Genomic DNA, 57,671 nt, shown 5'->3' on the forward strand with positions numbered 1-57,671 from the left:
CCCCACGGGCGGCCCGCCACCCCAAGCCCGTCCGGCGATTGAGGACGGAACCCCGCACCTGCGGGGACCCGCATCCCCGGGGACCCCACTGCCACCCGCCCAAGGGRCKCGCTCCCGGGGTGAACAACGCGTCAGCACGCGCCGAGGTCCTGCCAGACGCCCCATTCGCCGGTGGTGCCGGGCGTCTCACCCTTCGTCCACCACTTGGCCTTCCACTGGTGGGAACCGTGGCTGACGGTCGCCCCGGCCCCGTAGGAGTCCGAGGCACTCCAGGCCGCCGCCGCGCACGTGCCGCCGGTCGGGTCAGGGCTCGGTCCGGTCGTGCCGGTCGGGTCCGGTGACGGTGTGCTGCCGCCCGGCTCGACGACGGTCGTACCGCGGGCCAGGTCGGCGGCCAGCGCGTATGACCGCCCGCCGAACGTCACCGTCCAGTTGGACGGCGTGGACGTCGGCAGGTAGTAGACGAAGTCCACCTGTACCGAGGCGCCGGGTGCCAGGCTCTGCCAGGCGGGCAGCTTCAGCGAGACGCGGTTGTAGTCGCCCTTCAGCCCTCCGATGTTGTTCGCGGCGGTGTGGTCGCTGCGCACGATCGTGGTGCCGAAGCCGGACTGGTCCTTGGCGTTGGCGGGCGCCGACGTCGCGTAGTCGAACTGGAACTCCGTACCGCCCGGCAGCGTCGCCTTCGTGTGGTTCGTGATCTTCAGCTTGGGACTGATCGGGTAGTTGGAGTCGCCCAGCGGGAACTGGTCGAAGGAGACGTCGATGTCCAGGGCCTGCGCGGGCAGGTCGGTGGTGGAGCGCTTCGCCCCGTACGGCGCAGCCGACTTGAAGGTGTCGTACATCGTCGAGGTGAGCGTGGAGCCGGGCTCGTACTGGCCCTTGGCCGCGTTCCAGCCGTAGTCGCCCGCGAGTTCCCAGATCATCGTGCCGCCGATGCCCTTGTCGGCCACGTAGGCCGCCTTGGCCTTCACCGACTGCTCGTCCTCGGTGGAGAGGAAGACCTTCTTCTCGGCGTTCCACAGCCAGGGCGCGACGAGCGTCGCGTCGTAGTTGCGGACGTAGGTGCCGGTCAGCTTCGTGTCCGCCGGGAATCCGTAGTCCGTGACGTAGTCGCCGACGACGCCCTTCTCCAGGTTCTTCGCGTGCCACATCGGGTTGGAGCCGGCCGGTGCCTCCTTGCCCGCGGTGTCCTGGTCGTGCCAGAGGTTGTCGATGCCGACGGCCCCGTCCCCGCACTTGGTCAGGCCCGCGCCGGCCGGGCAGTTCGTGGCGGCCGCCTTGCCCCAGAGGCCGTTGGTGCCGCCCTGCACGTTCTTGAAGCCGCGTGTGTAGTACGGCAGCCCGATGTTGATCCGGCCGGACGGCATCGAGCCGCGGAAGTAGTGGTAGGCCCAGTCGGTGTTGAGGTAGCCGGTCCCGCCGTACTGCGAGGTCGAGTAGACGCTCGCCTGGGCGAGTTCGGCGTCCTTTCCGTCGTCGAACAGGGCCGCGTTCGGGCCGACGTACTCGTTCCAGGCGCCGTGCAGGTCGTACGACATGATGTTGACGTAGTCCAGGTACTTCTGGACCTGGAAGGTCTCCATGCCGCGCAGCAGATAGCCGGACGAGGGCGCGGCGACGCTGAGCAGGTAGTGCTTGCCGTCGGCGGCGGACGCGCGGTCGAGCTTCTCGCGCAGCGTCTTCATCAGCGCGGCGTAGCCCTTGACCAGACCGGCCCGGCGGGCGTTGGACAGGGTCCAGTCCAGCGGGTTGCCGGCGTCTTTCATCGTGGTCGGGTACTCGTAGTCGATGTCGACGCCGTTGAAGCCGTACTTCTTGATGAAGTCGACCGTCGAGTCGGCGAAGGTGTTGATTCCGGCCTGGTTGACCGAGCCGTCGGCGTTGGTCGCCATCGAGTAGAAGCCGCCGGAGTCCACCCGCTTGCCGCTGTCGTCGAAGTAGCCGCCGGTCTCGGCCCAGCCGCCCACCGACACCATCGTCTTCACGTTCGGGTGCTGCTTCTTGAACTTGTTGAGCAGGTTGAAATGACCCTTGTAGGGGAGGCCCGGGTCCATTTCGGCACCGGCGACTCCCGGCCACGTCATACCGGTCGAGGCGTTCTCCGGCCCGTCGCCGCCGACCGAGAGCCTGTTGGCGCCGTCGACATGGGCGAACGCGTAGTTGAGGTGGGTGACCTTGTCCCACGGGATGTCGGAGGCCAGGTAGGCGGGCTTGCCGTCCTTGCCGGTCCGCCAGTTGGTGAAGTAGCCGATGACCCGCCGCGGGTGGTCGGCGCCCATCTTCTCGCGGCCCTCGGAGTCGTACACGGAGCAGTACGGGACGGCCACGCCCGGGGTCTCGTAGAGCCCGTCGGGGCGACAGGACTCCTGGTCGGCGGCTTGTGAGGGAGTTGCGGCGAGCGAGCCGATCAGCAGGGCGGCGACGCCGGCGCCGGCTGCGAGCAGGGTGGCTCTCGCGCGAGTGGGGGACAGCACGTTCGGTTCCTCCTGTGGAGGTCGGCAGAACACAACTGGCAAGGGGGTGGGTCGTGTTGGTTCCCGGGTGTGCGCACACCCGGAACCGCTCCTCGGAGGTGACGCAGAGATTAAGAGGACTAGACCAGTGCGTCAATAGGTCTGGACCAATAGGGTGCGAGTGTCCGAAAAAAGCCCTTGTCACGGCCTGTCTGTGAGCCACTCCACAGCGTTCGCCCGTATGGGGCATGGCCACTCGTGGCACACTGATCGTGTACCAGCAGCAGCGCACTCCGGGGTCGGTGCAATTCCGAACCGGCGGTTATAGTCCGCGACCCGTCCGCATCCAGCGGCCGGTTGACCAGGTGGGATTCCTGGACCGACGGTTAAAGTCCGGATGGGAGGCAGTGCGCGGCGGGCCGTTTCGCGGGTACGCCGCCGTCGGCGGATGGGTTTCGGGCGACCGGTCCATCCGTTTTTCGGGCATTCGGCGTCCTTCTGCGCGACGTACCGCTTCATCTGTCGTCATCGACAGGCCCCGGAGTCCGTGCCCGAAGAGGCAGGAGGACCCGGTGGACACCGCAGCCGACACCACCGCCATGCGCCGAGCCATCGAGCTCGCCGCCCGCGGCCTCGGCTCCACCAGCCCCAATCCGGTCGTCGGATGCGTCGTCCTCGACGCGACGGGTCACCCCGTCGGTGAGGGCTACCACCAGCGCGCCGGCGGGCCGCACGCCGAGATCCACGCCCTGCGCGCGGCCGGCGAGAAGGCCCGGGGCGGCACCGCCTACGTCACCCTCGAACCCTGCAACCACACCGGCCGCACCGGCCCCTGTGCCCAGGCGCTCGTCGAGGCCGGGATCGCCCGTGTCGTGTACGCGGTCGGCGACCCGAACCCGCAGGCCACGGGCGGTGCGGACACCCTGCGCGCCGCCGGGACCAAGGCCGAGCAGGGGCTGCTCGCCGAAGAGGCCGAAGCGGTCAACGCCGCCTGGCTGACCTCGGTGCGCCTCGGCCGCCCGCACGTCACCTGGAAGTACGCGGCGACCCTGGACGGCCGGATCGCGGCCGCCGACGCCACCAGCCGCTGGATCACCTCCGCCGAGGCCCGTGCCGACGTCCACCGCCTGCGCGCCGAGGCGGACGCGGTCGTGGTCGGCTCCGGCACCGCCCGCACCGACGACCCGCAGCTCGGGGCGCGGGGCATCGACGATGCGGTCCAGCCCTTGCGTGTGGTGGTCGACACCGCCGCCACCGCCGTACGTCCCGGTGCCCGGGTCCTCGACCCCACCGCACCCACCGTGATCGCGGTCGCCGACGACGCCGACGCGCGCCACCTCCCCGCCGAGTCCGTCCTGCGGCTGCCTCGCGCGGCGGGCGGCCCCGGCCTGGACCTTCCCGCACTCCTCGCCGCCCTCCACGGGCGCGGCGTCCGCTCCGTACTCCTCGAAGGCGGCCCGACCCTGGCCGGGGCCTTCGTCGCGGCGGGACTGGTCGACAAGGTCGTCGGCTACCTCGCCCCCGTGCTCCTCGGCGCAGGCCCCGCGGCCCTCGCCGACGCCGGAATCTCCACCATCGCCGAGGCGTTGCGCCTCGATGTGACCGAGACCGAACACATCGGCCCCGATCTGCGCATCACCGCCGTCCCCGGCCCCGCCCGGAAGGAAAACTGAGTGTTCACCGGAATTGTCGAAGAACTGGGTGAGGTCACCGCCGTCGAGAAGCTCGACGACGCCTCCCGCTTCCGTCTGCGCGGCCCCGTCGTCACGGAAGGCGCCAAGCACGGTGACTCGATCGCCGTCAACGGTGTCTGCCTGACCGTCGTGGACCTCGGCGAGCACGAGTTCACCGCCGATGTGATGGCCGAGACGCTGAACCGCTCCAGCCTCGGAGCCCTGGCCACGGGCTCCCGGGTCAATCTGGAGCGCCCCATGGCGCTCGGCGGCCGGCTCGGCGGGCACATCGTCCAGGGCCACGTGGACGGCACGGGCCGCATCATCGAGCGCCGGGTCTCCGAGAACTGGGAGATCGTGAAGATCTCCCTCCCCGCGGACCTCACCCGGTACGTGGTGGAGAAGGGCTCGATCACCGTCGACGGCGTCAGCCTGACCGTCGTGGACGCCGGGCCCGACTACTTCACCATCAGCCTCATCCCCACCACCCTCGCCCTGACCACGCTCGGCATCAAGGAGCCCGGCGACCCGGTCAACCTGGAGGTGGACGTCATCGCGAAGTACGTCGAGCGGCTGCTCGGCAACTCCGCGCAGGAGCCCGGGGAGAGTGCAGAGTGAGCGCGCTCGACTGGCTGAACTCGGAGGCGTTCACCGTCTTCGACCAGCACATCATCTGGTCCGACATGATCGGCAACACGATCGGTCTGATCGCCCTGACCCTCGGCTGGCTCCGCTCGATCTGGACCTGGCCCGCCCAGCTCCTGTCCGGCGCCGTGCTGGTCGCCGCCAACGTCTCCGTCCACCAGGCCGGCAGCGTTGGCAAGCAGGTCATCGTCATCGCGGTGGCGGTCTGGGGCTGGCAGCAGTGGACCCGGGGCCGGCAGCAGGCCCAGGACGGCTCCATCGCCGTACGGTTCGCCACCTGGCGTGAGCGCGGCTACCTGCTCGGCGGCGCCGCCCTCGGCACCCTCGCGGTCGGCGGCCTGTTCACCGCGTTCCCCTCGCTCTCCTGGAGCCCGTGGGCGGACGCGTACATATTCGCCGGGACGCTGGTGGCGATGCTCGCCCAGGCCCGCGGCATGGTCGAGTTCTGGTTCGCCTGGCTCCTCGTCGACCTGGTCGGCGTCCCGCTCAACTTCCACAGCGGGCTCGCCTTCTCCGGTCTCATCTACGTCGTCTACGGGGCCCTCGTCCTGTGGGGCATGCGCGACTGGTGGCTGCGTACGCGGACACCCGCTCTGGAAGGAGCCACGGCATGACTGCCCAGCCCACCTGGTTGCACCGCGAGCACGAAGCACCCGTCGAGGACCTCTCCCTCGACCCCGTCGAGCAGGCCATCCGTGACATCGCCGCGGGCCGGCCCGTCGTGGTCGTCGACGACGAGGACCGGGAGAACGAGGGCGACCTCGTGATCGCGGCCGAGAAGGCCACCCCTGAGATCGTCGCCTTCATGATGAGCGAGTGCCGCGGACTCATCTGCGCGCCCATGGAGAACGACGAGCTGGAACGGCTCGAACTGCCGCAGATGGTCGCGCACAACACCGAGTCGATGAAAACCGCCTTCACCGTCTCCGTCGATGCCTCGGCAGCCCACGGCGTGAGCACCGGCATCTCCGCCGCCGACCGGGCCGCCACGCTCCGGCTGCTCGCGGGCGGCACGGCAGGACCGGGCGACTTCGTGCGCCCCGGCCACATCTTCCCGCTGCGCGCCCGCTCCGGCGGGGTCCTCGTGCGCAACGGCCACACCGAGGCCGCCGTCGACCTGGCCCGGCTGGCCGGACTGCGGCCCGCGGGTGCGATCGTCGAGATCGCCGGGGAGGACGGCGTCATGCTGCGCCTGCCCCAGCTGGTGCCGTTCGCCCGCAAGCACGGACTGACGATCATCTCCATCGAGGACCTGATCGCCTACCGCCGTACCTCCGAGCCCACCGTCCGCCGTGAGGCCGAGGTACGGCTGCCGACCGACTTCGGCGCGTTCACCGCGTACGGCTACCGCTCCACCGTGGACGGCGTCGAACACGTCGCGCTGGTCCATGGCGACATCGGGACCGGCGAGGACGTCCTGGTCCGGATGCACTCCGAGTGCCTGACCGGCGACATCTTCCAGTCCCAGCGCTGCGACTGCGGCCCCCAGCTGCACGCCTCCATGCGGCGCATCACGGAGGAGGGCCGCGGAGTCGTCGTCTATCTGCGCGGCCACGAGGGCCGCGGCATCGGGCTGCTGTCCAAGCTGCGCGCGTACGAACTCCAGGAGCGCGGCGTCGACACGCTGGACGCCAACCTGGAGCTCGGCCTGCCCGCCGACGCCCGGGACTACGCGGCCGGCGCCCAGATCCTCAAGGACCTCGGCGTCCACAGCCTGCGGCTCATGACAAACAACCCGGACAAGACCGCCGCCGTCCTGCGGCACGGCCTGGCGGTCACCGGCCGGGAGCCGATGCCCGTCCAGGCGGGCGAGCACAACCTGCGCTACCTGCGCACCAAGCGCGACCGCATGGGGCACGACCTGCCCTGGCTCGACGCCGCCACCGCGTCGACCTGCGGCAACCAGTAACACACCAGCACCGATCCGGAACGAAGTAGGAGAGACATGAGCGGCAAGGGCGCACCCGAACTGTCCGTACGCAACTGCGGTGACCTGCGCGTCGCCGTCGTCGCGGCGCAGTGGCACGAGAAGGTCATGGACGGACTCGTCGACGGTGCACTGCGCGCGCTGCACGAGCTGGGCATCGACGAGCCGACCCTGCTGCGGGTCCCCGGCAGCTTCGAGCTCCCGGTCGTCGCGAAGGTGCTGGCCGGCCGCGGTTACGACGCGATCGTCGCCCTCGGCGTGATCATCCGCGGCGGCACCCCGCACTTCGAATACGTGTCCCACGGTGTCACCAACGGCCTGACGCAGGTCGCCGTGGACACCGGTGTCCCCGTCGGCTTCGGTGTCCTCACGTGCGACACGGAGGAGCAGGCACTCGACCGGGCAGGCCTGGACGGGTCCAACGAGGACAAGGGGCACGAAGCGGTCACCGCCGCCGTGGCCACCGCCACCACACTGCGCTCGGTCAGCGAACCCTGGCGCTGAGTGCGGGTCCGGGACCCCGTATTCTTAAGGACATCATGGCGAACAAAACCTTCGAAGAGCTCTTCGCCGAGCTGCAGCTCAAGGCCGCCAACGGCGACCCCTCCACGTCCCGTACCGCCGAACTGGTGGACAAGGGCGTGCATGCCATCGGCAAGAAGGTCGTCGAGGAGGCCGCCGAAGTCTGGATGGCCGCCGAGCACGAGAGCAAGGACGCGGCCGCCGAGGAGATCTCGCAACTGCTGTACCACGTCCAGGTGATGATGGTCGCGCGCGGAATCTCCCTCGACGACGTCTACGCCCACCTCTGAGCACGACCTCCGCACCCGCCCGACGTCCCAGAACCCCTTCGCAAAGGAAACCCGACCTCATGCTGCGCATCGCCGTCCCCAACAAGGGTGCTATCTCCGGGCCTGCGATGGCGATGCTCCATGAGGCGGGCTACAAGCAGCGCAAGGAGTCCAAGGAACTCGTCCTCGTCGACCCCGAGAACCAGGTCGAGTTCTTCTACCTGCGCCCGCGCGACATCGCGATCTACGTCAGTTCGGGCCGCCTCGACATCGGCATCACCGGCCGCGACCTGCTGCTGGACTCCGGTGCCGATGCCGAGGAGATCCTCCAGCTCGGCTTCGCCCGCTCCACCTTCCGCTACGCCACCAAGCCCGGCACCGCCGCCGGGCCGCAGGACTTCGACGGCATGACCATCGCCACCTCCTACGAGGGCATCGTCGCCAAGCACCTGGCCGACACCGGCGTCAACGCCTCCGTCGTCCACCTCGACGGCGCCGTCGAGACGGCCATCGAACTCGGCGTCGCCCAGATCATCGCCGACGTCGTCGAGACCGGCACCAGCATGCGCAACGCCGGACTCGAAGTCATCGGCGAGCCGATCATGAAGTCGGAGGCGGTCGTCATCCGCCGGACCGGCGCCGACGCCGACGACCCCAAGGTCCAGCAGTTCCTGCGCCGCCTCCAGGGCGTCCTGGTGGCCCGCAGCTACGTGATGATGGACTACGACTGCCGCGTCGAGCACCTGGAGCGCGCCGTGGCCCTCACCCCGGGTCTGGAGTCGCCGACCATCTCCCCGCTGCACCACGAGGGCTGGGTCGCCGTCCGCTCCATGGTCGCCTCCAAGGAGGCGCAGCGGATCATGGACGACCTGTACGACCTCGGTGCCCGCGCCATCCTCACCACGGCCATCCACGCCTGCCGCCTCTGACGGCGGGACACGGAAGAAGACCATGCCAGCCCCCGCACTCCCCGCCCTTCCGGTCACCTTCCGGCCCACCCGGACCCGGGTGGTCCTGCTGACCGTCGGAGCGGTGATGTTCGCCGTCATCACCGCCGTCGCCTTCACCCTGGAACAGCTCAGCGGGGGAGAGCGGGCCAGCTTCGTCTTCACCGCGCTGCTCTTCTTCGGCGTCCTGGCGCTGCTCAGCCGCCCCAGGATCGTGGCGGACGACAACGGGGTGACGGTCGTCAATCTCACCCGCACCAGGCGGCTGTCCTGGGCGGAGATCGTGCGCGTCAACCTGCGCGCCGGCGACCCGTGGGTCTTCCTCGACCTCAGCGACGGGACCAGCATGCCCGCTCTCGGCATCCAGCCCGGAATCGCCAAGGAGCAGGCCATCCGCGACGCCCGAACGCTCCGCGCCCTCGCCGAGAACCACGGCACCGGCACGGACAACCGCTGAGCCCCCTGCCCCGTACGGCCTCTCGTTGATTACTCTGGAGGGCGGCGGCGCCCTGAGCGCCCCGCCCCGCACCAGAGGCCCCCGAGGCCCGCGGGGCTTTCCTGCGACCCAAGGAGTGACTCCCTCCAGCAATGGACGGATCGTCCGGTAGTACCTGCGCCGCCCCTTCCGTGGAGGCGGCGGTATGACCACCCCCCTGCTGCTTCTCGGTGCGGCATTCCTTCTCATCCTCGCCAACGGGTTCTTCGTGGCAGCCGAATTCGGGCTCGTCACCGTGGAACGTGCGGACGCCGAGCGCGCCGCCGCCGAGGGCGACCGACGGGCCCGAACCGTCGTCGACGCCCTGCGTGAACTCTCCTTCCAGCTCTCCGGCACCCAGCTCGGCATCACGATCACCTCACTGGTGGTCGGCATGCTCGCCGAGCCGGCGCTCGCCCAGCTGCTGGAAGGCCCCCTCTCCCTGACCGGTCTGCCCGACGGTGCCGTCCCCGGCATCAGCGTGGTCATCGGCATGCTGCTCGCGGCCGCCGTCCAGATGGTCATCGGCGAGCTCGTGCCGAAGAACTGGGCGGTCTCCAAGCCGCTCCAGGTCGCACGGTTCGTCGCCGGGCCCCAGCAGGGCTTCACCCGGGTCTTCCGACCGGTGATCGGCCTGCTGAACACCGCCGCCAACCGGCTGGTGCGGCTCTTCGGAGTCGAACCGACCGAGGAACTGGCATCCGCCCGTACGCCGGGGGAGCTGGTCTCCCTCGCGCGCCACTCGGCAGAGGCCGGCACCCTCGAACAGGACACCGCGGACCTCTTCGTCCGGACCCTGTCCCTCGCCGGGCTCACCGCCCAGCACGTGATGACCCCGCGCGTGAAGGTCAGCGCCCTCCAGTCCTCCGCGACCGCGCAGGACGTCCTCAACCTCACCCGCGCCACGGGCCTGTCCCGCTTTCCCGTCTACCGGGAGCGCATCGACGAGGTCGTCGGCATGATCCACCTCAAGGACGCGCTGGCCGTCCCCGCCCCGGACCGCCTGCGGACCCCCGCGGGCCGGATCGCCGTGCCGCCGCTCCTGGTGCCCGAGACCCTGCCCGTCGAGCAGCTGCTCCAGCGGCTGCGCAACGAGCAGCCGATCGCCGTCGTGGTCGACGAGTACGGCGGCACCGCCGGAGTCGTCACGCTGGAGGACATCATCGAGGAGCTCGTCGGCGAGGTGCGCGACGAGCACGACGCCGAAGGCGCCGACCGTCCCGAGCTGGCCGCCGCCGCCCCCGAGGACGGGCGGCCCGCCTGGGACGCCGAAGGCAGCTGCCGGGTGCTGACCCTGCGCCGCATAGGCCTCGACGTGCCCGACGGCCCCTACGAGACCGTTGCCGGACTGGTCGCCGACCTGCTGGGCCGGATCCCGGCCCCGGGCGACCGGACCGAGCTGCCCGGCTGGCGGATCGCCGTCCGCCAGGTCGGCCACTACCGGGCCGAGAAGGTCCGCTTCGTGCGCCTGGCCGAGGCACCCGCACCGGCCGCCGCGCCGCGGGCGTCCCGCCGGGTCCTGGAGGCAGCGCGATGAGCCTCGTCCAGTTGCTCTTCGCCGGACTTCTCGTCCTGGCGAACGGCTTCTTCGTGGGGGCGGAGTTCGCCCTCGTCTCGGTGCGCCGCAGCCAGATCGAACCCCTCGCGGCAGCCGGGTCGAGCCGGGCCCGCCGGGTGCTGTACGGCCTGGAGAACCTGCCGCAGATGATGGCTGCCGCCCAGTTCGGCATCACCATCTGCTCGCTGACCCTGGGCGCCGTCGCGGAACCGACCGTCGCCCGTCTGCTGGAGCCCGTCTTCCACACGGCGCACCTGCCCGAGGGCATGATCCACCCGCTCGGCTTCGTGCTGGCGCTCGTCCTCGTCGTCTTCCTCCACCTCGTCATCGGCGAGATGGTCCCGAAGAACCTGGCGATGGCGGCGCCGGAGAAGACCTCGCTGTGGCTCAGCCCCGGCCTCGTCGGCTTCGCCCGGCTCTGCCGGCCGGTGACCTCGGCACTGGGCGCCTGTGCCCGGCTGGTGCTCCGGCTCTTCGGTGTCGAGCCGAAGGACGAGGTGGAGGCCGTCTTCACCAGCGAGCAGCTCAACCGCCTCGTCGAGGACTCGGGACAGGCCGGGCTCCTGGAGCCGGAGGCGCAGGAACGGCTGGAGGACGCCCTGGAGCTCGGCAGCAGGCCCGTCACCGATGTGCTCCTTCGCCGGGCGGCCCTGGTGACGGTGGACCCCTCCGTCACCCCGCGCCGGATCGAGGAGCTCACCGTACGGACCGGCTACTCGCGTTTCCCCGTCTGCGCGGAGGGCGGCGGCCCCTTCATGGGCTACCTCCACGTCAAGGACGTCCTCGACCTGGAGGACGGCGAGCGGGCCGTCCCGCAGCACGTGTGGCGCCCCATGGCCACCGTGCGGGCCGAGCTGCCCCTGGATGACGCCCTGACCGTGATGCGCCGCGCGGCGACGCATCTCGCCCAGGTCGCCGACGCGTCGGGCCGGATACTCGGCCTGGTCGCCATGGAGGACGTACTGGAAATGCTGGTCGGAGAGGTACGCGACCCGGCCCACCGGGTCTCGGAGCCGCGCCGCACCGAGGAACGGCAGACCGGCTCGGACGAACTGTCCGCCCTGGTCGGGTAGAACCTCTCGTCCGGACCGGGCCCGGCATGATCCGGACGGGCCACCGGCCCTTTCCACCGGATCGGGCCGGCAGGAACCGCCTCACACCTCGGGCGGCTCCTGCCGGCCCCGGCCCACCGGCCCCCGTCCGGACAGCACCTCGCCGTAGGCCTGCATCAGGTCCGGCAGCCGCAGCGTTGCCAGATCGTCCCGCGTCGGCACCGTCGCGTACCCCGAGAGCCGCAGATCGCGGTAGGCGCAGCTCTTCTCGTACAGCGTGCGCAGGAAGCGGCCGTTGCCGAGCTCGTCCAGCCAGCCCTGGTCGACGACGTGGCCGCTGATGGACCGCAGCTCCTCCAGCGACTCCTCGTCCCAGGCGTCCCCGTTCTCGGCCGCCAGCACCTCACCGATGGAGGTGAGCTCCAGCGGCCGGTAGCTGGGGAAGTCCACCCGCGTGGTGAAGCGCGAGGAGAGCCCGGGGTTGGTCGACAACAGCCGGTCCATGCCTTCCGGATAGCCGGCCAGGATGACGACGAGATGGTCCCGGTTGTCCTCCGCGCGCTTGAGGAGGACCTGCAGCGCCTCGTCGCCGTACGCGTCGCCCTTGCTGTACCCGGTGTTGGAGAGGCTGTACGCCTCGTCGACGAAGAGCACCCCGCCCAGCGCCGAGTCGATCAGCTCATTGGCCTTCACCGCCGTCTGGCCCAGGAACTCGCCCACCAGGTCCGCCCGCTGGGCCTCCACCAGATGGTCCCCGCCGAGCAGGCCCAGCGCGTAGAACACCCGGCCCAGGATCCGCGCCACCGTGGTCTTGCCGGTCCCGGACGGCCCCGAGAAGACGAAATGCCGCTTCGGCGGCTGGACGGGCAGCCCCTGGCCCGCCCGCAGCCTTGCCATGTTCAGCTGCGCCGACAACGCCTTGACCTGCCGCTTCACCGGCTCCAGGCCGACCATCCGCTCCAGCTCCGCCAGCGCCTCGGCGAGCAGCACGGGATCGCTCGGCCCGGCCGGGAACGACTGGGGCGAGGGCTGGCCGGGGACCGCGGTCTTCTGCCGGGCCCCGCCCGGTGGCGGTGACACGTCGATGCCGGGCAGGCTCTGCGGCTCGACGCCGGGCCGCAGTTCCCTGCCGTCCACCAGATCGGTTCCCAGCAGCGCATCGCCGTCCGCCTGCGCCTCCGTGAACGTACCGTCGGCGCCCAGACCGGTCAGCGAGACGGCGGCCAGGCCGGATGCCTCCTCGGAGCCGTCCAGCCCGTCGTAGTCCGCGATCGCGGCCAGCCGTGCCGAGGTGTCCATGAACGCCGGGTCGATCCGGTGGACCGCCCGGTACAGGGGCAGCGCGGCCGCACTGCGGCCCGTGCCCTCGTGCGCGCGGGCCAGCCAGTAGCGCAGCTCCTTGCGCTGGGGCTGCTCGCTGCGGCAGCGCATCAGCGCGGTGGACAGCAGGGGTTCGGCCTGCCCGTACATCTCCAGCCGCACCCGTGCCATCCCGCCGAAGAGCCCCGCCTCGATGCCCAGCAGCGGATCGTCGATCAGGTGCTCCGTATGGCGTACGAGCTGCTCCCAGTCCTTGACGAGATAGGAACGGCAGGCGTGCAGGAAGCGGACCTGCGGATCCGCGTCCACGGGCGGCAGACCGGCGAGCGCCCGGTCGAGGTCCGGCACATGGCGGCCGTCCAGCCAGTGCGAGGCGTGCGCGAGCAGCAGGTCGCGCGGGCTCTCCAGCACCGGCTGCACCCACCAGCCCAGCCAGTACCAGGAATTGAGTGTGCGTCGGTAGCGCCCGCGCTGATCGCCGAAGCGGTCGCGATGGCGGTACATGTGCAGCAGGGCCGTCGTCGTGTCGACCCGCAGCGCATGGAGGCCGAGCCAGGCGTCCGCCATACCGGGATCGAGGCGCACCGCGGCTCTGAACTCCTCCTCGGCCTGCGGATAGGCGCCCATCGTGTAGGCGTCCACGCCGCGCAGCCACGCGAGGTCGGCCGGGGCCTGTGCGCCCTGCGTGCCGATGTCCATCAGGTCCCCCACAAACCGTGCCCCCAGGATGTCCCGCCGCACGACAGCCCGCCGAGGCGCGCCGAATCACTGTGCCGTGGACGGGAATTGACCGCACCGAGAGGCATCGTACCTGCGCAGGGAGTGTGCGACTAAGGGCGCCGCAGGCCGAAGACGGACGTGACCCACGGTGAGCGGAATGGGGTGGAGTGAGGCCGGAGGCAGGTGTCGGGCACAGAGCGAAGCCCCCGATCACGGGGGAACAACCGGGGGCTTCGCGTCTGTGGGGGCTCCGAAAAGCCGCACATTGAGAACGTAAGACCTGTACCGCCCCCGGGTCAAGCCGAGTTGGGGCACTTCCGGTCCGATTTCCGACTGCTCGGTATGGCGATGGGGGGTGAACACGCTGGGTGACGGAATGGTTCATTCCTGCTGTCGGAGGGGGTCACTCCAGCCACTCGTACCCCACAGGCAACTGGCGTACCAAGGCATCGGCCCAGGGGCGTGAGGGATCGGCCGAGAAATGAGCCGCTTCGGCCGCCGTCCAGCCGTCCCAGAAGGCGCTCAGGGCCGGCCCGTCCCGCCGCCGGCCCCGCTCCCAGGACTCCGCGGCCGGCAGGTCCATCCACAACAGATGGGCGAGAGCGGGGCGCAGGGCCCGCCGCCCCGCGCCGACACCCTCGATCAGCACCAGCGGGGCGGGCTCCAGAGTGCGCGGCGGCCCGAAGGCGCGCGCCGTCCAGTCGTACGGCGCGTAGCGGGCCCTCTCGCCGCGCGACAGTGGGCCGGTGACCTGCTCCCGCAGCCTGTCGGTCCAGTCGAACAGCGCTTCGTGCGTGGCCAGATCGTCCAGATGCAGCACGGGAGCGTCGCCGAGCTCCGTCGCGAGCCGGGCGGCGAAGGTGCTCTTGCCGGATCCCGCGTGGCCGTCGACGGCGATCAGCCGGACCGGCCCGCAGGACGGCGCCAGGGTGCGCAGCCGTGCGGCGAGGCGCGAGAGGTCGTTCATGGCGCCAGCCTACGAGCCGGTGGCCGGCTCGGAGCAGTCGCAGGTCACGCCAGTGGTCCACACCAATATTGGTTCTTCGGCGCGAGCCGAATCGCTGGCCGAACCGGGGGACGACCGGCAATAGTTGGCGCACTGTCGTGCACCCGCAGCACCATTCCGCTTACGACCGGGGGTCTCGCCCATGCCCAGTCCGACCTCACGCAGAACCGTGCTCACCGCCGCGATCGCGGCAGCGGCCGGCGCCGGAGCGGTGTCGTCCGCCGCTTCCGCGTCGGCGGCGGCTCCCTCCCGCACCCGGCCCGACGCACCTTCGGCGGCCTCATCCGTGGACAACCGTTTCTGGACGACGTACACCGACTGGCGCTGCGGCTCCGGCGGGGGAACCCGGGCCGTCGCGGGCCGCCGTGCGGGCCTGGTCATCGCGCACCCGCTCGGCCGCACCGACTACACCGACCCGCACACCGGCACCACCGCGGCGTGGGAGTACGCCACCTGGACCTCGCCGGTCCACCGTTCCACCGTCCCGGCCACCGAGGTCATCGCGTCCTGGAACGCCGACACGCCCGCCGGCACCTGGATCCAGATCGAACTGCGCGGCGGCTATTCGGACGGCACCGAGACCCCCTGGTACGTCATGGGCCGCTGGGCCGCGGGCGACGGTGACATCCGCCGTACCTCCGTGGACGACCAGACCGACGGCAAGAGCTCCATCTGGACCGACACCTTCTCCGTGGACGACGCGGCGAGCGGGCTGCGCCTGCTGTCCTACCGGCTGCGGCTGACCCTGTACCGCACGCCGGGCACCCGCCTCACGCCCACGGTGTGGCGCATCGGCGCGATGGCGTCGGACATCCCGGACCGCTTCGAGGTGCCCGCCTCCGTCCCCGGCCTCGCCCGGGAACTTCCGGTGCCGCGCTACTCGCAGAACGTGCACGTGGGGCAGTACCCCGAGTACGACAACGGCGGCGAGGCGTGGTGCAGCCCCACCTCCTCGCAGATGATCGTCGAGTACTGGGGCCGCAAGCCCTCCGCCGAGGACCTCGCCTGGGTCAAGCCGGAACTGGAGGACCCGCAGGTCTGCCACGCGGCGCGCTTCACGTACGACAACCAGTACGAGGGCTGCGGAAACTGGCCGTTCAACGCCGCCTACGCGGCGACCTACGCGGACATGAACGCCGTGGTGACCCGGCTCGGCTCGCTGACGGACCTGGAGACGCTGGTCCGGGCCGGCATCCCGGCCATAACGTCGCAGTCGTTCCTCAAGACGGAGCTGACCGGTGCGGGCTACGGCACCTCCGGCCATCTGATGACGGTGATCGGCTTCACCGAGGACGGCGACGTGATCGCCAACGACCCGGCGTCGCCGAGCAACGAGGCGGTGCGCCATGTCTATCTGCGGCGCGAGTGGGAGAACATCTGGCTGCGCACGAAGCGCTATGACGCGAACGGGCAGGTCAGAAGCGGTACGGGTGGGGTCTGCTATCTGTACTGGCCCGACAGGCCGACAGCGGGTCAGCGGCGCGCGCTGCGGTCGCTGGGGCTGCTGTGAGCAGGTGCGGCCCCACGGTCGTCCCGGAGGGCTGACAGCAGCGGTACCGGCCGTCCTGCACGAGACGGCCGTACACCGTGGCCCCGATCGGGGACTGCCCGAGCCGGGCAGCGCGCCCTGGCCGGGGATGGCGGCACGGTGCGCACCGTGCTTCGGCGCCGCGCGCCCAGCCGTGGTGAAGGGCGGTGTGGTCTCGGGCACAGAAGGCATCCGGCACCTCCGCCTTCCCGCGCGCCCGGCACCCGCTCAGCGCAGGGATCCGGAGCCGTCGGCATTCTCCGGCGCGGTCCTGCCGGCCCCGGGGCCGTGACGCAGATCTCTACCCCGGTGGCCCGTCCTGCTGGCACTGTGGTCGGGTCCTCGGGGGACAACGACCGCCGGCCGACCGAACGAGATGCCATGACCGCGACTTCCGCCACCGCCACCCACGCCCGCCGCCGCGCACGGACCGGCGGGCCCGACGACGGCTCCAAGCTGCTGGAGAACGTCCTGGGCTGGACCCTTGTCGTCGTCATCGCGATGTTCGTCACGCAGCTCGGCCTCATGTGACCCGCGCCCGGCCCCGGACGTGACGGAGGCGGGGAGCCTGCCCGGCTCCCCGCCTCCTCATGCCTGCCGCGACGAGGTCAGTCGATCGCCTTGATCAGCTCGCCGTCCGTGGTGTCACCGCTGAGCTCCCAGAAGAAGGTGCCGCCGAGGCCCTGCTGGTTCTTGTACTCCATCTTGGTGCCGATGGTGGCCGGGGTGTCGTAGCTCCACCAGTTGGTGCCGCAGTGCGCGTACGCCGTGCCGGCGACGGTGCCGGTCGTGGGGCAGCTGTTCTTGAGCACCTTGTAGTCCTCGATGCCCGCCTCGTACGTGCCGGGGGCCGCGCCGGTCGCCGTGCCGCCCGGCTCGTCCTGGGTGACGCCGGTCCAGCCGCGGCCGTAGAAGCCGATGCCGAGCAGCATCTTGGAGGCCGGGACGCCCTGCGCCTTCAGCTTGTCGATGGCCGCCTCGCTGTTGAAGCCCTCCTTCGGGATGCCCGTGTAGGACGTCAGCGGGGAGTGCGGGGCCGTCGGCCCCTTCGCGTCCCAGGCGCCGAAGAAGTCGTACGTCATCGGGTTGTACCAGTCGACGTACTTCGAAGCGCCGCCGTAGTCGACCGCGTCGAGCTTGCCGCCCTCGGAGCCGTCCGCGCTGATCGCCGAGGTGACCAGGCTGTCCGTGCCGAACTCGGTGCGCAGCGCCGACAGCAGGTTGCCGTAGGCGTCACGGCCGCTGGTGTCGCAGGTCAGTCCGCAGGCGTTGGGGTACTCCCAGTCGATGTCGATACCGTCGAAGACATCGGCCCAGCGCGGATCTTCCACCAGGCTGTGGCAGGACGCGGCGAACGCGGCCGGGTTCCTGGCCGCCTCGCCGAACCCGCCGGACCAGGTCCAGCCGCCGAACGACCAGATGATCTTGAGCTCCGGGTGCAGCTTCTTCAGCTTGCGCAGCTGGTTGAAGTTGCCGCGCAGCTCCTGGTCCCAGGTGTCCGCGACCCCGTCGACCGACTGGTCGGCCGTGTAGGCCTTCTCGTAGTCGGCGTACGAGTCGCCGATCGTGCACTTGCCGCCCTGGACGTTGCCGAAGGCGTAGTTGATGTGGGTGAGCTTGTCGGCCGAGCCGGAGGTCTCGATGTTCTTGACGTGGTAATTGCGCTGGTAGACACCCCAGTTGGTGAAGTATCCGACCACCTTGCCGCCGGCCGCTGTGGGGGCGGCCGGTGCTGCTGCCGGTACGGCGGCCTGCTGGGCGGCGGGGGCCGCTCCGGCGGACCCGGTGCCCGCGACGCCGAGCAGGGCGGCGCCCAGGGCGGCGGTACAGGCGGCGGCCGCGAGGGCCCGGAAACGGGCCCGCGGGCGGTGAAGTCCGGTCATGGTTGCTCCTCGTGGGGGAGGGGACGTGCCAGTGGACGGCCGGCATTCCGCGGACGCGCAGAATTGGCATGAACGCGGAAAGTCGGTTCGCCGAAACCGTAGATGGACTAGACCAGTTGGGTCAATGGTTCGGACCAATTTCCGTGATCGTCCCGGCTGCCCCACCGCTTTTCGGGCGTGTTCTGTCAACCGGTGACGGATACCGTCCGATCGGGCATACTCAACCCGCCACAGCCGCCTGCCTGCGCCTCTCGTAATCCGGGAGGGCAACATCGGCTGGGCAGCAGTGTTTTCCGGGCATCGTCCGGAGATCCCCCGGCGGCGCCGCTCACACCCCGCGCGTGCGACCGCCGCAACGCCCGACAGGGAGGAGAGCGCCGTCATGTCCGACCGAGCCCTGCAATCGGTGGAACGCCGTCTGCCCACCGAGGAGTCCAGGCAACTCGTCGCGCTCGTCCGCGACATCGCCCAGCGGGAGATCGTGCCGCGGGCCGCCGAGGAGGAGGACGCGGGCCGTTTCCCGCGTGAGGTCTTCACCCTGCTCTCCGAGTCCGGCCTGCTCGGCCTGCCCTACGACTCCGTCCACGGAGGCGGGGACCAGCCGTACGAGGTCTACCTCCAGGTCCTCGAAGAACTCGCCGCCGCCCGGCTCACCGTAGGACTCGGCGTCAGCGTCCACTCCCTCGCCTGCCACGCGGTCGCCGGCTACGGCACCAAGGACCAGCAGGCCGACCACCTCCCGGCGATGCTCTCGGGAGGCCTGCTGGGCGCCTACTGCCTTTCGGAGCCCGCCTCGGGCTCCGACGCCGCCTCGCTGCGCACCAAGGCCGTACGGGACGGTGAGGACTGGGTCATCACCGGCACCAAGGCCTGGATCACCCACGGCGGCATCGCCGACTTCTACACGGTCCTGGCCCGCACCGGCGTCGACGGCCCCCGCGGCATCACCGCCTTCCTCGTCCCCGGCGACGCCGCGGGCCTGAGCGCGGCCGTGCCCGAGAAGAAGATGGGGATGAAGGGCTCGCCCACGGCCCAGTTGCACTTCGACGGCGTGCGGGTCCCCGACGCGCGCCGGATCGGTGACGAGGGGCAGGGCTTCGCGATCGCCCTGTCCGCGCTCGACTCCGGCCGGCTGGGCATCGCCGCCTGTGCCATCGGTGTGGCGCAGGCCGCCATGAACGAGGCCGTCGCCTACGCCACCGGGCGCCGGCAGTTCGGCCGCCCCATCGCCGACTTCCAGGGTCTGCGCTTCATGCTCGCCGACATGGCCACCCAGATCGAGGCGGGCCGCGCGCTCTACCTGGAGGCGGCCCGGCTGCGCGACGCGGGAAGCCCCTTCTCCCGGCAGGCGGCCATGGCCAAGCTCTTCTGCACGGATGCCGCGATGCGGGTCACCATCGACGCCGTCCAGGTGCTCGGCGGATACGGCTACACGCTGGACTTCCCCGTCGAGCGGCTGATGCGCGAGGCGAAGGTGCTGCAGATCGTCGAGGGCACCAACCAGATCCAGCGGATGGTCATCGCCCGCCACCTCGCGGGTCCTGAGACGCGCTGACCCGCAGCGGACGGTCCGCCCACACCGGCGTCGTCATGATCCGGTTCCACTCCTGGTCATGGCGGCCCGGCAGCGTCCTGCCGGTGCTCTCCCAGTGCCGGAGCAGCGCCCGGTAGATGGGCGGATCGGTCGAGTGGGGCCCGGATCGCGGTGCCGGGCGGGGCGTCTGCGACGGCGTTGTCGGGGCAGGCGGCTGCGGAACCGATTCTTCGGAGGCCGGAGCGGCGAGGCGGCGACGACCGGGGCCGGCCGTGGAATGCAGCAGGGTCATGCCGGGCCAACGGTACGGAGCCGGGCCGGGTCACTGCCCGGCCGATTCGGGCGCCTGTTCGCCAGGTCCTCTTGGCGCGCCGGGCCGGAGCGGCGGCGGACCGCCCGCATCGCCGCCCCCGGCCGGGGGCGTGGTGCGGCCGGACCGCCCCGGTGCCCTCGGGCCCGTCCGCCGGATCAGGACGGACGGTCCGAGTGCGCGGCGGTCTCAGGCGGCGTCGCGGCGCAGCTGGTGGGGCACCCGGAGCGGGTGCGAGCCGGCACCCCCGGCGTGCGAGAACGGCTGCATCCTCCAGTCGAGCCCCTGGGGGAGCGTCAGCAGCAGGGCCGTCTCCTGCTCCTGGGCCTCCGCCGTCTCGTCGGCGGGCCGGGCCCCGGACGCGGCGCGGCCGGTCCCGGCACACACCGTCAGGACGAACGGGTTCCACGGAGTGGGGCACAGTGCGTGCTCCGGCAGTACGTCCTCGTCCGCCAGGAGCGCGATGGGCTGCGCGCAGTCCGGGCACACGACCCGGTACATCTCGAACGTGTCGTACGCGTCGGGAGCGGTGTCCTCGAAAGGATCAACGGGCTCCGGTTCGGTACGTCCGGTGAGCTTCAGGCTCTGCATGGGAAATTCCCCCCTCGGGTGGGCCGACAAGGCGCCGCGGCCTCGACCACAGCAAGCACTTCCCGTCGCACATCCGGCGTAACCGTGAGGGGCTCGGCTACCGGCGCGTAAACCTGTGGCATTCGTCACATGCCGCTCGCAGGTGCCCTTCACTGCCCTCCACGGCTGTGCCTGGACGGCCCGTGGCCATAGATTGATCCATATGGAGGAGCTGGACCGACAAATCGTGGAGTTGCTCGTCAAGGACGGGCGGATGAGCTACACCGACCTGGGCAAGGCCACCGGCCTGTCCACCTCGGCCGTTCATCAGCGCGTCCGCAGGCTGGAGCAGCGCGGGGTGATCCGGGGCTATGCCGCGGTCGTCGACCCCGAGGCCGTCGGCCTGCCCCTGACCGCGTTCATCTCGGTCAAGCCCTTCGACCCGAGTGCGCCGGACGACATCGCGGAGCGGCTGGCCGGTGTCCCGGAGCTGGAGGCCTGCCACAGCGTCGCGGGCGACGAGAACTACATCCTCAAGGTGCGGGTCGCGACCCCGCTGGAGCTGGAGCACCTGCTCACCCGGATCCGGTCGCTCGCCGGCGTCTCCACCCGCACCACCGTCGTCCTCTCCACGCCCTACGAGGCGCGCCCGCCGCAGATCTGACCTCCCCGCCGCCGGCCGCGGGTGAGGCGGCCGTAAGGGGGGTCGCGCACCGCGCGGGCCCCGGCAGGCGGGAGACTGGTCCTCATGACCGAGAGCACCGCCCCCCAGAGCGAACACCGCACCGTGCTGCTGCGCGGTGGAGACGTCCACAGCCCCGCCGACCCCTTCGCGACCGCCATGGTCGTCGAACGGGGCCATGTCGCCTGGGTGGGGTCGGAAGGAGCCGCCGACGCCTTCGCGAGCGGCGTCGACGACGTGATCGACCTCGACGGGGCCCTGGTCACCCCCGCGTTCACCGACGCACACGTCCACACCACGTCGACCGGTCTGGCCCTCACCGGCCTCGACCTCTCCGGCGCGGCCACCCTCCCCGAGGCCCTCGGCCTCGTGCGGTCGTACGTGGCGGCGCACCCCGCCGACCGGGTGGTCCTGGGGCACGGCTGGGACGCCACGCGCTGGCCCGAGCAGCGCCCGCCCACGCGCGCCGAGCTGGACGCGGCGGCGGACGGGCGGGCCGTCTATCTGCCCCGCGTCGACGTGCACTCGGCGGTCGTCAGCACCGCGCTGCTCGATCTCGTCCCCCAGGCCGCCTCCCTGGACGGCTACCGGCCCGACGCGCCGCTGACGGGCGCCGCCCACCACGCGGTGCGCGCGGCCGCCCACGGAGCCGTCTCGCCGCGGCAGCGTGCCGGTGCCCAGCGCGCCGCGCTGGCCCACGCGGCGTCCCTCGGGATCGGGACCGTCCACGAGTGCGGCGGCCCGGACATCTCCGACGAGGAGGACTTCATCTCGCTGCTGAAGCTGGCGGCCGGGGAGCGGGGGCCGCGCGTCTTCGGCTACTGGGCCGAACAGGTCGGCGACGAGAAGGACGCCCGGCGCATCAGGGAGCTCGGGGCGGTGGGCGCGGCGGGAGACCTCTTCGTCGACGGGTCGCTCGGCTCCCACACCGCCTGCCTCCACGAGCCCTACGCCGACGCGCCGGTCACGGGCGCCGCGCACCTGGACGCCGCGCAGATCGCCGCCCATGTCGCCGCCTGCACCGAGGCCGGGCTCCAGGCAGGCTTCCACGCCATCGGCGACGCGGCACTCACCGCCGTCGTCCAGGGCGTCAGGGCGGCGGCCGGGAAGGTCGGCCTCGGCCGGGTCCGGGCCGCCAGGCACCGCGTCGAGCACGCGGAGATGCTCACCCCCGAAACGGTCGCCGCATTTGCCGAGCTGGGCCTCACCGCCTCCGTCCAGCCCGCCTTCGACGCCGCCTGGGGCGGTGAGGAGGGCATGTACGCCCGCCGGCTGGGTGCCGCGCGGGCGAGGACCCTCAACCCGTACGCGGCGCTCCTGCGGGCCGGTGTGCCCCTCGCGTTCGGCTCCGACAGCCCCGTGACCCCGCTGGACCCGTGGGGGACGGTGCGGGCCGCGGCTTTCCATCAGACGCTCGAGCACCGGATCTCGGTCCGGGCCGGCTTCACCGCCCATACCCGGGGCGGCTGGCGGGCGGTCGGGCGTGACGACGCGGGCACCCTGGTGCCCGGAGCCCCGGCCGACTACGCGGTCTGGCGCACCGAGGAGCTGGTGGTCCAGGCCCCGGACGACCGGGTGGCGCGCTGGTCGACGGATCCCCGGTCGGGAACGCCCGGTCTGCCCGACCTCAGCCCCGGTGGCGACCTCCCGGTCTGCCTGCGCACCGTTGTCTTCGGACAAACTGTCTACGTACGGCCGAACGAGTGACGTGCGGACATTTCGTACCGCCGATCGAAGGCGGCCCCGTTCTGCCACGACCTGGGGATCTTCGGGACTGACCAGGCAAGTTCGGTAAACGATGCAGGTCAGGCAACTATTGACAGAATGCGCCCACTGGCCGGTAGGTTCGGCCAGGTCCACCACAGGACGTCCGACCGGTTAAACCTCCACGCAGTCGTCGAACGCCGCTGGGTCATGGGGTGGTGTGCCGCACCGGCGCACCACCACTGACAGCCAGGTTCAGCGCCCGCGCCTCGGGGGCGAGGGAAGGTTTCAGCCGGGCGGAGGGTGTGACCCGGGTGGGGCCCGGACGTTCAGTAGACAACGGCTCTAGGTCGACCCGCAGCCGGCGGGTCCCAGGTCGGCCCGAAGGGCGCCGGGCCCCCATCCGCAGTTCTGTCCGCACTTCCGTGCTTCTGTCCGCCGCCGTCCCCCACGCCGCCCGACCGGGTCGGTCTGGGCACGTGCCGCGCTCGATATGGTGTGCATCTGCGTACGGACTTAAGGGGCAGTAAGTGAACGACGGCGGTCAGAGGCGATACGGCCCGCTCGGCAGAGCATTGGTGATCATTCCGACCTACAACGAGGCCGAGAACATCAAGCCGATCGTCAGCCGGGTGCGCGCCGCCGTGCCGGAGGCTGACATCCTGGTCGCCGACGACAACAGTCCGGACGGCACCGGCAAGCTCGCCGATGAGATCGCCGCGACGGACGACCAGGTCCACGTGCTGCACCGCAAGGGCAAGGAGGGGCTCGGCGCCGCCTACCTCGCCGGTTTCCGCTGGGGCATGGACCACGACTACGGCGTGCTCGTCGAGATGGACGCCGACGGCTCCCACCAGCCCGAGGAGCTGCCACGCCTGCTCACCGCGCTCAAGGGCGCCGACCTCGTGCTCGGCTCCCGCTGGGTCCCCGGCGGGCGGGTGGTCAACTGGCCCAAGTCGCGCGAGATGATCTCCCGCGGTGGCAGCACGTACTCCCGGCTGATGCTCGGACTGCAGACGCGCGACGTGACCGGCGGCTACCGGGCTTTCCGCACCGAGACGCTGCAGGGCATCGGCCTGGACGAGGTCGCCTCGCAGGGCTACTGCTTCCAGGTCGACCTGGCCCGCCGGGCGATCGAGGCCGGCTTCCATGTCGTCGAGGTCCCGATCACCTTCGTGGACCGGGAGGTCGGTGACTCCAAGATGAGCCGCGACATCCTGGTCGAGGCGCTCTGGCGCGTGACCGCGTGGGGTGTCACCACGCGTACGAACCGGGCGCTCGGCCGCAGGAACCCCTGACCCCGGATCCGGGCGGTCACCGTCACCCCGCTTACCCCGTCCGGACGCCGGCCCAGGCACACTGGGGACATGACGACCGGCACACCGCCCCCGACCGCCCGCAAGCGCTCGCGCGCCCGGACCTTCGTACCCCTCGCCATCGCCGCCTGGGCGGTGCTGGAGATCTGGCTGCTCACCGTGGTGGCGGACGTGGCGGGCGGGTTCACCGTGCTGCTGCTCCTGGCGGCGGGGGTCGTCCTCGGCGCCGTGGTGATGAAGCGGGCCGGCCGCCGCGCCTTCCGCAATCTCACCGAGACGCTCCAGCAGATGCCCGGACAGCCGGGGGCCGACGGGTCGCCCGCGCCGTCGAGTACCCGGGGCAACGGCTTCCTGATGCTCGCCGGTCTCCTGATCATGATTCCGGGGATGATCTCGGACGTGGCCGGACTGCTGCTTCTGGTGCCGCCGGTCCGGTCGGCGCTCAGCAGGTACGCCGAGCGTTCACTGGAACGGCGGATGAGGACCGCCGGGCCCGGCAGCCTCTCGGACGCCTTCCAGCAGGCCCGCATGCACCGCCCTGACGGAAAGGTCGTCCAGGGCGAGGTCATCCGCGAGGAGCCCTCCCGCCCGGACGACACCCCGCGCCCGCCGCTGACGCCGTGACGGTGCCCGGCAAGTGAGCCGGTGACTCCTCGGCGGAGTCCGGCCATGTCACGGTGGGTGTGGCCCTGTCGAGCCCGTCCGGCGGCTGAGGGCCTCCTTGGCGGCGGCCGACGTGGCGAGTCGAGCACCACCGGGCCGGGCCGAGCCCGGGGCCAAGGAGACAGCCCGAGCCCGGTAGCGGGCCGCCCAAGGCCCACGCAATGAGCTGCAGCCCGCCCAAGACCCGGGCAAAGAGCCGCGGGCCGCGACACACAAGGTGTCGCGGCCCGCGGCTCTGTCTCTATGCGTGCTTACGCGGTCAGGCAGACTTCCTGCTGTCCCGCGGATGCACGGCGATATTCATGGCGCCGGAGCGCAGAACCGCCAGCCTCTCGGCCAGCACCTCTTCCAGCTCCTCGCGTGTGCGCCGCTCCATGAGCATGTCCCAGTGCGTACGCGCAGGCTTGCCCTTCTTCTCCTCGGGGCCATCCCCGTCCACCAGGAGTGCCTGGGCGCCACACGCCTTGCACTCCCACTCCGGCGGAATTTCCGCCTCTACCGAGAACGGCATCTCAAATCGATGTCCGTTCTGGCATGCGTACTCCACCGCCTGGCGCGGGGCCAGATCGATGCCGCGGTCCGTCTCGTAGCTGGTAACCACGAGTCGCGTGCCGCGGAGAGCTCGCTCACTCATGAATCGTGCCTCCCGGGCTTGTCGCCCACAGGACAAATGTCGCTGTCGTCGTCATCCGGTCAACGACCGGTCGGCGGCAAAGATTCCCGTTGCCGGTCATGCGTCGCCCGTCGTGCCGCTGCTTTTTCAGGTTTGCGAGTGTTGAAGTACCCGCCAATGCCCGGTTTGTCACATCTGGCGGAAGGTGTCACCCAACGGTTTGGATGCTTCCACTCGCAGTAACGGTCCTCCGGGCAGGCCAAAGGCGTACACTACCGGCCTTTCACTTCAACGTCTAAATCCGTTCGGGAACAGGGTTGCCGGCGGCGGCCACGGCCTGCCGTACCGGCACGCTCGCCAGCAGCACGGAACCGACCACGAAGAACACCACCAACGAGATGATCGCATCCCGGTAACTGCCGGTCAGCTGGTACGCGAGCCCGAACACCAATGGCCCCAGCCAGCTCAGTCCGCGGTCGCTCATCTCGTACGCGGAGAAGTACTCCGCCTCCTTGCCGCGCGGCACCAGATGCGAGTAGAGGGACCGGGACAGCGCCTGGCTACCGCCCAGGACCAGACCGATCGCCGCGGCCAGCGCGTAGAAGAAGACCGGCGAGCCGGCGGGCAGGAAATAGCCGGCGACGAGGATCAGCGTCCAGACCACGAGTGACCCGAGAATCGTGTGCTTCGCCCCGTACGCCCGGGCCATGCGTCCCATGCCGAGCGCCCCGGCGACCGCCAGCACCTGGACCAGCAGTACCGCCGTGATCAGCGTCGTCTGGCTCAGGCCCAGCTCCTCGGAGCCGTACACGGACGCCTGCGAGATGACGGTCTGCACGCCGTCGTTGTAGACGAGGTACGCCAGCAGGAAGGAGAGTGTCAGCGGGTGGCGGCGCATGTCGCGCAGGGTCGCCCTCAGCTGCCGCCAGCCGGATCCGACCGCCTGGCCGCCGGCCTGTTCCGTGTGCCGGTCGCGCAGCCGGCGCAGCGGAATGATGGTGAAGGCGCCCCACCACACACCGGCCGACGCAAGGCAGATCCGCACGGCGTCCGGCTCGGAGAGACCGAAGGAGTCGTGGCCCGTGTACAGGACCAGGTTGAGGACGAGGACCAGCGCCCCGGACGTGTAGCCGAACGCCCAGCCGCGGGAGGAGACCGCGTCCCGTTCGTCGGGCTCCGCGATCTGCGGCAGATAGGCGTTGTAGAGCACCATCGACACGGAGATCGAGGCGTTGGCCACGATGAGCAGGAGGACGCCGAGCAGATAGCGGTCCCCGTCCAGGAAGAACATCGCGGCCGTCGCGGTCGCGCCCGTGTACGCCGCCGCCGCGAGCAGCGGCTTCTTACGGCCCGTACGGTCGGCGGCCGCACCCACGATCGGCATCAGGATCACGGCGACGACGAGGGAGGCCGAGACCGCGTACGCGAACAGCGACCCGGCCCGGACCGGCACCCCGAGCGGATGGACGTATCCGTCGGCGTCGGCGGCGGCCTTGGCGACCGACGTCAGATACGGCCCGAGGAACACCGTGAGGACGCTCGTCGAGTACACGGAGCAGGCGAAGTCGTAGAAGTACCAGCCACGCTGTTCACGGCGCCGCTCGCCGGGGCCTTCCGGCCCGGTTGTCCTGTCCGCCGGCTCGGCCGTGTCCGCGGTCTCGGCGCTCATGGCGCACCCCTCGTCTCTCCCCGTGAAGACGTCGCCGGGCCCGCGTCAGGCCCAGGCCCCCCGCTCGCTCAGCACCGTACGCAGCGTCTCGATGTGATCGGTCATGATGCCATCCACCCCGAGGTCCAGGAGCGCGGTCATCCGCTCCGGTTCGTTGACCGTCCACACGTGCACCTGGAGCCCGCGCGCGTGCGCCTCCCGTACGAAGCGCCGGTCGACGACCCGGACACCGCCCTGGCTCTCCGGAACCTGCGCGCAGACCGCACCGGCGCGCAGGGCCGCCGGGATTCCGTACGAGCGCAACCGCAGTCCCAGGACGCCCCGGACGCCGTAGGACGTGGCGAGCCGCGGGCCCGCGAGCCGGTGCGCCCTGGCCACCCGGGCCTCGGAGAAGGAGCCGACGCACACCCGGTCCCAGGAGCCCGTCCGGCGGATCAGCTCCACGAGCGGCACGAGGGCCGGCGCGGCCTTGATGTCCACGTTCCAGCGGGCTTCGGGAAACGCCTCCAGCAACTCCTCGAACAGGGGAAGCGGCTCCTGGCCGGCCACCCGGGCCCGCCGTATCTCGCTCCACGGCAGCTCCGCTATCCGGCCCCGGGAGTCCGTGACCCGGTCCAGTGTGGGGTCGTGGAAGGCGACCAGCCGGCCGTCCGCCGAGGCGTGGACATCGGTCTCGAAGTACCGGTACCCGGCCCCGGCGGCCCGGCGGAACGCGGCCGCCGTGTTCTCGATCCCGTCCGCCGCCCCGCCCCGGTGGGCGAACGCGAGCGGGGCGGGATGGTCCAGGTAGGGGTGGCGTACGGAAGTCACTGCGGCAGTATGGCCTGCCCGGATGTCCGGGCGGCGACCGTGGCGCCACCGTTGTCCGTGATCGTGAAGAAGCGCAGGAAGAACTGGGCGAGCGGGCCGATGGCCAGGGCGTACAGGACCGTTCCCGCGCCGAGGGAGCCGCCGAGCAGGAAGCCGGTGACCACGACCGCGATCTCGATGGCCGTGCGGACGAACCGGATCGACCGGCCGGTCCGCCGGTGCAGCCCGGTCATCAGCCCGTCGCGTGGTCCGGGACCGAACCGGGCGGCGATGTAGAGCCCCGTCGCCACACCGTTGAGGACGATCCCCGCCACCATCACCCCGGCCTGTGCCACGAGCCCGTGCACCTCGGGGACGAGGGCGAGCGTCCCGTCCATCGCGAGACCGACGGCGAAGACGTTCGAGACGGTGCCCAGGCCCGGCCGCTGCCGGAGCGGTATCCAGAGCAGCAGCACGATCGCCCCGATGATGATCGAGACCACGCCGATGCTGATCCCGGTGCGCTCCGCGAGCCCCTGGTGCAGCACACCCCAGGGCTCCAGGCCGAGTCCGGCGACGACCAGCAGCGCCGAGCTCGCCCCGTACAGCGCCAGCCCGGCGTAGAGCTGGACCAGCCGTCGGGTGAGGTGGGCCCCGCGCGGAGCGGCGGTGATGGACAAGGGGTGCCCCCTGGTGTGGTGATGGTGGCCTGCTGCATGTCACTCTGTGGCAGGGGATTGGCTGCCAACTATGGCCAATCCGAGGAAGGTGGACTGATTCTCATGGCTCAGTGGACTTCGGCCGTCGGCGCGGCACAGCTCGCCCGGCAGCTCCACGCCCAGCAGCCCCGGCCCGCGGGCCCCGGCACGCGCCGGCCGCCCGCCTACCGCGCGCTCGCCGACGGCATCCGGCTGCTCGTCCTCGAAGGCCGGGTCCCGGTCGCCGCCCGCCTCCCCGCCGAGCGCGAGATCGCGCTGGCCCTCTCCGTCAGCCGTACGACGGTCGCCGCGGCCTACGAGGCCCTGCGGGCCGAGGGCTTCCTGGAGTCCCGGCGCGGCGCCGGCAGCTGGACGGCCGTCCCCGCGGGCAATCCGCTGCCCGCCCGGGGACTGGAACCGCTGCCGCCCGAGGCGCTCGGATCGATGATCGACCTCGGCTGCGCCTCGCTGCCCGCCCCCGAGCCGTGGCTCACCCGGGCCGTCCAGGGCGCCCTGGAGGAGCTGGCCCCCTACGCCCACACCCACGGCGACTACCCGGCCGGTCTCCCCGCGCTGCGGCAGATGATCGCCGACCGGTACACCGCGAGCGGCATCCCCACGATGCCCGAACAGATCATGGTCACGACCGGGGCGATGGGCGCCATCGACGCGATCTGCCACCTCTTCGCCGGCCGCGGTGAACGGATCGCGGTGGAGTCCCCGAGCTACGCCAACATCCTCCAGCTGATGCGGGAGGCGGGCGCCCGCCTTGTGCCGGTGGCCATGGAGGAGGGGCTCGGCGGCTGGGACATGCACCGGTGGCGCCAGGTCCTGAGGGACGCGGCGCCCCGGCTCGCGTACGTCGTCGCGGACTTCCACAACCCCACCGGAGCCCTGGCCGACGAGGACCGCCGGCGCGCGCTGGTGGACGCCGCGCGTTCGGCCGGCACGGTCCTGGTGGTCGACGAGACGATGCACGAGCTGTATCTGGACGACGATGTGGACATGCCGCGCCGGGTCTGCGCCTTCGACCCCGCCGGCAGCACCGTCCTCACCGTCGGATCGGCCAGCAAGGCCTTCTGGGCGGGCATGCGCATCGGCTGGGTCCGTGCGGCCCCCGACGTGATCCGCAGCCTGGTGGCCGCCCGCGCCTATGCCGACATGGGAACCCCGGTCCTCGAACAGCTCGCCGTCAACTGGCTGATGCGGACCGGCGGCTGGGAGGAGGCCGTGCAGATCCGCCGGGAGCAGGCGCGCGACAACCGTGACGCGCTGGTCGCGGCGGTGCGCCGGGAACTGCCGGACTGGGAGTTCTCCGTGCCGCGCGGCGGGCTGACGCTCTGGGTGCGTACCGGCGGGCTCTCCGGATCGCGGCTCGCGGTGGCCGGGGAGCGGGTCGGGGTGCGGGTGCCGTCCGGGCCCCGGTTCGGGGTCGACGGGGCCTTCGAGGGCTATGTGCGGCTGCCGTTCACGGTCGGCGGCCCGGTCGCGGACGAGGCGGCCCAGCGGCTGGCCGCCGCCGCCCAGCTGGTCGGTTCCGGGGCGGGCGCGGGGGCGGAGGCGCCCCGGACGTTCGTCGCCTGAGCAGCCGCCGCACAGGACGAGGGGCCCGCGATCATGTGATCCCCGGGCCCCTCGTCGTGTCCGGTCAGTCGCTGAGCGCCAGGCCCTCGACGGCGACGGACGCCGTCACGGGGTCCGCCATCACGGGTTCGGGCCTGCTCGCCTCTACGGCGGTGCGCCGCTCTGGGAGCAGGTCGAGCACGGCCCGGCGCTGCGCCTCGCTTGTCGCGTCGTCGTACGGGTCGGGAGTGGCGGGCACCTGGATGCGCAGTACCTGGCCGGTGCCGAGCCGTGCGTACCCCCTGCCGGGCGGGGCGTCCGGAGTGGGGGTGGTGTGCGGCTCCAGACCGAGGACGGACTCGATCTGGCCGGGGGAGCAGTGGCCGAGCACGACCCGCGCCCTGGTGTGGGACCGGACGGTGTCGCTCAGGCCGTCCAGGCTGTCGAACTGCTCGGTCATCACCACGGTGACGTTGGCGGCCCTGCCGTGGCGCAGAGGCACCTGGAGCAGCTCCTGCGGATCGGGACCGCCGTCGGCGGCGGCGAGGTGGCCGAGGACGCTCGGCCGGTCCAGCAGTATCCAGAGGGGGCGCCTGATGTCCTCGGGTGCGGCCTGACCGGACTGCCGGGCGCGGTTGGCCTCGATCAGCCGGCGCTCCGTCTCGCTGGCCGCCCACTCCAGGGTGGACAGGGCCCCGGCCAGTCCGCATTCGACGGCCAGGACGCCCTCGCGGCCGGTGAAGCACGCGTACTCGCCGGTGCCGCTGCCTTCGATGATCAGGATGTCGCCGTGCTGGAGCGACTGGAGGGCGATGGAGCGCAGGAGGGTGGTGGTGCCGCTGCCGGGCTGTCCGGCGATCAGCAGATGCGGTTCGGTGGAGCGGGCGCCGGTCCGCCAGACGACGCCGGGCGCGTCGCGGGTCTCGTCGCCGTCGCTCACCGGCACGGTGCGCTGGACCGCGTCGTCGTCGGTGAACCCGAGGACCGTCTCGCCGGGGGCGGTGACGAAGCGCTGGGCGGTGAGGGTGGTGGGCAAGGGGTCGAGCACGTTCATCACGAGCTGGTTGCCCTCCTCGTCCCAGCTGAAGAGGTACTCCCGGCCGCGGCCCGACTTGGCGTGCAGCAGCTGTTCGATCCGGGCGCGTGAGGCGGCCTCGCTGTCGGTGAAGTAGGCGGGGTACGTCACGCGGAGACTGCTGATCCGGCCGTTTCCGTCGAACTCGTACGCGCTGAAGACCTTGTCCCAGTCGCCGCCGTGGGTGAACAGCGGACTGGGGTCGTCGGCCGTGGAGAAGTAGGGCACGAGGGCCTCGTACAGAGCCTGCAGGCGCCCTGTCTCCGCCTCGTCCGGGCCGGTCTTGACGGGAGTGCGTTCCCGTCCCTTCCATGCGGCGGCGCCCATCACCATAACCAGGGCCAGCAGCGGCCCGTACGGGATGAGCGCGACCACGAGTACGCAGGCCGCGACGAGGAACAGCGTGGGACCACGCCGGTCCTTGGGCGTCGCGGCCCACTTCTGCCGTCCTGCACCGGCCAGCAGCCGCAGACCACGAGTGATCATGATCAGCGGATGGAGCACGTCGGTGGCGCTGTCGGCGGCCGTGCGCGCGAACTCTCGACTGCGAGTGATCGAAGCGCTGCCGCTGCTCAGAATGCGGGGGAGTGGTCGCCGGGCCACGTCGGTCTCCTGAAGGGGGTGGGAGCGGAACCGGAAGGTCAGAACTTGATCCCGCCCAAGAGGCCGGCGAGGCTCGCTCCGCCCGCGGTGATGCTCGGTGCGATGGCGGTGCCGGCCAGGTAGAAGCCGAACAGGGCGGTGACGAGGGCGTGCGACGCCTTGAGGCCGTCCTTCCTGAAGAACAGGAAGACGATGATGCCGAGGATGACGACGCCTGACATGGAAAGGATCATGAGTGGTTCTCCTGGTTGGGGGGACAGTCACCATGAGTCCTTCCAAGCTCACCGGAAGTATCTATATGATAAAAGCTGCAATTGGGTGAAAAGTCTGTTTTTTCACTTGACTGGCGTACAAGAGGGCGCCGTCGGGAGGGGTTTCGGAGGCCGGGCCGCTCCTCGTCGTCACTCGACGTGATCTTTTGCCATGGGTGGGCCGGGGCATGTACTCCCTCGGGCAGTACCCTGTCGATTCACTCGTACGGCCCACCCGGCACGCGCCCCGGCAGGCCGGCATCAGCGCGAACGGTTACAGGAAGGCGGTCCCCCGATGAGCGAAACCCCTGATCCCGAGGTGGTCGAGCTGGCGGCCAAGGTCTTCGACCTGGCGCGCCACGGCGACGCCGACGCCCTCGCGGCCTACGTCGACGCCGGCGTCCCGGTGAACCTCACCAACGACCGGGGCGACTCGCTGCTGATGCTCGCGGCCTACCACGGGCACGCCCCGGCGGTCGTCGCCCTGGCCGGCCGCGGCGCCGACCCGGACCGCGCCAACGACCGGGGGCAGACGCCGCTCGCCGGAGCCGTCTTCAAGGGTGAGGACGCGGTCATCAGGGCCCTGCTGGACGCGGGAGCCGATCCGGCGGCCGGAACACCCTCCGCACTGGACACGGCGCGCATGTTCGGCAAGGCCGACCTGCTGGAACTCTTCGGCGCCCGCTGAAGGGGCTTCGCCGTAAATGTGGTCGCGGTGGCGAAATGGCTGGGTCATCATGACGTCGCGGGCCCGATTCGGGCCACCGACGAGAGGCAGGGAAGATGGTCTGCACCAGGCAGAAGACGGCGGTCGGCCGATCATGTTGCTGCGCGGTCTAGGGGGCGTTCCGTCCACATGGCACTGCACAGTCCCGGTTGCGTCGACAGCTTGATGTGAGGCTTTTCCCATGTTTGATCCGTTCATAGCGCCGAGCGGCACCCTGCTCGGCCTGCTGCAGAGGGGCCGCGGCGACGGCACGCTCCACGCACTCGCCGCACCACGCCCCGAGGCCCTGGCGGCTCTCAACCACTGCGTCCTGAGCGACCCGCGTCACGACTGGCAGGTGGAGAACCGCTCCCTCTACTACGCACGCCTGTATCTCGACCTCGACGGCGGGATCGAGGAGATCGAACGGCACCTCTGCGACGCCGACGACCACCTCGACACGGACGACTCGCGGACCGGCCTCGCCCTGGCCGTCCTCGGCCACCTCGCCTCGTACGGCCGCGACGACGCCCTGGCCCTGCTGCGGCGCTACGCCGCGACCGGCTCCAACTGGGCCTGGGCCCTGGACGAGCTCGCGCTGCGTGACGACGACGCCGGGCTGCGCTCCCTCGCCGTGCCCGTGCTCGCCCGCTTCCCGGAGAACGCCGAGGGCCGTGCCGAGCTCGCCGCCACCGTGCGGGACGCCTACGAGCCCCGCCCCTGGCGGCTCTGGGCCGACGATCCGCGTCCCTCGGTGGGCGCCCGGGTACGAGCCGCCTCCGAACAGGGCTCCTTCGACCGCTGGCAGCGGCAGATGCGGCCCGGCGGTCCACGCCCGGGCTGGGGCGTCCGGGCCGTCCTCGACTGGGCCCAGGAAGGGCTCGACCGAGGCAGCGTCCTGCACGTACCGGCCGCCCGCTGCCTCTCCGCGGTGGCGGGGCCGGAGGACCGGCCCGTGATCGTCGAGGCCGCCCGCAGCGGTTCCGACGGCGCCCGCTGCGCCGCGCTGCACTACCTCGCCGCCGAGGTCCGCGACCCGGTCGTCCTCGACCTGATCGAGGCCGCGACGCTCGGCGCGTCACCGGCCGTCGCCGAAGCGGCCGTCGCCGCCTTCGAGCGGATGTGCGGCGAGGCGGCCGTGGAGCGCGCGCGCCGCTGGGCCCTGCGGCCCGACGCGCTCGGCGCCTCGGCGGCCGGCGTACTGGCCTGCCGCGGCGGCGCACAGGACGCCCCGCTCGTCCTCGGCGCCCTGCGGGACGCCGTACGGGGCGAAGGACCGGACGCACCCCGCCTGTGGACCCTGGTCGACGGCGCCGGCCGGCTCGGCATCGCCTGCGCCGCGCCCGTACTGCGTCACGTCTACCGCGAGACGTCCTCCTCCCACCTGCGGGGCAGGGCCGCCCGGGCCCTCGCCGCCACCGACCCCTCCTTCGCCACCGGCTTCGCCGTCGAATGCCTGTGGGACTGCGAGGAGACGACCCGCGAGGTCGCCGCACGCCATGCGGAGACCGGCGACATCAGGGTGGCCGAGCGCCTGCGCAGGCTGGCCGCCGACCCGGCCGAGGAGGCCGAGGTCCAGTCGGCCGTACGCAGCAGGATCGGGCCGGACGCACCCGCGGTCTGACCCGGGGCCTCTCGTCTGGATCATGCCGGGCTCTCGGGCCCGGGACCACCGCCGGAACCCGCACGGCCGGGAACCCGCAGGAGCGCAGCGCGTCGGGGGCGCGCCGCGCCGAAGAGCCCCGCACGTCATCCCGGACCGGACCTCCTCGCGTCCTGCGCGCCTCCCGAAGGGCCGCGCGCCACTATGGAGGGATGACCGGACGCTGGGAGTTCTGGATCGACCGGGGCGGCACGTTCACCGATGTGGTGGGCCGGGACCCCGAAGGACGGCTGGTCACCCGCAAGCTCCTCTCGCACGACCCGGACCGCTACCGGGACGCCGCCGTCGCAGGGATCCGGCTGCTGCTGGGACTCGGGCCGGACGAACCGGTCCCCGCCGACCGGGTCGCCGCCGTCAAGATGGGCACCACCGTCGCCACCAACGCCCTGCTGGAGCGGCGCGGTGAACCCACCGTCCTGGTCATCACCGAAGGCTTCCGCGACGCGCTGCGCATCGCGTACCAGAACCGGCCCCGGCTCTTCGACCGCCACATCCTGCTTCCGGAGGCCGTGTACGAGCGCGTGATCGAGGTCCCCGAGCGGGTCGACGCCCAGGGAAGGACCGTCAGGCCCCTGGACCGGGCCGCGGTGGCGGAGCGGCTGCGGGAGGCGCGCGACGACGGACTGAGCAGCGCGGCCGTCGTCCTCATGCACGGCTACCGCCACCCGGACCACGAGAAGGCGGTGGCCGCCGAGGCCCGCACGGCGGGGTTCACCCAGATCAGCTGTTCCCACGAGGTCAGCCCGCTGATCAAACTGGTGCCGCGCGGCGACACCACCGTCGTCGACGCCTACCTCTCACCGATCCTGCGCCGGTACGTCGACACGATCGCCGCCGAACTCGACGGCATCCGGCTGATGTTCATGCAGTCCAACGGCGGTCTGCGCGAGGCCGCCCGCTTCCGGGGCAAGGACGCGGTCCTCTCCGGACCGGCCGGTGGCGTCGTCGGTATGGCCCGCACCTCCGCCCAGGCCGGATACGACCGCGTCGTCGGCTTCGACATGGGCGGCACCTCCACCGATGTCTCGCACTACGCGGGCGAGTTCGAACGCGAACTCGGCACCGAGGTGGCGGGGGTGCGGATGCGCGCCCCGATGATGAACATCCACACCGTCGCCGCCGGCGGCGGATCGGTCCTGCACTTCGACGGCCGGCGCTACCGGGTCGGCCCCGACTCGGCCGGAGCAGTGCCGGGCCCGGCCTGCTACCGCCGGGACGGTCCGCTGACCGTCACCGACGCGCAGGTGATGCTCGGCCGGATCCAGCCGGCCCACTTCCCCGCCGTGTTCGGACCGCACGGCGATCTGCCCCTCGACGCGGACACCGTGCACAGACGATTCGAGGAACTCGCCGACGAGGTCGAACGGGCCACCGGAACCCGCCGGACGGCGGCCGAGACCGCCGCCGGGTTCCTGGAGATCGCGGTGCTCAACATGGCGAACGCGGTCAAGAAGATCTCCGTGCAGCGCGGGCACGACATCACCCGGTACGCCCTCACCGGCTTCGGCGGCGCCGGCGGCCAGCACGTCTGCGCCGTCGCCGACGCCCTCGGCATCGAAACGGTCCTCGTACCCCCGCTGGCCGGGGTGCTGTCCGCCTACGGCATCGGACTGGCCGACGCGACCGCGATGCGCGAACAGTCCGTCGAGGCACCGCTCGACGCCCGTACCCCGGACCGTCTGGGCCGGGCCTGCGACGCGCTGGCCGCCCGTACCAGGGCCGAACTGCGTGCCGACGGCGTCCCCGACCGCGCCATCGGCACCCGGGCACGCGTACTCCTGCGGTACGAGGGCACGGACGCGAGCCTCTCCGTGGACCTGGACACGGTGCCGGCCATGACCGGGGCGTTCACGGACGAGCACCGCGCCCGCTACGGCTTCGCGATGGACCGTCCGCTGGTCGTCGAGGCGGTCTCCGTCGAGGCGACCGGATCGGCGGGGGCGCAGCCGGCGCGGCGGCCGTCCGGACGGGAGCGGAGCGGGGCCACCGCGCCGCAACCCCACGACACGGCACGGATGTTCGCCGGCGACAGCTGGCAGGATGCCGCCCTGCATCGACGGGCGGACCTGCGGACCACGGACACCGTGACAGGCCCCGCCGTCATCGCCGAGGACGGCGCGACCACCGTCGTCGACCCCGGCTGGCAGGCCGCCCTCGCCGCCTCCGGCCATCTGATCCTGACCCGCGCACGCCCCCGCCCCGCGGAACAGGCCGTCGGCACCCGGGTCGACCCGGTCATGCTGGAGGTCTTCAACAACCTCTTCATGTCCATCGCCGAGCAGATGGGCGTGCGCCTGGAGAACACCGCCCACTCCGTCAACATCAAGGAGCGGCTCGACTTCTCCTGCGCCCTCTTCGACGCGAACGGCAACCTGATCGCCAACGCACCGCACATCCCGGTGCACCTCGGCTCCATGGGGGAATCCATCAAGGAGGTGCTGAGCCGCAACCACGGCACGATGCGGCCCGGTGACGTGTACGCCATCAACGATCCATACCACGGGGGCACGCACCTGCCCGACGTGACCGTCGTGACGCCGGTGTTCGACGAGCGCGGCGGCGCTCCGGACGCGCTGAGGTTCCTGGTGGCCTCGCGCGGTCACCACGCCGAGATCGGCGGCATCACGCCCGGCTCCATGCCGGCCTTCAGCCGCACCGTCGACGAGGAGGGCGTGCTCTTCGACAACTGGCTCCTGGTGCGGGACGGCACCTTTCGCGAGGCCGCGACCCGCGAACTGCTCGGTTCCGCCGCGTACCCCTCCCGCGACCCCGACACCAACCTCGCCGACCTGCGCGCCCAGATCGCCGCCAACGAGAAGGGCATCGCCGAACTGCGCCGCATGGTCGAGCAGTTCGGCCCCGACGTCGTCGACGCCTACATGGGCCATGTGCAGGACAACGCCGAGGAGTCCGTGCGCCGCATCGTCGCCGGGCTCCACGACGGCCACTGCCGGTACGAGACCGACAACGGGGCCGTGATCGAGGTGACGCTGACCGTGGACCGGGAGGCCCGCAGCGCGCTCATCGACTTCACCGGCACCTCGCCGCAGCAGCCGGGCAACTTCAACGCGCCGAAGTCGGTGGTCATGGCCGCGGTGCTGTACGTGTTCCGGACGCTGGTGGCCGACGACATCCCGCTCAACAGCGGCTGCCTCACGCCCTTGGACATCAGGGTCCCGGAGGGCTCGATGCTGGCGCCCGTCCACCCCGCGGCCACGGTCGCCGGAAACGTGGAGACCTCACAGGCCGTCACCGGAGCGCTGTACGCCGCACTGGGCGTCCAGGCCGAGGGCTCGGGCACCATGAACAACCTCACGTTCGGCAACGAACGGGTCCAGTACTACGAGACCGTGGCGAGCGGCTCGGGCGCGGGGGAGGACTTCGACGGCACCGACGCCGTACAGACGCACATGACCAATTCGCGGCTCACCGATCCGGAGATCCTCGAATGGCGCTATCCGGTGCTGCTCGAGAGCTTCCGGGTGCGCGAGGGAAGCGGCGGAGCGGGCCGCCGGCACGGCGGATGCGGCGTGGAACGCCGGATCCGATTCCTCGAACCCGTCACGGTGGCCCTGCTCACCGGGCACCGCCGTGTCCCGCCGTACGGCATGGCGGGCGGCGGCCCGGGCGCCCTGGGCAGCCAGCACGTGGAACGCGCCGACGGCGGCCGCACCCCGCTGAAGGGCTGCGACACCGCCGACGTGGACGCCGGCGACGTACTGGTCCTGTGCACCCCGGGGGGCGGAGGGTACGGAGTCTCCGCATCGACCGGTGACCGGGGCTCCGGAGACCCCCACGGCGGGGAGTACGGAGCCCCCGAAACGACCGGCGACCAGGGGTCCGGAGACCCCCACGGCGGGGCATGACCGACTCGGGGCAAGGGGCCGCTTCTGCGCCGTTTCGACCGTTGTCAGTCCGAGGACCTAATCTGTGCAGCGTGACTTCGCCTGCCTACACGGAAAACGCTGCGCCCCAGCTCAGCGCGGGGCCGCGGCCCGCACCGGGCCCGGCCGCCGACGAGGGGCTCTCGCGACGGCTGCGCGCGCTCGCCTGCACGGCGCCGCTGCACGACCTCGACGTGCGCAAGGCGAACCTCGCCGGTGAGTACACCGTGTACGCGATGGCCGAGGTCGCCCTCGCGGCCATCGACCACGTCACCCTCAACATGGACTTCGACACCGGGGCCGACCACGACCAGATAGTGGCCAGACTGCTGCCCCGCGTCGCCGCCCAGGCCCCGGGCCGTCCCGTCGCCGAGCACGAACGGGTCGCCCGCTGGGTGCTGGAGAACCTGATCAACGTCGGCAGCGTCGACCGCGGCTTCCGGGCGGTCTACGGCACCTTCGGGCCGGACGGCGTCTACGTCCGCCGGGACTACGACTTCAAGCTGATCGAGGAAGTCCCCGGATACGGCGGCAGCGTCTATCTGCGGGCCACCGACGAAGCGGTCAACGTCCTGGTCGGCGCACTCGACACGGACGTCACCAGCGCCCAGATCGCCGCCGAGGTGAAGCTGGAGGTCCTGATCAGCCGGGGCCGCCTGGCCGACGCCCAGCTCGCCGCCGAGCAGGCCCGCTACCGGACCGTGCAGTACGCGGAGACGCTCCGCAAGACGCTCGACGCGACCCGGCGCAACGTCCGCGCGGTCGACTGGCTCAACGCCGTGCCCGACATGATCGCCGAGGCACTCGACCACGTCGCCGACCGCTACCGCCACGAGAACGCCATCCTCACCAACATCCGCAAAGCCCGGGACGAGGCCGAGGAACCCGAGCACAAGAGGCGCGCCGCCGAGCTCGTCGACATCGTCAAGGACTGCATCCGCCGCCATACCCAGCTCCAGTCCCGCCTCCTGGAGGCCGGGCCGCTGTTCCGCGCCGAGCAGGACCGCCAGGCCTTCGCCGCGCCGGCCCCCCGCACCGGTCTCGACCTCTACGGCCAGCTCCTGGCCCCGCTGCTGCCGCTCCCCGTCGAGCAGGCGATCCGGGCCACCGACGCGTTCTTCGCCGGGGGCACGGGCCTGCGCACGCCCACCTCGGTACGGGTGGGCGACCTGGTCGACATGCTGCTGACCCCGCCGCTCGAACGGGAACACCTGGGCGCCGAGATGCCGGAACCGGATCTGATCGCGACCCCGGACGACAGCCGGTTCAGCGAGGAGCAGCTGGCGTCGGCCATGGAGCTGCTCGACCTGGAGCACGACGCCCCGCGACGCCTCTCCGGTCTCCTGGCCGAGGCCCGGCGGCGCGACACGGAACTGCCCTACCTGGTCGCCCTGCTCGCGGTGCACGCCGCCAGCCCTCCGGTCGGCACCGCCTACCGACAGGGTGAGCGCCGCCTGCTGTTCTCCGTCGATGACGGCACCCAGCTGGACGACCCCGAGTTCGGCGGCGCCGACCTCATCGTGGGCACGGCCCTGCTGGACGCCGTGGGCATGGCGGCCGACCGCTCGGAGACGACATGAGGACGCCGCACACCCCGGGCGCCCCTCCGAGGGCCGCCGCCACGAGAACCGTCCTCGCGGCCGCCGGCGCCCGGGCCGGCCAACCCGCACCGAAGACCTTCCGCACCAAGGAGCGACCGTCGTGAGCGACCACCGCGCAGAGCCCGCCGACGCGTGGAGCGACCCGGCTGCCGCGCACCCCGCCGAGCGTCCCGCCGCCCCAGCCGCGGTCACCCCGGCGGACGCGGCGGACGCCTCCCGGCTCGTCGCCTTCGGGCTCCAGCCGAAACTGCTGCCCGCCCGGGACGCCGAGTACGCCGAACTGCTCCGCCGCTACCGGGAGGAGCCCGCCTTCGCCCGGCTCGCCGACGCGGTCGCCACCGGACTCGGCCTCGTCGTGCTGGAGGTGTCCACCCGGGCCGGGATGGCCGTCACGGCCGGCGAGGACTCGGTCTTCGCCGTGCGCATGGGCGACTACGCCCGGCGGGCCTCCCCGGACTCCGCCGACCGCTTCCTCCACGGCCTCGCGCACCTCGCCGTCGCCGCCATGGCCTTCCCGCGCCCCGAGGACCTCGCCGACGACGCGTACATCGGCCGGATCACCGTCAACGGCGTCGACGCCTTCGTACGTCAGGCGTGCCACCGCCTGGAGGAGCGCGCGGACGAACACGGCGACAACACCGACCCGGCCAGTGACGCCCCCGGCCTGGAGGCGGGCTGGCGCGTCTACTCCCGGCGCAGCGCCACCGGAGCGACGAAGGACGCACGACGGCTGGCCGGATCCACCACCGGCATCGTCGGCAAGGCCGTGGCCTTCCTCACCGACTCGGGCTTCCTCCAGCGCACCGGGGACGACGCCGGAGGCGCCTTCCGCACCACGGCCCGCTACCAGCTCCAGGTCCGTGACATGGCGGGAAGCGCCGCCCTGGCCGAGCTCCTGGAACTCGGCGTGGTGCCGGTCAGCGACGGATCCGCCACGCTGCTCCCGCCACCCGACCCCGACGACCTGGAACTGGCGGCCGACGCCGGCCTGCCCTTCCACAGCTGACCGGTCCCGCCCCACCGGGGCCGGCCCAGACCGGCCCCGCCACCGACGCCACCCTCCCGCTGCCTGAACGACGAGAGTCCGCCGCCATGTACGAGCTGTCCCGGGTCCGCCTCTACTCCATCGGGCCTGCCGGTGCACGCTACGCCGACACCGTGCTCGACCTGCGCGGCGTGGGTGAGCCCGTGCCCCACCCCGCGCCGGCACAGGCGGAGTTCTTCGAGGACGAACCGGTCGGCCCGCCGCGCCGGCCCGCCCCCGCCGGGGTGCTCTTCCTGGAGAACGGCGGCGGCAAGTCCGTCCTGCTGAAGCTGATCTTCTCGGTGATGTTGCCGGGCCACCGCAACACCCTGGGCGGCGCCAGCTCGGGCGTCCTGCGCAAGTTCCTGCTCGCGGAGGACTGCGGACACGTCGCACTGGAATGGCAGCACACGCTGACCGGTGAGTGCGTGGTCGTCGGCAAGGTCAGCGAATGGCGGGGGCGCCAGGTCTCCAACGACCCCAGGAAGTTCGCCGAGGCCTGGTACTCCTTCCGCCCCGGCCCCGGACTCAGCCTCGACTCGCTGCCCGTCGCCGAGGCCACCTCGGTCGGCCGCCCCGCCGAGGGCGTCTCCGGAGCGCGCGGCAGGCGCCGCACGATGAAGGGCTTCCGCGACGCGCTCACCGAGGCGGGCAAGTTCTACCAGCACCTGGACGTGCACTGGGAAGAGATCCACGACCGCTGGAACGAGCACCTCGGCGAGCTGGGACTGGACCCCGAACTCTTCCGCTACCAGCGCGAGATGAACGCCGACGAGGGCGAGGCGGCCGGCCTCTTCGCGGTGAAGAAGGATTCCGACTTCACCGACCTGCTGCTGCGCGCCGTCACCGACACCCGCGACACCGACGGACTCGCCGACCTCGTCAGCGGCTTCGGCAACAAGCTGGGCCGCCGTGCCGAGCTCACCGCTGAGCGCGACTTCACCGCAGGCTCCGTCGACCTGCTCGGCCGCATCGTGGAGGCCGCCGAAGCACGGGCCAGGAGCCGCGACATCCATGCCGGTGCCGAGCGCCGCACCCGCACCCTGGCCCGCCGGCTCTCCGCCCGCGCCGGTCTGGAGCGCGGCCGGACCGGGGAGCTCGCCCAGCAGGTCACCGGCGCCGCCCACACCGTCACCGGCGCCGAGGAGACCCGCAGCCGCAGCGCCCTGATCGCCGCCGAACTCGCCTACCGGCACGCCTCCCTGGCGCTCACCGCAGCCGAGAAGAGCGCCGCCTCCCAGCGCCGCGAACTCGGGGACGCCCGCACCCTGCACGCCGCCTGGCAGGCCGCCGAGGCCGTGCTCCGCCACCGCGCCGCCGCGGACCGCTCCGCCCGCGTGGCCGTCGCCATCCGTGAGGCCGAGCGCGATGCCGCACCGGCCCTTGCCGCCCGGGCCACCGCCGCCGCCGATCTCGTACGGGCCCTGCACACCGCCGCCGAAGCGGGCGAGAACGTGGCCAACGAGGAGGAGGAGCGCTCCGACACCCTCCAGACCGCCGGCGAGGCCGCCCACCGGGACGCCACCACCGCCGCCACCGAGGCCCAGCGCGCCCGCAGCGAGGCCGGCCATCTGCGCCAGCGCCTCGCCGAGGTGGAGCAGGAGACCGCCGAGGCCATCCGGGCGGGCTGGCTCGATGACACCGCACCCAACGCGGACCCGGCCCGCGCCGCGCTCGCCGCGAACGACGCCGAACACTCGGCGGTGGCCGCCTGGGACACCGCTCGCGACGCGGCCGCGGCCGCGTCGGACCGGTCCCGGCAGGCCGCCGCCGACGAGAGCCGGGCCGAACTCGCCGCCGCCCGCGCCGCCGACGGCGCACGCGCCGCGGAGCAGGCCTACGAGGCCGAGCTCAGGGCCGCCGAGTCCCTCGCGGCCGAACACCGCCTCGCCGAGCTCCTGGGCCTGCCCACCGTCGGCGGCCTTCCCCGGCCCCGGCAGGGTGCGCCGGGTACACAGGACGGTGCCGAGGGCCGGAAGCACGACGGGGGCCACGAGCCCGGGGCCGCCGCGGACGGGGCCGAACAAGCAGGCCACGGCGCCGGCACCGCGCAGCGCGAGCCCGCCGAACGGTCGCTCACCGCCGACGAGTTCGACCGCAACGCGGAGGAGCTGCGGGACCTCCTCGACCAAGGCGTGGCCGCGGCCGAGCGACGCCTGTTCGAGCTGCGCACCGCGGCCGCCGACGACTCCCGCATCCTGGGCGCGCTCGGCGACGGCGGACTGCTGCCGCCGGGACCCGATGTGCTCGCCACCGTCGAGTACCTCGGCGAACACGGCATTCCCGCCCTGCCCGGCTGGCGCTACCTCGCCCAGGCCGTCGACCCCGCCGATCACGCCGCCGTGCTCGCGGCGCGTCCCGAGCTCGTCGACGGCGTCGTCATCACGGACCCGGACGCGCACGCCCGCGCCCGTGAGGTGCTCGGCGCCGCCGCCCTGCTGCCGCGCTCCGCCGTGGCCGTGGGCACCGCGGCCGCGCTCCTCGCGCCCGTGCCGGACCCCGCCGCCGGATCCGCCGCGGGCGCCGACGGGGTCTTCCTCGTCCCGCCGAACCCGGCGATGCACGACGAGCACGCCGCCGACGAGGAACGGCAGGCGCTCAGGAGCCGTACCGCGGCCCGCGACGAGGACATCCGCACGCTGGCGGCCCGCCTCACCGGGGACCGCTCGCTCGCCGCCCGGATCGGCTCCTGGCGCGCGGACTGTCCGCCCGGCATGCTCACCGAACTCGCGGAAGCCGCCCGCACCGCCCGTGCGTCCGCCGCGACGGCCGAGGCCGCTCTCGCCGAGGCCCGTACCGTGCGGGCCGAGGCCGACGAGGCGGCGGCGGACGCCTCCCGCGTCCGCGACGAACGCCAGGAGGCCGCCCAGCGCGCCCGCCGCGCGGCCGACGCACTCGCCGGACTCGCCTTCCGGCTCCGCGAACGGGCGGGCTGGCAGGTGAAGCTGCGCGAACTGGTCGACGAGGCGGCGGAGTCCGAGGCCCGTGCCACCGTCTGCCTCGAACGGGCCCGTGCCGCCGACGAGGACCGCAGGGCCGCCCAGCGCGCGGCCGACGACGCCCGACGCACCGCCCGCGCCCTGCGCGCCGAACGGGCCGAGATCGCCGGCGCCCCCGAACACCTCCCCGAGCCGGTGCCGGACGCCCCGCGGCACACCCTGCCCGCCCTGCGCGAGGCCTACCGAGCCGCGTCCCAGCTGTACGAGAAGGTCGGCGTCGGCGCCGACCTGCGCGCCGAGCAGGCACGCGCGGAGAGCGACGAGAGCGCCGCCCTCGCCGAACTCGACCGGCTGACCAACAAGGTCCGCACCCGGGCCGCGCAGCTCCTGGAAAGCACGGACGGCGCCGACGGGCCCTCCCGGCAAGCCGCGGCGGCCCGCGCCGAATCCCTGGTCCAGCTCCTGGAGACGCGCGCCTCCGCCGCCAGCGAGCAGCTCGGCCGGCTGCGCGGCGAGGCCGAGCGGCTGGCCCCGGCGGACGGCGAGAGCCTGCACACCGAGCTCCCCGGCGATCGGGTTCCCGCCGACGCCGAACAGGCGCAGGCGCTGCTGCGTACCGCGTCGGCCGAGCTCGCCGCCGCGACCGCCGCCCTGGACACCGCCCGCGCCGCCCACGCCGAGCTCCTCCACGCCCATCGCACCGCAGAGGACTCGGCAGGCGGCTTCGACGAGACCGCGGCCCTGCTGCGCGACCTCCTGCGGGACCACGGCGCCGAAGAGGACCCCGAGACCCCCGAGCCGTACCCCGGCAGCCTGGAGGAGGCCCGGCAGTCCGCGGCCGAGGCCCGCCGTTCACTGCGCGGCTGCGCCACCGACCTCTCCACCGCCGAAGCAGCGGTACGGGAGGCGAGCGACGTACTCGTCCGGCACGCCAACGCCACCCGCTACGAACAGGTCCGCACCCCGGCCCGCCAGCAGATCCGCGAACTCCCGGCCGCGGCCCTGCCCGAACACGCCCAGAAGTGGGCGACGGCGTTCGCACCCCGGCTGCGGGTCCTCACCGACGAACTGGCCCAGCTGGAGCGCAACCGCGACTCCATCGTCGACCGGCTGCGCGGCCTGGTGGACTCCGCGCTGACCACGCTCCGCTCCGCCCAGCGGCTCTCCCGGCTCCCCGAGGGCCTGGGCGAGTGGTCCGGCCAGGAGTTCCTCCGCATCCGCTTCGAGGAACCCGGCCAGGCCACGCTCACCGAACGGCTCGGCGACGTCATCGACGAGGCCACCAAGGCGGCGCTGAAGAAGAACTCCGACCTGCGACGCGACGGGATGTCCCTGCTCCTGCGCGGCGTGCAGGCGGCGCTGGAGCCGCGTGGCATCGCCGTCGAGATCCTCAAGCCGGACGCGGTGCTGCGCGCCGAGCGAGTGCCGGTCGGACAGATGGGCGACGTCTTCTCCGGCGGTCAGCTGCTCACCGCCGCCATCGCCCTCTACTGCACGATGGCCGCCCTGCGCAGCAACGACCGGGGCCGCGACCGGCACCAGCACCGCCATGCCGGGACGCTGTTCCTCGACAACCCCATCGGCCGCGCCAACGCCACGTATCTGCTGGAGCTCCAGCGTGCGGTCTCGGACGCGCTGGGCGTCCAGCTGCTCTACACCACGGGCCTTTTCGACACGACGGCGCTGGCCGAATTCCCCCTGGTGATCAGGTTGCGCAATGACGCCGACCTGAGGGCCGGACTGAAGTACATCAGCGTCGAGGAGCACTTGCGTCCCGGACTGCCCCAGCAGGACCCGGGCACCGAGACCGTGCACGGAGAGATCACCGCGACCCGCATGTTCAAGCGGTCCGCACCGGCGCCGGACGTACCGGCGGCCCGGACCGAGAGCAAACCCCGCACCACGGCGAACCTCGACACCACCCCGTAGGGCGAAGCCCGTCACAGCACCGCAGCGGGGAGGGCCTTGTCATGGTCGGCCCCGCAGACGGGAGGGGGCGTGGCACGACGGGTCAGTCCCGCAGCCGGTGTGGGCCTTGTCATGGGTCGGCCCCGCAGACGGAAAGGGCGTGGCACGACGGGTCAGTCCCGCAGCCGGTATGGGCGTGTCACGCGTCGGTCCGCGGACGGAAGGAGCCGGGCGCGGGTCAGGCCCGGGAAAGGCGGCCCGCGTCGCGTCGTCGTATCCGTGCCGCGTCCCGCTCGGCGGTCCGCGCCGCCCGTCTGGCCCTGCGCCGCTCGCGGCGCAGCCGCCGGGCCGAACTACTGGGCACCGACACCACGCCGTTGCGCTGATTCCACACCTGCCGGGTGACCCACACGTCCAGGACCGACCAGGTCGCGACCACCGTGCTTCCCACGCTGCTCAGCACCATCGGGAAGGCCAGCCACGAACCGGTCAGCGAGGCCAGGAACGCGACCATCGCCTGGATCAGGGTCAGCGACGTGATGATGACGGCCCGCACGGCGGCCCTGCGCACAGGATCCGGCATGCGCCGGCGTGCGGCCGGCTCCTCGACCCAGAGCGGCTGCCGCGGTACCTCCGGCCCGCCCCGCGGCGCCGAAGCCGCGGTGACCGCCTCCTTCGCCGTCCGGGCCGGTGGCACCTCCACCGCACCGTGACGCTCCTGCGTGTCCAACGACTTTCAACTCCCCACCGCTGTCCGACTTCAGGGTTGCTGCCCCGCATGCACCCTTTCTACGCGGACGGACCGTCCCGTCCTGCCCCAGGGCACTCCTGCAGCTCTCCTGCCCCCGTACAGACAGACGAGTGCCGGACGGTGAAGATTCCCACGGATCGGCACGGAACGAAGAGTTCCAGCCAACCGACAGGGGGAGGAATATGCCGCTCTGATCGGCGCCTTCTGTCGCATTCGCGAATTTCATCTCCCGGAATACCCGGACAACTCATGGTCAACTCCCTGCAAGGCGGCCGAAAATCGTCCGGACGCGCCTTCGAGTTGTCTGTGTGTCGGTAGTAGGCTCGCGCCGTTTGTTGACGGAACACCATCCCCGCCCTGCGGGGCCGAGCTGGGGGAGGCCATGCGCTTTCGCGGAAAGTCCATCCGCAGGAAGATCGTGGCGTTGCTTCTGGTGCCGCTCGTCTCCCTCACCGCACTCTGGGGCTTCGCCACCTATCTGACCGGACGCGAGGCCGGCGAACTGCTGAGCGCCAGCACCGTCGTGGAGAAGGTCGGCCATCCCCTGGAGGACACCGTCCGGGCCGTGCAGAACGAGCGCCGCCAGACGCTCGTCTTCCTCGCCGACCCGAGGGCCTCCGACGCGCTTCCGGTGCTGCGCACACAGCGCGCGGTCACCGACCGGGTCGTGGAGCGCGTGACCTCGAGTGCGCAGCAGAAGGACATCCGCGACGCACTGCGCCCGGACGCCGAGACCCAGCTCAGCTCGATCCTCGGAGCGGTCGACGAACTCGACGCACTCCGCGACTCCGTCGACCGGCGCACCATCGGCCGGGCCAGGGCGATGGACTACTACAACCGCCTCATCGACCCCTGCTACCGCTTCCTGACCGGACTCCACACGATGGAGAACGTGTCCATGGACAAACAGGTCCGGGCGCTGGCAGGTGTCTCGCGCGCCCGCGAGATGCTCTCCAGGGAAGACGCGCTGGTCGCCTCCGGACTCCTGGCACGGCGGTTCACCGCCCCCGAACTCCGCCAGATCTCCGACCTCGCGGCCAACCGGGAACTGCTGTACGAGATCAACCTCCAGGTCCTGCCCGCGTCCGAGCGGCGGCGCGTCGAGCAGTACTGGTCGGGCCCCGACAGCGAACCGCTGCGCACCGCCGAGAACAAACTCATCGCGCAGGGCCCCACCCGCGACTCCCGCGCCGTGGACGCCGCCCGCTGGCAGGAGGTCGCGCCGCCGGTCCTGGACCGGCTGGCCAACGACTCGACCGAGATGAACAACCGCTTCCAGGACCGGGGCAAGCCCGCCGGCTACGGCGTCCTGATCAAGGCGGGCGTCGCCGGCGTGCTCGGGTTCCTGGCCCTGCTCGTCTCCGTCTTCGTGTCCGTACGCATCGGCCGCGAGCTCGTCCGCGACCTCTCCCGGCTCCGCAAGGACGCCCACGAGGTCTCCGGTGTGCGGCTGCCGAGCGTGATGCGCCGCCTCGCCGCGGGCGAGCACATCGACGTCGAGACCGAGTCCCCGCACCTCAGTTACGAACGGGACGAGATCGGCCAGGTCGGGCAGGCGCTCAACACGTTGCAGCGCGCCGCGGTCGAGGCGGCCGTCAAGCAGGCGGACATGCGGCGCGGCGTCTCCGAGGTCTTCGTCAACCTCGCCCGCCGCAACCAGGTGCTGCTGCACCGCCAGCTGACGCTGCTGGACACGATGGAGCGCCGCACCGAGAACACCGACGAACTCGCCGACCTGTTCCGCCTCGACCACCTCACCACCCGGATGCGGCGCCACGCCGAAGGGCTGGTCATCCTCTCCGGAGCCGCTCCCTCCCGGCAGTGGCGCAAGCCCATCCAGCTGATGGACGTGGTGCGGGCCGCCGTCGCCGAGGTGGAGGACTACGAACGGATCGAGGTCCGCCGCCTCCCGCGGATCGGAGTGGGCGGCCCCGCTGTCGCCGACCTCACCCATCTGATCGCCGAACTCCTGGAGAACGCCACGGTGTTCTCGCCCCCGCACACGGCGGTCCAGGTGCACGGCGAACAGGTCGCCAACGGCTTCACCCTCGAAATCCACGACCGCGGCCTGGGGATGCCACCCGAGGTGCTCCTGGACGCCAACCTCCGGCTGGCGGAAACCCCCGAGTTCGAGCTGTCCGACACCGACCGGCTCGGCCTCTTCGTCGTCAGCCGGCTCGCCCAGCGGCAGAACGTCCGCGTCTCGCTCCAGACATCCCCGTACGGAGGCACCACGGCCGTCGTGTTCATCCCGGCGGCGCTGCTCACCGACGCCCCCGACTCGCACGGCACCGGGTTCCGTCTCGACCGCAGGTCCGAGAAGGCGATCGCCAGCAGCAGGCCCGGCAGCGGCCCGAAGGAGAACGGCGGGCGGGGCACACCGGACCGCGGCATCGCCGCCGCCGAAGGGTCGCCGGAACGCCCGCAGGAACGGCCGGGCAGCCTCTCACCGGTTCCCAGCGGACTCATGGACCCGGCCCTGCTGAACGGCCCGGTCGAGCTCGAAGGACCGGTCGCGTCCCTGGACTTCGACCGTGACCCGCTCCTCGAAGCCGTCACCGGCCGGGGCACCGACCCCGCACTCGACGGGGTCTCCGACCTGGACGACACCGAAAGCGAACGCGGTGGCATCTTCCGCGCCCGCGAGTTCCGGCGCGAAACCGACCGCGAGCAGCACCAGCAGGCAGCCGACCGGACGTCGGAGCCGGACGGCGTACGGGCCCTGCGCCCCGACGGCACGCGCCCGCTGCCCCGGCGCAAGCCGCCGACCCTGGTCACCGACCGCGGCGTCCGGGTCGACGAGAGCAGCCGCTCCCACCCCGTGACCGACGATCCGGAGCCCGCGCACACCTCGGCCCGGCCCCGGGCCACGGGCCCCGTCCCGCACGAGGACCGGCGCCGCTCCGCCGAACCCCGGCGGTCCACGGGCTTCCGGACGTCGGCCGGGCCCGCCGAAGCCCCGCGCCCCGCGCCTTCGGTGCCCGCGCCGCGGTCGTCGGCATCAGCCGTCCCGTCCGCGTCGTCGCCCGAGGCCGACACCGTGGGCGGCCTGCCCCGCCGGGTCCGTCAGGCCAGCCTCGCCCCGCAGCTGCGCGAGGGCACGGGCGCGGCCGGCCCGGACCGGGTGGAGAGCGTCGAGGACATCGAGCGGGACGCCGACGAGGTACGCGACCGCATGGCCTCGCTCCAGCGCGGCTGGCAGCGCGGACGCCTGCAGAACGCCGAGGACGCGACCGGCCCCGGCGATACAGCACAAGGAACCACTCCGGGAGGGGACGGTCCATGACCGCACCGAACGCCGCAGCACTCAACTCCGCACGTCAGGGGTCGGGTGAACTCAACTGGCTCCTCGACGAACTCGTTCAGCGGGTCGCCAGCATCCACAAGGCGCTGGTGCTCTCCAGCGACGGCCTCCCCACCGGCGCGTCCAAGGACCTGACCCGGGAGGACGGCGAGCACCTGGCGGCCGTCGCCTCCGGATTCCACAGCCTCGCGAAGGGCGTCGGCCGCCACTTCGACGCGGGCAGGGTCCGGCAGACCGTCGTCGAACTCGACGAGGCGTTCCTGTTTGTCACGGCGGCTGGCGACGGCAGCTGTCTCGCCGTACTGGCCGACTCCGACTCGGACGTCGGACAGGTGGCGTACGAGATGACGCTGATGGTCAAGCGCGTGGGAGCCCACCTGGCCAACGCACCCCGGACGACCGGTCTGTCCTCCGGAGGGTGAGTGGACGGGATGAGTGCCGACACCTCCCACACCCCCGGGACCTCCGGCGACCCGCAGTCCTCGCGCTGGTACGACGCCGACGCGGGGCCGGTGGTCCGCCCGTACGCGATGACCAGAGGACGCACCAGCAGCGCGTCCCGTCACCGCCTCGACCTGATCGCGATCGTCATGCCCGAACCCGCGGCCGACGACCCCGGCAGGGACCAGATGCTCTCCCCGGAACACGTGGAGATCGTCGAACTCTGCAGTGAGATGCCCCAGTCGATCGCCGAGCTCGCCGCCGGTCTGGACCTCCCCGTCGGGGTGGTCCGGGTCCTGGTCGGCGATCTCGTCGAGGACGAGCTGGTGCACGTAACCCGTCCCGTTCCGCCGGCCGAGCTGCCGGACGTGAACATTCTTCGCGAGGTGATCAATGGCCTTCGGGCGCTCTAGCCGCAACAGGCGGCCCGTTGAGCCCGTTACCCTGAAAATCCTGGTGGCGGGTGGCTTCGGCGTGGGCAAGACGACCCTGGTGGGGGCGGTCAGCGAGATCAGACCGCTGCGTACGGAGGAGAGGCTGAGCGAGGCGGGACGTCCGGTGGACGACCTGGACGGTGTCGAGGCGAAGACCACGACGACGGTGGCGATGGACTTCGGGCGGATCACCCTGCGCGAGGACCTGGTGCTGTATCTCTTCGGGACCCCCGGACAGGACCGCTTCTGGTTCCTCTGGGACGAACTCGCCCAGGGCGCGCTGGGGGCGGTCGTCCTCGCGGACACCCGCCGGCTGGAGGACTGCTTCGCCGCGGTCGACTACTTCGAGCGCCGCGAGATCCCGTTCGCCGTGGCCGTCAACTGCTTCGAGGGCGCCGACCGGTTCCCCACCGAGACGGTGCAGGCGGCGCTGGACCTGGATCCACAGGTGCCGGTACTCATGTGCGACGCCCGGGACCGGTCGTCCGTACGGGATGTCCTGGTGGCCGTCGTCGAACACGCGGTGGCCCGGGTGGACCGGCTCCGGGAGCCCGTCACGACGTGAGCGGGCGGAACGCGGCGCGTACCCCCGCCGACGGGGGTACGGGCCGCGCGTCCACGGCCGGCAGGGGAGCGGAGGGCCCGCTACTCCTGCCAGCCGAAACTCCGCTCCACCGCCTTGCGCCAGTTGCCGTACTCGCGTTCGCGGTCCTCCGGTTCCATCCGCGGCTGCCACTCGACATCGCGCTGCCAGTGCGTCTTGAGCTCGTCGAGCCCCGACCACACCCCGGTCGCCAGCCCCGCCGCGTACGCCGCGCCCAGGCAGGTGGTCTCCGAGATCTTGGGGCGGATCACCGGAACGCCCAGCACGTCCGCCTGGTGTTGCATCAGCAGCTGGTTGGCCGTCATGCCACCGTCGACCTTGAGCGTCGTGATCGGCACCCCGGAGTCCTGGTACATCGCGTCGACGACCTCACGCGTCTGCCAGCTGGTCGCCTCCAGGACGGCCCGCGCCAGATGCGCCTTGGTGACGTAGCCGGTCAGGCCGGTGATGACGCCCCGTGCGTCGGAACGCCAATAGGGGGCGAACAGCCCGGAGAACGCGGGCACGATGTACGCCCCGCCGTTGTCCTCCACGCTCGCGGCGAGGGTCTCGATCTCCTCCGCGCTCCCGATGATCCCGAGCTGGTCGCGGAACCACTGCACGAGCGCCCCGGTGATCGCGATCGACCCCTCCAGGCAGTAGACGGGCGGCTCGTCGCCGATCCGGTAACCGAGGGTGGTGATCAGCCCGTTCTTGGACGGCACGGGGCGGTTCCCGGTGTTGAGCAGCAGGAAACTGCCGGTGCCGTACGTGTTCTTGGCCGTGCCCGGGTCGTAGCAGGCCTGGCCGAACACCGCGGCCTGCTGGTCTCCCAGGGCGGAGGCGACCGGTACGCCGGCCAGCGCTCCCACGGCCGTTCCGTACACCTCGGACGACGACCTGATCTCCGGGAGCACCGCCTCGGGGATGTTCATCGCGGCCAGGACGGCGGGGTCCCACCGGAGCGTCTCCAGGTCCATCAGCATGGTGCGCGACGCGTTGGTCACGTCCGTGACGTGGACGCCGCCCGCCGTGCCGCCCGTGAGGTTCCAGATCAGCCAGGAGTCCATCGTGCCGAACGCGATCTCGCCCCGCTCGGCCCGTTCGCGCAGCCCCGGTACGTGGTCCAGCAGCCAGGCCGCCTTGGGGCCGGAGAAGTAGCTGGCCAGCGGAAGACCCGTGGTGGCGCGGAACCGGTCCTGCCCGTCGCTGCCGCCGAGTTCGTGGCACAGGTCCGCGGTACGGGTGTCCTGCCAGACGATCGCGTGGTGGACGGGGACCCCGGTGGCCCGGTCCCACAGCACGGTCGTCTCGCGCTGGTTCGTGATGCCGAGCGCGGTGAGCCGGTCCGCCCGCAGGCCGGCCCGGTCGAGGGCTCCGGCGACGACGGCCTGCACGGTGGTCCAGATCTCCGAGGCGTCGTGCTCCACCCAGCCGGGCCGGGGGAAGATCTGCCGGTGCTCGCGCTGGTCGACGGCGACGACGGCGCCGTCCTGGTCGAAGATGATGCAGCGGCTGGAGGTGGTGCCCTGGTCGATGGCGGCGACATACCTGATCGTCATGACTCCCCTTGTCCATCGGGTGCTTGTGGCCGAGGCCTCAGAACGCGGCGTTGAACACGACACCGCCCAGCAGTCCGCCCAGGAGCGGTCCCACGACCGGTATCCAGGCGTAACTCCAGTCGGAAGTCCCCTTGTTCGGTATCGGAAGCAGCGCATGCACCAGCCGCGGGCCGAGGTCACGGGCCGGGTTGATGGCGTATCCGGTGGGGCCGCCGAGCGAGAGCCCGATGCCCACCACGAGGAGGGACACCAGGAGAACCGAGATCCCGGAGCCGTAGATCCCGGCCTCCGACCCCGCGACCGGGCCGATCCCGATGCCCGCGTTCTTTCCGAAGGCCAGGATCGGCAGCACCAGGGCGGTCGTGGCGATGATCTCGGTGACGAGGTTGGCCACCGGATTCCGGATCTCCGGAGCGGTCGCGAAGATGCCGAGAGTGGGTCCGGACGTCTCCTTGTCGGCGTTGGCGCGGAACTGCGCGTAGTACGTCAGCCAGGCCAGTACCGCTCCGATGACGGCGCCCGTCAGCTGACCCGCGATGTAGAGCGGGACCTTGTCCCACTCGCCGGTGTCCACGGCGATGCCGACGGTCACCGCCGGGTTGAGATGGCCGCCCGACAACGGGGCGGACGTGTAGGCCCCGGCCAGCACCCCGAAGCCCCATCCGAAGGCGATGACGACCCAGCCCGCGGCTCTGGCCTTCGAGTGGTGGAGCGTGACGGCGGCGCAGACGCCCGCGCCGAAGAGGATGAGGATGGCCGTTCCGAGGACTTCCCCGGTGAAGATGTCTCCATTGCTCATGGCGCTCCCAGTGGTTGTCCGGCGGGTTTCGCCGGGCGCTTCCATGGCTGCGGAGGCCGGGGGCAGGGAGAAGCCGTGCCCCGCCCGGCGACCGTGACGAGCGTGGGATCAGCCGGCCGCCGCGGTGTGGGAGGACGGCATCGGCTGGGAATGGAGTGTTCTCCGAGCTTGATGGGCCGTCAAGAAGACTGACAACAAACGCTGTTGGTGGCCGTGCGGGACATGTCAGCGCACCGCGACGACCGCGGAGCCATGACCGAACAGTCCCTGGTTCGCCGTGATCCCGGCCCGCGCGCCCGGAATCTGGCGTTCCCCCGCCGTGCCCCGCAACTGCCAGGTCAGCTCGCAGACCTGCGCGATGGCCTGGGCCGGCACCGCCTCGCCGAAGGAGGCGAGCCCGCCGCTGGGGTTCACCGGGACGCGTCCGCCGAGCGCCGTCGCCCCGGAGCGCAGGAGCGCCGCGCCCTCGCCGGGAGCGCAGAGCCCGATGTCCTCGTACCACTCCAGTTCCAGCGCCGTGGAGAGGTCGTACACCTCCGCCAGGGACAGATCCCCGGGGCCGATGCCCGCCTCCTCGTACGCGGCCCGGGCGATCGAGCCCCGGAAGCTCATGGGGGAGGGTTCCACGGCGACCGCGGAGTCCGTGGCGATGTCCGGCAGATCGAGCACCGCCTTCGGGTACGTGGGCGTCACGGTCGACACGGCACGGATGCGGACCGGGTCCGGTGCGCCGTGGCGCCGGGCGAAGTCCATGCTGGACAGGACCAGGGCCGCCGCTCCGTCGGAGGTGGCGCAGATGTCCAGCAGTCGCAGCGGATCGGCGACGACCGCGGAGGCCGCGACCTGCTCCGCGCTCACCGCTGCCCGGTAGCGGGCGTTCGGGTTCAGCGCGCCGGCCGCCGCGTTCTTGACCTTGACCCGCGCGAAGTCCTCCGGAGTGTCGCCGTGCACCGCCATCCGGCGGCGGGCGTACAGCGCGAAGTACGCGGGATTCGTCGCGCCGAGCACCCGGAACCTCAGCCAGTCCGGATCGTCCGGCCGTTCGCCACCCGCCGGCGCGAAGAACCCCTTGGGCGCCGCGTCCGCGCCGACCACGAGCACCACGTCCGCCATACCGGCCAGGATCTGCGCCCGGGCGGTGTTCACCGCCTGGGCGCCCGACGCGCAGGCCGCGTACACGCTGGTGACGCGGGCGCCCTGCCAGCCGAGCGCCTGGGCGAACGTCGCCCCCGCCACGTACCCCGGATAGCCGCCGCGCACGGTGTCCGCGCCGACCACCGACTGCACGTCCCGCCACTCGATGCCCGCGTCCGCGAGCGCGCTGCGGGCCGCCACCGTGCCGTACTCCACGAAACCGCGGCCCCATTTGCCCCAGGGGTGCATCCCGGCCCCGAGGACCGCCACGTCCCCGCTCATGCCGCACCGCCCGCGACCGGCCGCCAGTGCCAGGTGGTCCGCACCACGCCGTCGTCGTCACCCGGACCGGCGTCCATCACTCCCGGCACGGCCTCCACGGCCATACCGACCGCGAGATCCTCCACGCCCACCCCGGGCGCGGCCTGGCCGAGCACGACCATGCGCTCGGCCGCCAGCTCCACCGCGACCAGTGTGTACGGTTCCCAGGGCGCCTCCGGATCCGACAGATAGGGCGCGGGCGGCCGGTAGCGGCCGTCGGTGTACGACCAGACCGTGCCGTGCCGGGACAGCGGCACCTCGGCGAGTTCTCCGCCGGTACAGCCAGGATTGCGGCAGAACCCCTGCTGCGGCGGGAAGAAGACCGACGAGCAGAGCGGGCAGCGGGTGCCCAGCAGCCGGAAGTCCTCCTCCGTGCCGTCCTCGGTGAACCACCCGGACACCACAGGTATGCGCTTGCGCGGCAAAGCCCCTCCCGGCACTGGATCTGACGGAACGTCAGAAGTGTGCCACGGTCAGCTGTTGTCGGCGAGCCACTTGGCAGCGGTCTGTGCGAGCTCGTGGTCGCGGCCGGCCAGCATCATCCCGATCATTTGCGCGTCACCGCGCAACGACCAGGCGGGATGACCGAACGTGGCCGGGTTGTTCTTCTCGATCAGGAAATGGGCGGGCCATCCCGTATACCTTGAGTGTCGTACCAAACGAACTCAACGAGGGGAGGTGTAGGCATGGCTGAATATGCACAGATCAGAGCCCTAATCGCGGTTCGCCTCAGCGACATGACGGACGTTACGACCTCGCCGCTGAGGCAGCGGGAAGCCGGCGAGGGACAGGCGGCACGCATCGGGGCACGTGTCGTCGGGTACGCAACCGACCTGGACGTCTCCGCCACCAAGACCACGCCGTTCGAGCGGCCGGAGCTTGGTGACTGGCTCCGTCGCCCAGACGAGTACGACGTGATCATCTGGTGGCGGCTTGATCGCGCGGTCCGGTCGCTGGCAGACATGGAGGATCTGACGCGGTGGGCTAAGGAGCACCGCAAGCGGATCATCTTCGCGGAGGGTGCAGGTGGGACACTCGACCTGGACATGTCGTCAGCGCTTGGAGTGTCCGACATCGTCGTACGGCTGCTCGCGTGGGCCGCGCAGATGGAGGCGCAAGCAATCGCAGAACGCGTGTCTGGAGCACGTGCGACGCTTCGGGCGCAGGGACGTTGGGCGGGTGGGATCCCGCCGTATGGCTATCGTCCAGTTGCGCGTGACGGAGCGCCGGGGTTGACGCTCGTCCCCGATCCGTCGGCGGTTGCAGTCCTGGAGCAGATGATGGCTGACATCCTTGACGGAGCGCAGCCGCACAGCATCGCCATGGAGCTGAACGAAGCAGGCGTACTGACCCCGCGCGACCACGACGACGTCAGACGCGGGAAGGTGCCGCGGGGCCGTGCGTGGGTTGGTACCACGGTAAAGAGCGTCGCCTCGTCCCCCACGCTTCTCGGCTACCACGTGCACCAGGGCAAGCCGGTACGCGACGGGAAGGGACGCCCTATCCTGGCGGGTCCGCCAATCGTGGAGCGGGACCAACATGAGCAAGTGAAGGCGGCGTTGGCGGAGTTGGCAGCTCCGGAGCGTCGGGAGAGGAAAGACACGAACGCGCTGCTTCTCGGTGTCGCCCACTGCGACACCTGCGATGGCCGCATGTACATGTACAGCGCCAACAGCGGAAAGACCATCGTCTACGGGTGCCGGGCGCTGGCGCGTGGGCGGAAGTGTGAGGCTAAGGCGTCGATCCGGGCGGACTGGCTGGACGAATGGGCCGTGGAGCAGTTCCTAGCGCGTATCGGCTCATGGCCAGTGACGCGGGTCATCCGCCACTCCGGCTACGATCCCGGACCTGAACTGGCAGAGGTTACGTCAGAACTGCGGGCCCACATGGGGGAGCGTGCGCGCTTCAAGTCTGCCGCCGGTCGTCAGATGTGGCAGGAAACGGCTGACGCACTAGAGGCCAGAGCCGCAGAGCTGGAGACCACACCATTCGTTGAAGCCCGGGAAGAAGTTGTGAGCACGGGCAAGACGTACGGACAGATGTGGGACGCCGCAGACACGGCCGGCCGTCGGCGACTGCTCATCGACGCCGGGGCCCGGGTCATGGTCAAGCCGTCGAAGGGACGAGGAGGCCGCGTAACGAAGTTGGACGTATCGCGCGTGGACTTCGTCATCGGAAGCCACGGCGATCCCGAGAAGGAATCTCTGGACGCCATCGAGCGGGAAGAATCTGAGTAGTGCGCAACCCCTGGTAGGCCCCCGCCTACCAGACATGGGGCGGCCCTGGCTTCATCTTTGGACGGAGTAGGCCAGGGCCGTTCCTCACCTGAATGAGGAGAAAGCATCATGGCACACACCTCTATCTTCGCGAACACCTTGCTTGTCGTCGGCCCCGTCGCAACCGAGGACGAGCGGGCGGACCTGCTCATGGTCGCTGGCGACGTCACAGATCAGCTGGGCTTCCCCACCATCATCGGCACTACGGCCGACGTGGACGTCCGCGACTTCGTGGCGGTGGTGGTCTGCGGGCCGGCGCTGCACGACGCGGAGTCGGCCATCGGAACGGCCATGATCCTGGAGGCCGAAGCTGCGCTGCACGA

General features: G+C 71.7%; 45 protein-coding genes, 2 pseudogenes and 1 riboswitch (1 of these 48 cut by a window edge). Of the genes and pseudogenes, 30 read left to right on the forward strand and 17 right to left on the reverse strand.

Annotated features, from left to right (window positions below; translation table 11 throughout):
- Positions 1-131 precede the first annotated feature (131 nt).
- The gene (locus EAO72_RS07305) at positions 132-2,474 is read right to left on the reverse strand and encodes a chitinase C-terminal domain-containing protein (RefSeq protein WP_148016345.1); all 2,343 of its coding nucleotides are present in this window, start codon (positions 2,472-2,474) and stop codon (positions 132-134) included.
- 263 nt (positions 2,475-2,737) lie between these two features.
- Positions 2,738-2,868: riboswitch (FMN riboswitch) on the forward strand.
- A gap of 157 nt (positions 2,869-3,025) precedes the next feature.
- Here EAO72_RS07305 and ribD point away from each other — a divergent pair.
- The 10 genes from ribD to EAO72_RS07355 all read left to right on the forward strand — a co-directional run bounded on the left by ribD (position 3,026) and on the right by EAO72_RS07355 (position 11,542).
- Entirely contained in the window at positions 3,026-4,126 is a 1,101-nt protein-coding gene (gene ribD, locus EAO72_RS07310; RefSeq protein ID WP_148016346.1) for a bifunctional diaminohydroxyphosphoribosylaminopyrimidine deaminase/5-amino-6-(5-phosphoribosylamino)uracil reductase RibD, read from the forward strand.
- A complete protein-coding gene (locus EAO72_RS07315) occupies positions 4,127-4,744 on the forward strand; it encodes a riboflavin synthase (protein ID WP_148016347.1) in 618 nt (205 codons plus the stop codon).
- Complete coding sequence (locus tag EAO72_RS07320) at positions 4,741-5,385, forward strand: nicotinamide mononucleotide transporter family protein (protein WP_148016348.1); 645 nt, start codon at positions 4,741-4,743, stop codon at positions 5,383-5,385. Before EAO72_RS07315 ends, EAO72_RS07320 begins: the two co-directional genes overlap by 4 nt.
- On the forward strand, positions 5,382-6,680 hold the full coding sequence (locus tag EAO72_RS07325) for a bifunctional 3,4-dihydroxy-2-butanone-4-phosphate synthase/GTP cyclohydrolase II (RefSeq protein ID WP_148016349.1): 1,299 nt from the start codon (positions 5,382-5,384) through the stop codon (positions 6,678-6,680). Before EAO72_RS07320 ends, EAO72_RS07325 begins: the two co-directional genes overlap by 4 nt.
- 36 nt (positions 6,681-6,716) lie before the next feature.
- A complete protein-coding gene (ribH, locus tag EAO72_RS07330; RefSeq protein WP_148016350.1) occupies positions 6,717-7,202 on the forward strand; it encodes a 6,7-dimethyl-8-ribityllumazine synthase in 486 nt (161 codons plus the stop codon).
- A 35-nt stretch (positions 7,203-7,237) separates the two neighbouring features.
- On the forward strand, positions 7,238-7,510 hold the full coding sequence (locus tag EAO72_RS07335) for a phosphoribosyl-ATP diphosphatase (RefSeq protein ID WP_018524273.1): 273 nt from the start codon (positions 7,238-7,240) through the stop codon (positions 7,508-7,510).
- A gap of 59 nt (positions 7,511-7,569) precedes the next feature.
- On the forward strand, positions 7,570-8,418 hold the full coding sequence (gene hisG / locus EAO72_RS07340; protein ID WP_148016351.1) for an ATP phosphoribosyltransferase: 849 nt from the start codon (positions 7,570-7,572) through the stop codon (positions 8,416-8,418).
- Between the two features lie 22 nt (positions 8,419-8,440).
- Positions 8,441-8,893 (forward strand): PH domain-containing protein, encoded by a 453-nt coding sequence (locus EAO72_RS07345; protein WP_148016352.1) that lies wholly within the window; start codon positions 8,441-8,443, stop codon positions 8,891-8,893.
- 184 nt (positions 8,894-9,077) lie between these two features.
- Positions 9,078-10,448, forward strand: coding sequence for a hemolysin family protein (locus EAO72_RS07350; protein ID WP_148016353.1), 1,371 nt, complete (start codon positions 9,078-9,080; stop codon positions 10,446-10,448).
- A complete protein-coding gene (locus tag EAO72_RS07355; RefSeq protein ID WP_148016354.1) occupies positions 10,445-11,542 on the forward strand; it encodes a hemolysin family protein in 1,098 nt (365 codons plus the stop codon). The genes EAO72_RS07350 and EAO72_RS07355 overlap by 4 nt, the downstream gene beginning before the upstream one ends.
- An 81-nt stretch (positions 11,543-11,623) precedes the next feature.
- Here EAO72_RS07355 and EAO72_RS07360 read toward each other — a convergent pair whose 3' ends face one another.
- Both EAO72_RS07360 and EAO72_RS07365 read right to left on the reverse strand, forming a co-directional pair.
- The gene (locus EAO72_RS07360) at positions 11,624-13,540 is read right to left on the reverse strand and encodes an AAA family ATPase (RefSeq protein ID WP_187284948.1); all 1,917 of its coding nucleotides are present in this window, start codon (positions 13,538-13,540) and stop codon (positions 11,624-11,626) included.
- Positions 13,541-13,967: 427 nt separating this feature from the next.
- Positions 13,968-14,528, reverse strand: a pseudogene (locus EAO72_RS07365) (uridine kinase family protein); the annotation flags it as partial.
- A 181-nt stretch (positions 14,529-14,709) separates the two neighbouring features.
- On the opposite strand from EAO72_RS07365, the gene EAO72_RS07370 reads away from it, so the two are divergent.
- Together EAO72_RS07370 and EAO72_RS07375 are read left to right on the forward strand one after the other, a co-directional pair.
- Positions 14,710-16,077, forward strand: a complete 1,368-nt coding sequence (locus EAO72_RS07370; protein WP_148016357.1) for a peptidase C39 family protein — start codon at positions 14,710-14,712, stop codon at positions 16,075-16,077.
- A 399-nt stretch (positions 16,078-16,476) separates the two neighbouring features.
- Complete coding sequence (locus EAO72_RS07375; RefSeq protein WP_148016358.1) at positions 16,477-16,626, forward strand: SCO1431 family membrane protein; 150 nt, start codon at positions 16,477-16,479, stop codon at positions 16,624-16,626.
- A gap of 77 nt (positions 16,627-16,703) precedes the next feature.
- Here EAO72_RS07375 and EAO72_RS07380 read toward each other — a convergent pair whose 3' ends face one another.
- Positions 16,704-17,978, reverse strand: coding sequence for a glycoside hydrolase family 18 protein (locus EAO72_RS07380; RefSeq protein ID WP_148016359.1), 1,275 nt, complete (start codon positions 17,976-17,978; stop codon positions 16,704-16,706).
- A 382-nt stretch (positions 17,979-18,360) separates the two neighbouring features.
- Between EAO72_RS07380 and EAO72_RS07385 the strand changes: the two genes are divergently transcribed.
- The gene (locus EAO72_RS07385; protein WP_148016360.1) at positions 18,361-19,533 is read left to right on the forward strand and encodes an acyl-CoA dehydrogenase family protein; all 1,173 of its coding nucleotides are present in this window, start codon (positions 18,361-18,363) and stop codon (positions 19,531-19,533) included.
- 478 nt (positions 19,534-20,011) lie between these two features.
- Here the strand turns inward: EAO72_RS07385 and EAO72_RS07395 are convergent, their stop codons facing one another.
- Complete coding sequence (locus tag EAO72_RS07395) at positions 20,012-20,413, reverse strand: hypothetical protein (protein ID WP_148016362.1); 402 nt, start codon at positions 20,411-20,413, stop codon at positions 20,012-20,014.
- A 202-nt stretch (positions 20,414-20,615) separates the two neighbouring features.
- Here EAO72_RS07395 and EAO72_RS07400 point away from each other — a divergent pair, with 202 nt between their 5' ends.
- From EAO72_RS07400 to fxsA, 4 genes are all read left to right on the forward strand, one after another.
- Positions 20,616-21,056 carry an Lrp/AsnC family transcriptional regulator gene (locus EAO72_RS07400; protein ID WP_024493538.1) on the forward strand — a complete coding sequence of 147 codons (441 nt, stop codon included), beginning with the start codon at positions 20,616-20,618 and terminating at the stop codon, positions 21,054-21,056.
- A gap of 84 nt (positions 21,057-21,140) precedes the next feature.
- Positions 21,141-22,781: an amidohydrolase gene (locus EAO72_RS07405; RefSeq protein ID WP_148016363.1), complete on the forward strand. Its 1,641-nt coding sequence runs from the start codon at positions 21,141-21,143 to the stop codon at positions 22,779-22,781.
- A gap of 527 nt (positions 22,782-23,308) precedes the next feature.
- Positions 23,309-24,076 (forward strand): polyprenol monophosphomannose synthase, encoded by a 768-nt coding sequence (locus EAO72_RS07410; RefSeq protein ID WP_148016364.1) that lies wholly within the window; start codon positions 23,309-23,311, stop codon positions 24,074-24,076.
- 69 nt (positions 24,077-24,145) lie between these two features.
- A complete protein-coding gene (gene fxsA, locus EAO72_RS07415; RefSeq protein WP_148016365.1) occupies positions 24,146-24,718 on the forward strand; it encodes an FxsA family membrane protein in 573 nt (190 codons plus the stop codon).
- A gap of 298 nt (positions 24,719-25,016) precedes the next feature.
- On the opposite strand, the gene EAO72_RS07420 is transcribed toward fxsA, so the two are convergent.
- The 4 genes from EAO72_RS07420 to yczE all read right to left on the reverse strand — a co-directional run bounded on the left by EAO72_RS07420 (position 25,017) and on the right by yczE (position 28,508).
- Positions 25,017-25,391, reverse strand: a complete 375-nt coding sequence (locus EAO72_RS07420; RefSeq protein ID WP_003959706.1) for an RNA polymerase-binding protein RbpA — start codon at positions 25,389-25,391, stop codon at positions 25,017-25,019.
- Positions 25,392-25,665: 274 nt separating this feature from the next.
- Positions 25,666-27,039, reverse strand: a complete 1,374-nt coding sequence (locus EAO72_RS07425) for an MFS transporter (protein WP_148016366.1) — start codon at positions 27,037-27,039, stop codon at positions 25,666-25,668.
- 45 nt (positions 27,040-27,084) lie between these two features.
- Entirely contained in the window at positions 27,085-27,849 is a 765-nt protein-coding gene (locus EAO72_RS07430) for a glycerophosphodiester phosphodiesterase (protein ID WP_148016367.1), read from the reverse strand.
- Complete coding sequence (yczE, locus tag EAO72_RS07435; RefSeq protein WP_148016368.1) at positions 27,846-28,508, reverse strand: membrane protein YczE; 663 nt, start codon at positions 28,506-28,508, stop codon at positions 27,846-27,848. Before yczE ends, EAO72_RS07430 begins: the two co-directional genes overlap by 4 nt.
- A 102-nt stretch (positions 28,509-28,610) precedes the next feature.
- Between yczE and EAO72_RS07440 the strand changes: the two genes are divergently transcribed.
- Complete coding sequence (locus EAO72_RS07440) at positions 28,611-30,110, forward strand: SCO1417 family PLP biosynthesis transcription factor (RefSeq protein WP_148016369.1); 1,500 nt, start codon at positions 28,611-28,613, stop codon at positions 30,108-30,110.
- Between the two features lie 64 nt (positions 30,111-30,174).
- On the opposite strand, the gene EAO72_RS07445 is transcribed toward EAO72_RS07440, so the two are convergent.
- Positions 30,175-31,767 carry an ATP-binding protein gene (locus tag EAO72_RS07445; RefSeq protein WP_148016370.1) on the reverse strand — a complete coding sequence of 531 codons (1,593 nt, stop codon included), beginning with the start codon at positions 31,765-31,767 and terminating at the stop codon, positions 30,175-30,177.
- A 38-nt stretch (positions 31,768-31,805) separates the two neighbouring features.
- Positions 31,806-32,000: a hypothetical protein gene (locus tag EAO72_RS07450; protein ID WP_018103962.1), complete on the reverse strand. Its 195-nt coding sequence runs from the start codon at positions 31,998-32,000 to the stop codon at positions 31,806-31,808.
- 313 nt (positions 32,001-32,313) lie between these two features.
- On the opposite strand from EAO72_RS07450, the gene EAO72_RS07455 reads away from it, so the two are divergent.
- The 6 genes from EAO72_RS07455 (at position 32,314) to EAO72_RS07480 (ending at position 45,764) form a co-directional block, all read left to right on the forward strand.
- Positions 32,314-32,706, forward strand: a complete 393-nt coding sequence (locus tag EAO72_RS07455; protein WP_148016371.1) for an ankyrin repeat domain-containing protein — start codon at positions 32,314-32,316, stop codon at positions 32,704-32,706.
- Positions 32,707-32,926: 220 nt separating this feature from the next.
- A complete protein-coding gene (locus tag EAO72_RS07460; RefSeq protein WP_148016372.1) occupies positions 32,927-34,348 on the forward strand; it encodes a HEAT repeat domain-containing protein in 1,422 nt (473 codons plus the stop codon).
- A gap of 191 nt (positions 34,349-34,539) precedes the next feature.
- Positions 34,540-38,253 carry a hydantoinase B/oxoprolinase family protein gene (locus tag EAO72_RS07465; RefSeq protein WP_148016373.1) on the forward strand — a complete coding sequence of 1,238 codons (3,714 nt, stop codon included), beginning with the start codon at positions 34,540-34,542 and terminating at the stop codon, positions 38,251-38,253.
- 71 nt (positions 38,254-38,324) lie between these two features.
- Positions 38,325-39,851 carry a hypothetical protein gene (locus tag EAO72_RS07470; protein ID WP_148016374.1) on the forward strand — a complete coding sequence of 509 codons (1,527 nt, stop codon included), beginning with the start codon at positions 38,325-38,327 and terminating at the stop codon, positions 39,849-39,851.
- Between the two features lie 121 nt (positions 39,852-39,972).
- Positions 39,973-40,878 (forward strand): hypothetical protein, encoded by a 906-nt coding sequence (locus EAO72_RS07475; protein ID WP_148016375.1) that lies wholly within the window; start codon positions 39,973-39,975, stop codon positions 40,876-40,878.
- 86 nt (positions 40,879-40,964) lie between these two features.
- The gene (locus tag EAO72_RS07480) at positions 40,965-45,764 is read left to right on the forward strand and encodes a hypothetical protein (protein ID WP_148016376.1); all 4,800 of its coding nucleotides are present in this window, start codon (positions 40,965-40,967) and stop codon (positions 45,762-45,764) included.
- A gap of 217 nt (positions 45,765-45,981) precedes the next feature.
- Here the strand turns inward: EAO72_RS07480 and EAO72_RS07485 are convergent, their stop codons facing one another.
- Positions 45,982-46,473: a hypothetical protein gene (locus EAO72_RS07485; protein ID WP_261991348.1), complete on the reverse strand. Its 492-nt coding sequence runs from the start codon at positions 46,471-46,473 to the stop codon at positions 45,982-45,984.
- Positions 46,474-46,876: 403 nt separating this feature from the next.
- On the opposite strand from EAO72_RS07485, the gene EAO72_RS07490 reads away from it, so the two are divergent.
- From EAO72_RS07490 to EAO72_RS07505, 4 genes are read left to right on the forward strand one after another with little or no spacing between them, the layout of a single operon-like run.
- The gene (locus EAO72_RS07490) at positions 46,877-49,780 is read left to right on the forward strand and encodes a sensor histidine kinase (RefSeq protein WP_187284949.1); all 2,904 of its coding nucleotides are present in this window, start codon (positions 46,877-46,879) and stop codon (positions 49,778-49,780) included.
- Positions 49,777-50,220: a roadblock/LC7 domain-containing protein gene (locus EAO72_RS07495; protein ID WP_148016377.1), complete on the forward strand. Its 444-nt coding sequence runs from the start codon at positions 49,777-49,779 to the stop codon at positions 50,218-50,220. Before EAO72_RS07490 ends, EAO72_RS07495 begins: the two co-directional genes overlap by 4 nt.
- A gap of 9 nt (positions 50,221-50,229) precedes the next feature.
- On the forward strand, positions 50,230-50,652 hold the full coding sequence (locus tag EAO72_RS07500; RefSeq protein WP_148016378.1) for a DUF742 domain-containing protein: 423 nt from the start codon (positions 50,230-50,232) through the stop codon (positions 50,650-50,652).
- Positions 50,633-51,238 (forward strand): GTP-binding protein, encoded by a 606-nt coding sequence (locus EAO72_RS07505; RefSeq protein WP_148016379.1) that lies wholly within the window; start codon positions 50,633-50,635, stop codon positions 51,236-51,238. Before EAO72_RS07500 ends, EAO72_RS07505 begins: the two co-directional genes overlap by 20 nt.
- A gap of 80 nt (positions 51,239-51,318) precedes the next feature.
- Here the strand turns inward: EAO72_RS07505 and glpK are convergent, their stop codons facing one another.
- The 5 genes and pseudogenes from glpK to EAO72_RS07530 all read right to left on the reverse strand — a co-directional run.
- Positions 51,319-52,818 carry a glycerol kinase GlpK gene (gene glpK / locus EAO72_RS07510; RefSeq protein ID WP_148016380.1) on the reverse strand — a complete coding sequence of 500 codons (1,500 nt, stop codon included), beginning with the start codon at positions 52,816-52,818 and terminating at the stop codon, positions 51,319-51,321.
- A 37-nt stretch (positions 52,819-52,855) separates the two neighbouring features.
- Positions 52,856-53,617 (reverse strand): MIP/aquaporin family protein, encoded by a 762-nt coding sequence (locus tag EAO72_RS07515; protein ID WP_148016381.1) that lies wholly within the window; start codon positions 53,615-53,617, stop codon positions 52,856-52,858.
- A gap of 225 nt (positions 53,618-53,842) precedes the next feature.
- Entirely contained in the window at positions 53,843-55,033 is a 1,191-nt protein-coding gene (locus tag EAO72_RS07520) for a lipid-transfer protein (protein WP_148016382.1), read from the reverse strand.
- Positions 55,030-55,497, reverse strand: a complete 468-nt coding sequence (locus tag EAO72_RS07525; protein WP_148016383.1) for a Zn-ribbon domain-containing OB-fold protein — start codon at positions 55,495-55,497, stop codon at positions 55,030-55,032. The genes EAO72_RS07520 and EAO72_RS07525 overlap by 4 nt, the downstream gene beginning before the upstream one ends.
- Before the next feature lie 48 nt (positions 55,498-55,545).
- Positions 55,546-55,710, reverse strand: a pseudogene (locus EAO72_RS07530) (Mpo1-like protein); the annotation flags it as partial.
- A 48-nt stretch (positions 55,711-55,758) separates the two neighbouring features.
- On the opposite strand from EAO72_RS07530, the gene EAO72_RS07535 reads away from it, so the two are divergent.
- Together EAO72_RS07535 and EAO72_RS07540 are read left to right on the forward strand one after the other, a co-directional pair.
- A complete protein-coding gene (locus tag EAO72_RS07535; RefSeq protein ID WP_148016384.1) occupies positions 55,759-57,309 on the forward strand; it encodes a recombinase family protein in 1,551 nt (516 codons plus the stop codon).
- A 108-nt stretch (positions 57,310-57,417) separates the two neighbouring features.
- A protein-coding gene (locus tag EAO72_RS07540) for a hypothetical protein (protein WP_148016385.1) crosses the window boundary here: on the forward strand, positions 57,418-57,671 show its beginning. The gene runs 313 nt beyond the window's last position; 254 of the gene's 567 nt are visible here — the first part of the coding sequence; the start codon lies at positions 57,418-57,420; the stop codon falls past the right edge of the window.

Origin of the sequence: Streptomyces sp. OR43 (assembly GCF_008042275.1) — a bacterium.
Classification (GTDB): domain Bacteria; phylum Actinomycetota; class Actinomycetes; order Streptomycetales; family Streptomycetaceae; genus Streptomyces.

Coding starts and splice junctions, on each gene's coding strand:
- EAO72_RS07425 (WP_148016366.1), bottom strand. CDS start 27,039: ATGAGCGCCGAGACCGCGGACACGGCCGAGCCGGCGGACAGGACAACC.
- EAO72_RS07515 (WP_148016381.1), bottom strand. CDS start 53,617: ATGAGCAATGGAGACATCTTCACCGGGGAAGTCCTCGGAACGGCCATC.
- EAO72_RS07385 (WP_148016360.1), top strand. CDS start 18,361: ATGTCCGACCGAGCCCTGCAATCGGTGGAACGCCGTCTGCCCACCGAG.
- EAO72_RS07380 (WP_148016359.1), bottom strand. CDS start 17,978: ATGACCGGACTTCACCGCCCGCGGGCCCGTTTCCGGGCCCTCGCGGCC.
- EAO72_RS07370 (WP_148016357.1), top strand. CDS start 14,710: ATGCCCAGTCCGACCTCACGCAGAACCGTGCTCACCGCCGCGATCGCG.
- EAO72_RS07420 (WP_003959706.1), bottom strand. CDS start 25,391: ATGAGTGAGCGAGCTCTCCGCGGCACGCGACTCGTGGTTACCAGCTAC.
- EAO72_RS07360 (WP_187284948.1), bottom strand. CDS start 13,540: ATGGACATCGGCACGCAGGGCGCACAGGCCCCGGCCGACCTCGCGTGG.
- EAO72_RS07400 (WP_024493538.1), top strand. CDS start 20,616: ATGGAGGAGCTGGACCGACAAATCGTGGAGTTGCTCGTCAAGGACGGG.
- EAO72_RS07450 (WP_018103962.1), bottom strand. CDS start 32,000: ATGATCCTTTCCATGTCAGGCGTCGTCATCCTCGGCATCATCGTCTTC.
- EAO72_RS07440 (WP_148016369.1), top strand. CDS start 28,611: ATGGCTCAGTGGACTTCGGCCGTCGGCGCGGCACAGCTCGCCCGGCAG.
- EAO72_RS07375 (WP_148016358.1), top strand. CDS start 16,477: ATGACCGCGACTTCCGCCACCGCCACCCACGCCCGCCGCCGCGCACGG.
- EAO72_RS07520 (WP_148016382.1), bottom strand. CDS start 55,033: ATGAGCGGGGACGTGGCGGTCCTCGGGGCCGGGATGCACCCCTGGGGC.
- EAO72_RS07480 (WP_148016376.1), top strand. CDS start 40,965: ATGTACGAGCTGTCCCGGGTCCGCCTCTACTCCATCGGGCCTGCCGGT.
- EAO72_RS07345 (WP_148016352.1), top strand. CDS start 8,441: ATGCCAGCCCCCGCACTCCCCGCCCTTCCGGTCACCTTCCGGCCCACC.
- EAO72_RS07355 (WP_148016354.1), top strand. CDS start 10,445: ATGAGCCTCGTCCAGTTGCTCTTCGCCGGACTTCTCGTCCTGGCGAAC.
- fxsA (WP_148016365.1), top strand. CDS start 24,146: ATGACGACCGGCACACCGCCCCCGACCGCCCGCAAGCGCTCGCGCGCC.
- EAO72_RS07395 (WP_148016362.1), bottom strand. CDS start 20,413: ATGCAGAGCCTGAAGCTCACCGGACGTACCGAACCGGAGCCCGTTGAT.
- EAO72_RS07505 (WP_148016379.1), top strand. CDS start 50,633: ATGGCCTTCGGGCGCTCTAGCCGCAACAGGCGGCCCGTTGAGCCCGTT.
- EAO72_RS07490 (WP_187284949.1), top strand. CDS start 46,877: ATGCGCTTTCGCGGAAAGTCCATCCGCAGGAAGATCGTGGCGTTGCTT.
- EAO72_RS07495 (WP_148016377.1), top strand. CDS start 49,777: ATGACCGCACCGAACGCCGCAGCACTCAACTCCGCACGTCAGGGGTCG.
- EAO72_RS07405 (WP_148016363.1), top strand. CDS start 21,141: ATGACCGAGAGCACCGCCCCCCAGAGCGAACACCGCACCGTGCTGCTG.
- EAO72_RS07500 (WP_148016378.1), top strand. CDS start 50,230: ATGAGTGCCGACACCTCCCACACCCCCGGGACCTCCGGCGACCCGCAG.
- EAO72_RS07335 (WP_018524273.1), top strand. CDS start 7,238: ATGGCGAACAAAACCTTCGAAGAGCTCTTCGCCGAGCTGCAGCTCAAG.
- EAO72_RS07535 (WP_148016384.1), top strand. CDS start 55,759: ATGGCTGAATATGCACAGATCAGAGCCCTAATCGCGGTTCGCCTCAGC.
- EAO72_RS07325 (WP_148016349.1), top strand. CDS start 5,382: ATGACTGCCCAGCCCACCTGGTTGCACCGCGAGCACGAAGCACCCGTC.
- EAO72_RS07455 (WP_148016371.1), top strand. CDS start 32,314: ATGAGCGAAACCCCTGATCCCGAGGTGGTCGAGCTGGCGGCCAAGGTC.
- ribH (WP_148016350.1), top strand. CDS start 6,717: ATGAGCGGCAAGGGCGCACCCGAACTGTCCGTACGCAACTGCGGTGAC.
- EAO72_RS07465 (WP_148016373.1), top strand. CDS start 34,540: ATGACCGGACGCTGGGAGTTCTGGATCGACCGGGGCGGCACGTTCACC.
- hisG (WP_148016351.1), top strand. CDS start 7,570: ATGCTGCGCATCGCCGTCCCCAACAAGGGTGCTATCTCCGGGCCTGCG.
- glpK (WP_148016380.1), bottom strand. CDS start 52,818: ATGACGATCAGGTATGTCGCCGCCATCGACCAGGGCACCACCTCCAGC.
- EAO72_RS07460 (WP_148016372.1), top strand. CDS start 32,927: ATGTTTGATCCGTTCATAGCGCCGAGCGGCACCCTGCTCGGCCTGCTG.
- EAO72_RS07350 (WP_148016353.1), top strand. CDS start 9,078: ATGACCACCCCCCTGCTGCTTCTCGGTGCGGCATTCCTTCTCATCCTC.